This window comes from Paenibacillus tritici (genome assembly GCF_013204885.1).
GTDB lineage: Bacteria > Bacillota > Bacilli > Paenibacillales > Paenibacillaceae > Paenibacillus_AQ > Paenibacillus_AQ tritici.
Genome location: NZ_JABMKX010000016.1, coordinates 1 through 57,671, shown reverse-complemented (window position 1 = coordinate 57,671; position 57,671 = coordinate 1). Strand labels below are relative to the sequence as shown.

Below are 57,671 nucleotides of genomic sequence, written 5' to 3'. Positions count from 1 at the left end.
TTGCCGATATTTTTCATGCGATGTCCAGCAAGCGCCCTTATCATGAGCCGACGCCGTTTCATAAGATTGTCGATCAGATGCGAAGAGGCAGCTTCGGCGCGCTGGACCCGCATATTGTTTCGGTGTTCCTGGAGAATATTGTGAAGCGGACCGTTGGCCGCGAGGTGGTCTTAACCGATGGCCGGGTCGGTGAGATTGTCTATTTGAACCCGCATGACATCGAGACTCCGCTGATCCGCATTGATGATGAATATATTGACCTCAGTAAAAGAACGGAGCTTAACATCCGCGAGATCAGTTTATAATCAGTGTATCAGTGTATAAGATGAATGATGCCTTCTCTAATTGTTGAAATAATCTGCCACCCCGTCGGCGACAGCCTGGGCCGCCTTCCGCTGATAAGCGGCTTTGCGTACAATCGACTCGTCGTACGGATTGCTGAGGAACCCTAGTTCTACCAGGGTGGATGGGAGCGGATTCTCCCGCAGAATATGGTAGTTCCCGAAGGAGAGACCATTGCTGCGCAGGCCGATTCCCTGGCCAAGCCGGGTCTCAATTGCCCGGGCCAGCCGTATATCATTCTGCTCCGAATAGAAGAAGGTCAGCGTGCCGGAGACATTCTTCGGAGAGGAATTATAATGGATGCTGACAAAAGCGTCCGCGCCGAGCTGCTGCCCGAGCTGCACCCGCCGGGAGAAGGAGGGCTTCTGGTCGCCCCGGGTGCGGGTCATCTCTACCCTCGCTCCCTTGGCGCTCAGATAATCCCGCAGATACAGGGAGGTCTGCAGCGTCAGATCCTTCTCCATCGTGTTGTAGGTCGTGCCGAGCATGCCGGGGTCCAACCCGCCATGGCCGGGATCGACAATAATCAGCTTGCCGCGGATGCTGCCGGATTTGCGTACGACACTCACCTTCTGGGTATTAGAAGCCGCTGTGTTTAGGTTACGGGCGGTTCCGCCCGACAAATATTGGGACGCTACCCAGCCGACCGTTCCTCCGGCTGCGCGGACCCGGGTCCATTCCCCCTGCCGGGACAGAATGGTCACCTTGTTGCCGGATTGCAGGGAGCCTACGACCTCATATCCGGTTCCCGCTCCTCCACGCATGCGGAGGGAAGAGGCGGTTACAACAGCCGTTCCGCTGGAGACGGCAGAGGTCCTGACGGGTGCTTTGGCGCTGGCGGAACCGGAGGTGCTGGCCGAGGAGCTTCCGCTGGTGCGTTTCAGATAATAACCGGCTACCCATCCAGAGACAGAACCGGCCCGGACCTTGAGCCAGCCATGCTGATCTTCAGTGACGGTAACCAGGGCTCCGCCCGCCAGAGTACCTGTTATGGTTGCACTGGCAGCAGGCTCACTGCGTACATTCAGAGAGTTGGCGTATACTTTGGCCGTGTAGCCGGATGCAGCATAAGCTGGGGAAGACGGAAGAACAGGCAGCAGGGATGAAGTCAATAAGCAGGCTGCCAGTACTGCGGTATGTATTTTTTTTCTCATGACAAATAAAGCCTCATTTCCCGGAGAGATAACCTTCTATTACCCGTTTCATCGGCCGGAGAATACAGAAAATTTAAAATTAAAGAGAAGTTTTGTCCCTGTATTCTGATAACACCGCCAGTTGAACGATTGCTCCTGAGCTGACTAATATAATTGTTAACCCTATTCCTAGGCGGGAAATGTCTGTATAATTATTACATATTGGGGAAACAGACAAAGGAGTGCCGCCGTGATCAGACCTAAATTATTCATTGGTTCCTCCAGAGAATCGATCCGCTATGCCAGAGCTATTCATGAACAGCTGAAGCGGACCGCCGAGGTTCATCCTTGGTATGCTGCTGCGTTCCGGCCTAATGAATACACGATGGAAGCGCTGGAGCGGAATCTGGATATCAGCGATTTTGCCGTATTCGTGTTCTCACCGGATGATGTGGCGCGGATTAGGGGTAAATATTATTATGTCACCCGGGACAACACCCAGTTTGAAATGGGGCTGTTCTGGGCGAGACTCCGGCGGGGCCGGGTCTTCTGCCTGCTGCCGGACCAGGTGCCCGCCCGCAGTGATCTGATTCCGGGCGAGAATGTCGAGGAGTACCATCTGCTGTCGGATCTGTCCGGACTGACACCGCTGGAATACGAGTGGCAGCATGAGAATGCTACAGCGGCAGTGGATGTCAGCTGCGGCAAGATCATCGACAGTATTCAGGGCCAGGGGATGTACCATGATCCGGCTGTGGAGCTGCTGCAGCTTAGATCAGAGCTTAGGCGAAAAGAAAGTATCCTTCACTTCTTTTGGCAATATAATAATAATGTAACGACTCCCCAGGCTGCCGAGAAATATCAGGCACTTAGCGAAGCTGTCAGGAATTCCTTCGTGCCCCCGGAGGATTGCCGGGTGATCGGAGCCGCCATGTGGCGGGCGGAAGCGGGGGAAGGGCTGAAGCAGGTAGGCGGCAATGTGGGACGCGGGCATATTTATCCGTTCTCGGCCTCGGATGACGAAGGCAGAAAGCCGGGAGTGCTGGATGCTTTTCTGGCCAAGGAATGGACCTTTTTACAGCGTACGGAAGTTGCGGAGGTATATATCCTATGCTATCCTTTAGGTAAGAACCATGTTCTGTCGGTGCATTTCTCAGGCATTCAGGGATTATCGGCAGAGGATCTTACAGCAGTCGTTGCCTATAACCGGGATTTGTTCCGTACCGTCAATTATTTAGTAGGAGGGGACTAACAGGATGAAGAATATGAAGAATGCAGTTAGTATATCCAGTACTGTCCGCCGGTCTGCAAGCGGTGACGGCAACAGCGCGGGAGGCAAAGGCCGTTCCAGACGCAAATCCGGCCCCAAGCTTACACCCTCGGCTCTCAACGTGTATCTCGCACCTTCCCTGGAGGGCGGAGATGACGAGTACAAGAAGCTGGTCAGCGGCAAGGTTGACAATAACAAGCCATCTTTCGCATAATAATCGCTAACCTAATTTATGAATATTAAGCAGGTCTCCGGCAGCGCCGGGGGCTTTTTTTGTCGGATAAGAATTTATATGTTTTGGGGTAAGCGGAGCTTACCCCTTATTTAGTATGACCTGTGACCGGGCGTAACTCTGAAGAAGCGGCTTCAGGAGCTGGAGAAACAGGATGAGCTAGGGTCGGTAGGGCTTGTTGTGTAGCATGCGGGCAGCTGAGGCGTCTGTTTGTTGGCGGGGGAAATAATTGGATTTTCTCCACTTGCTCATGAACAGAGGAGCCTTTAGCGGACAGCAGTTGGAAAAACAGCACTTAATCAACCGGGAATCATTCATAGTAGAGGAAAGGCATGAAATTAAGATACGTTTATCCAATTAATATCCTCAGACGCTCCGAAACATCCAAATTAAGATACGTTTATCCACTTGCTAATCATGATTAACTACCTGAATAACCGCCGGTAGCTGGAGTTCAAGACAGCTATGAGGCCTTGCAAAAGGTATGCCGGAAGCATCTGCCGGGTATTCTCTGAGGCAGATGCTGTTCCAGGTAATGTACCGGGAGAGGGCTGTGTCCGGTACAACTTCGCACAAAAAGATGCCGCCCTACAACCGGGCGGCATCTTTTCGAGTCTTGATTTATTGCGCCGAGGAGATTCCGCCCGGCTTCTTCGCAAGCTCGCGCCGGACGACCGGCGCGACCTCGGTGGCGAGCAGCTCAATAGCTGCGGCTACCTTGGCGTAAGGGAGGCCGCCGATATCCAGCTGAGTCATGAAGCGGTGATGGCCGAACAGCTCATGCTGATAGAGGATTTTCTCAATTATCTGCTGCGGGCTGCCTACTGCCAGCGTATTGTCCGGCGAAGTGAACCGGCCGAATTCACTGCGGGAGACCCGGTATTCCTGACCGGGCTTCGGGCTGATCGCATTGCGGTAGCTGTAGTAATAAGGGTAATACTCATCCAGTGCCTGCTGTGAGGTCTTCGCTATGTAACCGTGGCTGGTGATGGCGATCTTCAGGTCCTCGGGCGCGTGGCCGGCGGCTGCGCCGGAGCGGCGGTAGGTACCGGCCAGGTTCTGGAAAGGCTCCGGGCTGCCGCTCAGAATGGCGATCGCCATGCCAATGCCAAGTGACCCGGCCTTCTCGGCGCTTTCGGCCGAACCGCCGATGCCGACCCAGAGCGGAAGCTTCTGCTGGAGCGGACGCGGAGCAATCTCGGCGTTATGCAGCGGGGAGCGGAACTTACCCTGCCAGTTCATGACCTCATGCTGGTTCAGCGTGAGCAGCAGATCGAGATTCTCGCTGAACAGCTGCTTGTAATCCTCCAGCTCGTAGCCGAAGAGCGGGAACGATTCCAGGAAAGCGCCGCGTCCGGCGATGATCTCGGCCCGCCCGTCCGACAGCAGGTCCAAGGTGGCGAAATCCTCGAAGACGCGGACCGGATCAATGGTGCTTAGCACGGTCGTGGCACTGGTAAGCTTAATCCGCCGGGTGACCTGGGCAATGGCCGCCAGGACAACCGGCACCGAGGAGATGACGAAATCCAGCCGGTGATGCTCCCCGACCCCGAATACATCCAGCCCGGCTTCATCGGCCAGCTTGGCGGCTGCAATCACTTCATTCAGGCGCTGGCGGGGACTGATCCGCTGGCCCGTATGGCAGTCGGTTACGATATCTCCCAGTGTATAAATACCGAATTCAAACTCCGGTACGGTTGCTTCGTTCGCTTGAGCATTCCCTTGGTTGTTCATGGTACAGACTCCTTATAATCCAGAATATTGAATAGCGTTATAACAGTAAGCATGTCCGTTAGTGAAAGGATATAGCCCAGTATAGCATAATTACTTACAAAATGTAAGTATATGAGTGGAAGTTTGCAATGTTTCCTGAAAAAGATAATTCATACTTTCAGCAGAAAGTCAGTATTAAAACAAATTAATCCGGGCGGAAATTGTGTATTTTCATTGACAGATTGGAGAATGGGTGATATTTTAAATTTACAAATTCCAATTGGCTTACTTTGAATTGAATATTGCCGACTGTACAGACAGAGGTGCCAGCGTGATTACAGCGCGAGGTCCTCTGTTTTTTTTGTATACAGCCAGAAGGAGGAGCAGAGATGGGAGAGGCATTATTGTCGATCAGACAGCTGAATAAACGCTTCGATACCGCAGGCGGACAGGTGCAGGCGCTGGAGGATGTGGAGCTGGAGGTGGAGGAGGGAGAATTCATCACGGTGATCGGCCCCAGCGGCTGCGGCAAAAGCACCCTGCTGCGCATCATTGCCGGTCTGGATACCGGCTACACCGGAAGTGTTACCTTGGAGGGGAAGGCTATAGGCGGGCCGGGAATAGATAAGGGGTTTATTTTTCAGGAGCACCGCTTGTTTCCCTGGCTTACGGTGGAGAAGAATATCGCCTCGGATCTGCCGCTGGGCAGGCCCGATATCCGGCAACGGGTGGATGAGCTGATTGAGCTGGTGAAGCTTGGCGGCTTCGAGACCGCTTACCCCCGTGAGCTGTCGGGAGGGATGGCCCAGCGGGTAGCGATTGCCCGTGCGCTGCTGCGCAGTCCCAAGGTTCTGCTGCTTGACGAGCCCTTTGGCGCACTGGATGCTTTTACCCGGGCGCATATGCAGACGGTGCTGCTCGACATTTGGCGGCGGAACCGGACTACGATGATTTTTGTGACACATGATATTGATGAAGCGGTGTTTCTGGGGAACCGGGTGGTGATTCTGGAGCCCCGTCCCGGCAAGATTCGCAAGATTGTACCGATAGACCTGCCGTATCCGCGCAAAAAAACCACAACCTCCTTTCAGGAGCTAAGGCTAAAGGTGCTGAACTACTTCGAGAAGGTGGATGAGCTGGAGCTGAAGGATGGAGCGGGGATCTGAAGCAAGAGTAAATGCTGACTTATATCCGACTTAAACGATGAGATTACATGACTTAGGAAGGAGGAACGATCATGGCTGAACGGGCTGTAGCGGCAGGGAATGCAGGAAGTGCCGGAAGAGCCGGAAGTGCCAGTAGAGCTGGAAGAATCAGAAGACCGGAAGGTCCCGGGAAAGTTGCCATTGCCGGGCTGGGACTGCTGCTGCCGGGGGGCGTATTGATCCTGTGGCAGATGCTGAGTCATTACGGAATGATCTCGGCAATGCTGTTCCCCGCACCCTATACGATTGCACAGTCCTTCATTACACTGGCATCCAGCGGGGAGCTGTGGATCAATCTGCGGGTCAGTGCCTTGCGGACACTTTCGGGATTCCTGCTTGGCGGCGGGCTTGGCCTGCTGCTAGGCATTGTGGTCGGATTGTTCCGCCGCTCGGAGAAGCTGCTGGACCCGTCGCTGCAGATGATCCGGATGATCCCCAGCCTGGCCGTAGTGCCGCTATTCATTCTCTGGTTCGGCATCGGGGAAGAATCCAAGGTGCTGCTGATTGCCAAAAGTGCCTTTTTCCCGCTCTATATCCATACCTTCATGGGTATACGCGGGACGGATAACAAGCTGTTTGAAGTAGCCCGTGTGCTGGGCTTCAGCAGAAGACAGCAGATTCTGCGGCTGGTGCTGCCGGCGGCAGTGCCCAACATCATGCTCGGCGTGCGCTTGTCGCTGGGGCTGGCCTGGCTGGGGCTGGTGGTCGCGGAGCTGATCGCCTCCACTTCGGGAATCGGCTACATGATGTCGGATGCCCGCCAGTTTGCCGATACGCCTGTAGTGTTCGTTGGGATTATTGTATTTGCCGCTGCGGGACTGCTTACGGACACGATGGTCCGGCTGGTGGAACGGCGTCTGCTGCGGTGGCAGGACAGCTATCAAGGGTAGGAGGGGAATAACACCATGAGTGAAGGGATAGAAGCCATAATCAAGACAGCCAAGGGTGTAAGGGAAGCCCGGGATTATAGCGGAACTGCTTCATTGACTACGCATAACAACAGGAGAAGATTAACGTCTGTGTTCTGGAAATCTCATGTGTACGGCTGGGGGGCAGGGGCAGTAATTCCTGTAGCGGTCATTGCCGTATGGCAGCTTGCCGGAAGTGCGGGCTGGATCTCGCCTGAATTTCTGCCGGCACCGCTCACGATTCTCGCGGCATTGGCGGAGCTGGCCGTGAGCGGGGAGCTGATCCATCATCTGGGCGTCAGTATCGGCCGGGCGGGGACCGGGTTCCTGATTGGAGGGATACTCGGCCTGCTGCTGGGGGCACTGACCGGCCTGTTCCGCAGCGCGGCCTATCTGCTGGACCCGAGCGTTCAGATTCTGCGGCTGGTTCCCCATCTGGCGATTGCCCCGCTGATTATTCTGTGGTTCGGCTTCGGGGAGATTTCGAAGGTCGTTATTATTATGAGCGGCTCCTTCTTCCCGCTCTATATTAATACATTCCTGGGTATCCGGGGAGTCGATAACAAGCTGTTTGAAGTAGCCCGGGTGCTGGGGTTCAGCCCGCTGCAGAAGCTGCGGCGGCTGATCCTGCCGGCTGCGCTGCCCGGCATTCTGCTGGGACTGCGCCTGTCGATGGCTGTGGCCTGGATCGGCCTGGTAGTGGCGGAGCTGATCGGCTCGCAGTCAGGGGTTGGGTTCCTGATTAATGAAGCGAAGCAGAATTCCAATACGGCGGTTGTTTTTGTAGGCATTATTATATTCGCCGTGGTCGGCAAGCTGATTGATTCTCTATTCCGAGTTATCGAGCGCAGATTCCTGTACTGGCGTGACAGCTATCAAGGCTGATGAAGCGCTAATCCACACACCAACCAAGGGGGCAAGAACATGAACCAACCGGCACTGAAGGAAGGATTGAAATGGACGGCGGATGTACTGGTAATCGGCGGAGGTCCGGCAGGAACATGGGCGGCACTTACAGCCGCAGCTAAGGGATCGAAGGTGATTCTGGCCGATAAGGGCTACTGCGGCTCCAGCGGCGCAACGGCCCCGTCAGGCACCGGAGTCTGGTATGTGAAGCCGGAGGCTGAGCTGCGTGAGGCAGCGAAGGCCAGCCGCTACGCCATGGGCGGTAAGCTGGCGGAACACCGCTGGATGGACCGGGTGCTGGACCGTACCTATGAGAATATGAACAGACTGGGCGTCAGCGGCTATCCGTTCCCGGTAGATGAGGCGGGCAATCCATACCGCCGGGGCCTGCAAGGTCCTGAATATATGCGCCTGATGCGCAAGCTGGTTAAGAAGGCAGGGGTGACCATACTGGACCACAGCCCGGTGCTGCAGCTGCTTGCCGATGAACACGGGGTAGCCGGGGCTGCCGGAGTGCGGACTCAGAGCGGGGAAGCCTGGAGTGTGCAGGCCGGAGCGGTGGTCATTGCTACCGGGGGCTGCGCCTTCCTCAGCAAGGCGCTGGGCTGCAATGTGCTGACAGGCGACGGGTACTTATTCGCCGCTGAGGCAGGGGCCAGCCTGTCGGGCATGGAATTCTCCAATGCCTATGCAATCTGCCCGACCTTCTCTTCCGTGACGAAGACGGCTTATTACAGCTATGCCAGCTTCTACTATGAGGATGGCAGTGTAGTTGAGGGGGCGGGCTCCAAGAGGGGCCGCTCTGTCATCGCCAGGAATCTGCTGGCCGGACGCCAGGTATTTGCGAAGCTTGACGGTGCCGACGCGGAGCTGCAGCCCTTGCTGCGGACGGCGCAGACGAATTTCTTCCTGCCGTTCGACCGGCGGGGGATTAATCCCTTCAAGGATGTGTTTCCGGTCACGCTGCGGCTGGAAGGGACCGTCCGGGGGACGGGCGGCATCCGGATAACCGATGAGAGCTGCGGTACAGGGGTTCCCGGCCTGTACGCGGCAGGGGATGCCGCCACCCGCGAGCTAATCTGCGGCGGATTCACCGGCGGGGGAAGCCATAATGCGGCATGGGCAATGTCCTCCGGCTCCTTCGCCGGAGAAGGTGCAGCCGCCTATGCAGCAAGGCTTGGCCGCCATTCATACCACCGTGCCCCTGTAGGGTTGTCTTCTTCCCCGCTGGTTCACGGGGAAGTGAAGGCGGGCGCAGCGGCCAGAACTGCGGAATATGTGGAGGCTGTACAGGCCGAAGTCAAACCATATGACATTAATCTGTTCCGTACGGAACAGGGGCTGACTTCCTCCCTGGGGCGTCTGGACGGACTATGGACAGAGCAGCGCAGCCGGGAAATCCGGCTTACCCCGGAAGGTGTGAAGGCGCGTGAAGCCCAGGCGATGACGGCAACGGCACGCTGGATGTATAACTCAGCCCTGGCCCGCACCGAAACCCGGGGCATGCACAAACGGGAGGACTTCCAGGGAAGCGACGACACTCAGCATCACCGCCTGATCAGCGGCGGACTGGACCAGGTCTGGGTCAAGACAGAAGAAGTAGCGAAGGAGAGTGTTCTGTTGTGATTGAAATCATCAGCGCTGACAGATGTGTAGCCTGCAATCAATGTGTATCCGTCTGCCCGACCAATGTCTTCGACCGGGTAGAGGATGGAATCCCTGTTATCGCCCGGCAGAGCGACTGCCAGACCTGCTTCATGTGTGAGCTGTATTGCCCGGTGGATGCCCTGTATGTCGCTCCGGATTCCGAACAGCTTACCGGAATCACTGAGGCGGAGCTGGAGGAGCAGGAGCTGCTTGGCGGTTACCGTGAGAAGGTGGGCTGGGGCAAGGGCAGACAGCCTGTAGCCAGTCATGAGTTCATGGTTAAGCTGGCGGCCAGAGCAGGGTTCTGATGTTGCGCGGCGTTACAGCATCCGGTGAGAGACAGAGGGGAGAATAAGAACAATGAAGAGAGCGATGAACAGAAGCTACAGAGAGAACGCAGGGAGAGGGAGCAAAAGAAGGCGCCTCGCACTGATTGCAGGGGTGGTAATGATGATGCTGGTCCTGCAGGCTTGCGGCAATCAGGCAGGTTCGGGGGGCAGCGGCCCGGCAGGCGGCAGCGCTGGCTCGGATACCGCCGAAGCGGCGGGCAGCGGAACGGGAAGCCAGGCTCCGGCTGTGTTGAATTTCGGCTACATCGGCTCCAATAAGCTGAATGTGCCCGGCGGCGCGGAAGGCTGGGGATTGTACAAAGGCATTATTCAGGAGGAACTGAAGAAATACGGAATTACCGAAGTGAAGCTGACCGGCTTCCCGAACGGGCCGGATCAGACAGAATCCTTAATCAGCGGCAGACTTGATTTCGGCAGTCTTGGGGACACTCCGGCGATAATCGCGTACGCATCAGGCGCCAAGACCCGGTTAATCGCCCAGACTTCAGCGCATACTGTCGGGTATCTGATCGGCAAGAAGGACGGACCGAAGACCGTGCAGGATCTGCAGGGCAAGACCATTGCAATCCAGAAAGGGTCGTTCATGCACCGCTACGTGGCCGGCCTGCTGAAGCAGGAGGGTGTAACCGGCTATAAGCTGGTTCACATGCTGATTCCGGATGCGACTGCGGCACTTGCCCGTGGAGATGTGGACGCGACCACCAATAACGGTGTAGCGGCGCTCAAGCAGCTCGAGCAGGGGTACACCCATCTGGATGATGCTTCGGCCCACCCGGATCTGCTCGGAAGCAGTGCTACGGTAGTGTCGGAGGAGTATCTTGCGAAATTCCCGGATTTCCCCAAGGTCTGGAATGCGGCACGGGAGAAGGCACTCGCTGATCTGAAGCAGCATGAAGAGGAATATTATGAATTCCTGGCGGAGATTGGGGATACCACCCCCGAGCTTGCGAAGCAGGTGAATCCGATCAGTGATATTAAGGATACGGCCTTCACCGGGGAAGGGACGAAGCTGCTGGAAGGGACCAAGAATTTCCTCGTGGAAGAGAAGCTGGCCAAGCAGGATTTCAATATCAGCGATTGGCAGCTCCGCTAAAGAGCAGGTGATCCAGGCATCCGAAGGCGCTCCAATGCCATTTCCGGCAATGGGGCGTCTTTTTAAATTATAAGGGTTGATATGTTTCACACCATAATTCATCCTTCTATTTCTCGCTGAAACGGTGCCGTCCCTAAAAGGACGGCAAAGCCGTTTCCGCTTGTAATTATAATGTAGCGGTAACTTTGGAATAATGGGTATATACGAACCCGGCGGTTGAGATTATACTAAATTGAACGAACCGTTTCTTCAGCAGGCGGAGCGTCTCCCCATACGTACCACAGACACTAGAATATTATGCTGGAGGAAATTGAATGAGCATTACAGAACTTACTAGCCAACTATCCAGTTACACAGGAAGACTACTGCGCGAACGCTTCGGGAAAGGGCCTGAATCCATACATGCCTCCATCGGGAAGCAGTGTATCGCCCTGCATATCCGTAATTTCATCGGGCCTGTGGAGAGGTTTTTGTTAAATAAGGAAGAAGAACAGGCATTTCGTTATACACGGGAGCTTCTGATGAAGTCCCTGCTTCCCGAGCTTGCAGCTTACCTGAAGGAGAACATGGCTATTGAGGTCGGCGAGCTTTTTTATGATTGGGGCATACATAACGCATCGGGGATGATCGTCGCACTGATCAAGAATGACGATATACCCATTGATGATTATGCCGGACGCGAAGAAGTCCATTCCCAGATTAACGAAGTGAGCCGGAAGGTCCAGAAGGAACCAGTATATACGGATTCCTGGTGGCTGGGCCCCCGGATTCTGATTATTAAGCGCGAGGGCATTCTGATCCCTTTGGAGAAGGAATTGATTGACCTCGGCTATGAGAATACGCTTAAGACCACCAAACGCAAGATGGAGAAGCGATATTTGGAGGAGACTTCCATTGCCCCGATGCTTGGCAAGGAGCTGTCGGATATTTATGTGGACTGGGATCTCGATAAAGATACCAGTGTGATAGCCTATACTTTTCACTAAAGTCTAACCATATATATGGCGGAAATGAGTCGGACATGCAAATGAGCCGAACATGAGCCGAAGAAGGGGGAATGGTCCCTTTCTTCGGTTTTTTTATTTTCTGCCTGTCCGCAGCAGGTATTGGTGGTGCTGAGATTTTTTAGGAGGATATGCTGGATGGAGGAGTACAAGTGGACAGTACTATACGTGGAAGATAATCAGCTCAACATGGCTTTGGTGTACCATATCTTCAAAAGAAACCTGCCCTCCGTATTGCTGCTGAAGGCTGAGACGGCAGAACTCGGTTTAAGCATGGCCCGGGAAGCTCTGCCGGATCTGATCATCCTGGATATAGGGCTTCCCGGACTCAACGGATATGAAGCTCTGGAAATATTGCAGCAGGATAAGGCGACTAGTCATATTCCGGTACTGGCGACCAGCGCGTTCGCTCAAAAATCGGATATTGAGAAGGCCCGGAAGAAGGGCTTTGCCGCATATATTACCAAGCCATTTCAGGTCAAAGCGTTCACCGAGACCGTGAAAAGACTGCTTTGCAGCGAAGAATGATAGAAGATCGGCTGAAGATAACAAAGAAATAATCAAAGGTGGAGAACTGGGGAGAACTCTGTCTGGCGGCCGGTTCACAGGCTATTGTATTCATTAATAAAAAGTACAGGATTCACACGATAACTTAACTCAATATGGGGCAGTCTATATTTCGACAACATGATTTGACTTTCGCCTGATTATGCAAGATATTTATATTACGGATTTAATATAAAAGAATTGCATTTATTACTCCACAAACGGGCGGTGGATTTTATGCTAGGACAGCATGCGCAGGCTTCTTCTCCATTGGAACAGGCATTTAAAACTGGAACTGCCGGAGCAGCCTTTCTCTCCATTTCTGAAGTATGGACAAATGTGAACCCGGCAGTTACCCTTCTGCTCGGATATACCGAAGAAGAGCTGCTGGGACATCACTTCGCAGAGTTTGTGTATGAAGATTCCCAGCAGTTACATAAGCATAGAATGGGGACTTTGAGCGCGGGAGAAGCCCCTTTTTGGGAAGCGGAACTGAATATGCGCCATGCGGACGGCACTGCGGTTCCGGTGCTGCTGCATGTTGCCAGGGTTAACGAGCCCTCAACGGGAGCCGGGCTGTATTACCTTATTCATCTGGCGGGCTTGCCGCTCCGGGAACCCCGGAAGGAACGCTCTGAGCCTCCAGACGGGTTGTACCGGCTGATTGCAGAGAATATCAGGGACATTGTGTATTATGCTTCGCCGGGCTCCTTCTGCCAGTATTGCTCCCCTTCGGTTGAGGATGTGCTCGGGTACAAGCCGCAGGAGCTGGTCGGCCGTGATATCAGCAGACTGGTTCACCCTGAGGATATGGAATTCATGAGTGAGCAGCAGGTCGCTGAATCTCCTAGCGTCCAGTTGCGGATTCTTCATGCCTCAGGGGAATATCTCTGGATCGAGTTCACAATGAGAATGGTCGAATATGGCGGGGAGCGGGGCGTGCTTGCGGTAGGCCGCGATGTGACCCAGCGCAAGATTATGGAGCAGAAGCTGCAGGAGTCTGTCGAACGTTATACGTCGCTGAAGAAGTATAATCATGACGCCATCATCTCTCTGGACCTGGAGGGTCATATCATCAACGGGAATGAACAGGCGGTACGCCTGACAGGTTATACCATACCCGAGCTGGTGGGCATGAGTGTCGGCCGGATCGTTGGCGAACATCACCTTCAGAATGTAATCGGCCTGGGCCACAAGAGCCGGACCATGGAACAGGACATCAACCTGATCTGGCATAAGGACGGGCATTCCGTAGAGGTTCTGACAACCCTTGCCCCGATTATTATCAACAATTCTACCGTTGGCTTTTATATTATCGTCAAGGATATTACCGAGCAGAAGAAGCTGCTGATTGACAAAGAAACGGCAGAGCATACCAACCGTGCCAAAAGTGAATTTCTGGCCATGATGAGCCACGAAATCCGCACCCCGATGAACGGGGTGATCGGGATGACCGACCTGCTGCTGGAGATGAGTGAGCCGGGCTCACAGCAGAGGGAGTTCCTGGAGATTATCCGCCAGAGCGGGGAATCCCTGCTGAATATCATTAACGATATTCTCGATCTCTCCAAGATTGAGGCAGGCAAAATCACACTTCAGGATGAGCCGTTCATCCTGCAGCACTGCATGGATTCCGCCCTTGAGCTACTGAAGCTGAAGGCGGAGCGTAAAGGTCTGGATATCGGGGTAGAGGTGGGGCCGGATGTGCCGCAGCAGCTGATCGGAGATGGGGAAAGGCTGAAGCAGATTCTGCTTAATCTGGTCGGCAATGCAGTGAAATTCACCAGTACAGGCGGAATTAAAGTAGGCGTGCAGCGTATTGCCGGAAGTCCGGCAGGCGTAACACTGCAATTCACTGTGGCCGATACGGGGAGCGGTATTCCGGAAGCTGCCCGCGGCCGCTTGTTCGAGCCGTTCTACCAGACGGATCAGTTCATGGGCCGCAAGGCTGAAGGAACCGGTCTGGGGCTGGCGATCAGCAAGCAGCTGGTGGAGCGGATGGGCGGCAGAATATATCTGGACCCCACGGCTGAGCAGGGGGCAACCTTTGTGTTCACTGTGGTACTCCGGACCGAAGTACAGGCGCTTCCGGCTGAAGGGCCGGGTGGAGACCTGCTCGAGCAGGGGGTATTGGGCCGCCCGTTACGGATTCTGGTAGCTGAAGACAACGTGATCAATCAGATTGTGCTGCGCAAAATCCTGGAGAAGCAGGGGTTCGCCGTAGATGTTGCCGAAGATGGGCGTAAGGCCATAGAGATGACCGGCCGGCGCAGCTATGATCTGATCTTCATGGATGTGCAGATGCCAGGCATGAACGGCCTGGAGGCAACGGCAAGAATCCGGGCAGAGCAGCCCGCAGACTTGCAGCCCGTAATCATTGCAGTGACCGCCAACGCGCTTAAAGGCGACCGGGAGTTATGTCTTGAAGCCGGAATGGATGAGTACATCAGCAAGCCGCTGAGAAGCGAAGCTATTATGACTGTGATCCATACCTTTTTCTGAGCAGCGGGGCATGTTCTCTATTCACAATTTAATCACAATGCTGTGTTAAAGCTGTAAGGCAGCGCTGTGAAGTCTTGCATGTGGAAGCCTTTTTGATTAAGATAGCAGAAACCGGTGCATAAGACGCACCGATATACCATGCAATGACAATGACGAAGAGAGTAAGCACTTCATAGCGGAGCTTAACAGGGAAGGTGTGCCGGAGACTGAGAGCACCCTCATGCGACGTTTAGTGCCGAAGTTCACTTCCGAGTCGGCCCCTGAAGGTTCCTGCTGCAGCAGGACTGAGTAGGACGGCCCGCTTCCTGCGTTAACGGATGTAAGACAGAGTTGATTCAGGGCCGGGAGATTCACTCCCTACCCGGGTGCTGATGCGTCAGCAGGATTCAGCTCTAAATAAGGGTGGTACCACGGCTCCTCGTCCCTTGCGGCGGGGGGTCTTTTTGCGTTGATTCACAGACTTAACTATTAACTATACAAAGGGAGTGCCCGGAATGAGTAATGTGGAATTGGATGGTCTAAGAGGAAGATTGGATGAGATTAACAGTCAATTGCTGGAGCTGATCTCGGAGCGTGCCGGAATCGTTCAGGAGATTGGAGTGCTCAAAGAGAAGCAGGGTGTGCCGAAGTTCGATCCTGAACGGGAGAAGGCTATGCTGGAGAAGCTGGTAGCGAGCAATAAGGGGCCGTTCACCAGCGGAACCATCCGCACTTTGTTCAAGCAGATTTTCTCTGCTTCACTTGACCTGCAGAGTACAGAGCATAAGAAATCCCTGCTGGTAGCCCGTAAAAATCATGCGGAGGACACCGTTATCGTTCTTCCAGGGAATGTTACCGTCGGCGGCTTATCCTCACTGATGGTGGCAGGGCCCTGCTCCGTGGAGAGTGAGCTGCAGACCCGTACGGTTGCTGCGGCCTTGCAGAAGGCGGGCGTGAAGGTCATGCGCGGCGGAGCCTTCAAGCCCCGTACCTCACCTTATGACTTCCAGGGGCTGGGGATGGACGGACTGAGAATTCTGCGTGAAGCGGCGGACGAATACGGGCTGCTGACCATCAGTGAGATTGTGGACCCCCGCCATATTGAAGAAGCGCTGGATTATGTGGATGTTATACAGGTCGGCGCACGGAATATGCATAACTTCGAGCTGCTCAAGGCCGTAGGGGAAGTGAATAAGCCGGTATTGCTGAAGCGCGGATTATCCGCGACGCTGGATGAATTCGTTCATGCGGCAGAATATATTATGTCCCGCGGCAATATGGAGATTATGCTGATTGAACGCGGCATCCGTACTTATGAGAAGTCGACGCGCAATACGCTGGATATCTCGGCGGTGCCGATTCTCAAGCAGGAGTGCCATCTGCCGGTGCTGGTCGATGTGACCCATTCGACGGGACGCAAGGATATTCTGATTCCTTGTGCCAAGGCTGCGCTTGCCGCCGGAGCTGACGGTATTATGGTGGAGGTGCATCCTGATCCGGCCACGGCATTGTCCGATGCGGCTCAGCAGCTTAACATTGAGGAGTTCAACACCTTCTTCAATGAAGTGAAGGCTTCGGGATTATACCGTTAATTTCAATATCTAGAATTCGGGCGTAAATAGCAGTATCCGGGAGAAAAGGGCAGTAATTAGCGCTTACAAGAATAAGATTCACTTTTGTAGAGTGTAAGGCGGGTCAGGTACAATAAATAGCATTGGCGGTGCACCGGACCCGGGCTTTATGGCAAAGCCTATCACCTTATCACAAGACACAGGAGGAACTGAAAATTTGAAGCAATCTGTCTCATACAACAACGGTTGGTTCTCCAACACACGGAGTGATGTTCTATCGGGCATGACCGTGGCTATTGCCTTAATTCCTGAAGCGATTGCTTTCTCCATCCTCGCCGGTGTAAGCCCTATGGTTGGATTGTACGCCTCGTTCTGTATCGCTATTGTCACAGCCTTCGCCGGCGGAAGACCGGGCATGATCTCGGCAGCGACAGGAGCAATGGCGCTGCTGGTCGGCAGCCTCGTGCTCTCGCACGGCATTGAGTACCTGTTCGCAGCGACGGTGCTGGCGGGCATCCTTCAGATTGTGATGGGGATGCTGAAGCTGGGCAGATTCATCACCTTTCTGCCGCAGCCGGTCATGACCGGTTTTGTCAACGCGCTTGCGATTCTGATCTTTATGGCTCAGCTGGTGCATTTTGAAGGACAGGGCTGGATTATGTACGCACTGGTGGCCCTTACCCTGGTCATTATCTATACGGTTCCGCGGATCACCAAGGCTGTGCCTTCGGCGCTGGTCGCCATTGTTGCAGTCTCGGTACTCAGCATTGTGCTTGATCTGGATGTAAGAACCGTGGGCGATATGGGGACAATTACTTCAGCGCTGCCGGTGTTCCATCTGCCGAATCTTCCGTTCACGCTGGATACGCTGATGATTATTCTGCCGTATTCGCTGTCGCTCGCTGTAGTCGGATTACTGGAATCCCTGATGACGGCCACGCTGATTGATGATATCACCGGCACAGGCAGCGACAAGAACCGGGAAGCGAAGGGTCAGGGTCTTGCCAACATCGTGACGGGCTTCTTCGGGGGTATGGCAGGCTGTGCGATGATCGGCCAGTCGATGGTCAATATGAAATCGGGCGGACGGACGCGCTTGTCAACTTTTGTATCCGGGCTGTTTCTCTTGTTCCTGATACTTGTTCTGGGCAATGTGGTCAAGCAGATTCCGATGGGCGCACTGGTCGGTGTAATGATTATGGTCTGCATCAGCACCTTTGAATGGAAGTCCCTGATCTCCTTGCGGAGAATTCCGTTAAGCGACGCCCTGGTCATGGTCGTCACGGTGGTAACGGTAGTGGCTACCGATAACCTGTCGATCGGCGTATTGTTCGGTGTCCTGCTGAGCGCCTTGTCTTTTGCCTGGAAGATAGCTTCCATACAGCTGAGCGTTCATACTACGGCCTCTGTAACTACTTATAAAGTATCGGGCCAGCTATTCTTCGGGACAACCAGTCATTTCGTGAATGAATTCATGTATGAGAGTGACCCGGAGCAGGTCGTTATCGACTTCAGCCGTTCCCATGTATGGGATCAGTCAGCGGTGGGGGCGATTGCGAGGTCGATGGACAAGTACGCTGCGCTGGGCAAAAAAGTAACGATAACCGGCTTAAATGAAGAAAGCGCCCGGCTGGTACAGCGGGTCGGATTGTCGCCCTCCGGCGGCCATGGATAAATCATAAGGATAAGAGGAAAGGCTGCTTTTGGAGCGTTGTATGCTCCGGAAGCAGCCTTTTTAACAAGATAAGGATGTCTAAGGTTCGCTCCATCCACCAGTCTTCTGTTTCCCGCTGAAACGGTGCCGTCCTAAAGTATCTTGAAACAGGAAAAAGGATTTTTGAAAAGTTTGTCGAAATTTTCCGGTAGAGGGACATTTGTCATTGCATTTCGGAGATGGCCCTACTTTAATAACGCAATTGTAATGCGCGAAAGGGAAGGCCTCTATGTTTTCTTTTATCCGGACAAGACTGATTGCCCGAATCCTATGTGTTATGACCGCAGTGATTCTATGTATTACGGCAGGAAATGTCGCGATTCAATGGGGGAATACCGGGTCAGCAGTCAAAGGGACGATCAGCAGCTACAACATGAGTATTGCCAGCCATTATGTTACACAGATTGATGCCGGACGCTACCGCGAGTTCCTGGCCGATCCGCAGGAGACGGACCTGTATTGGTCACTCCGCAATGAATTGGATCAGTTCCGGAAGTCGATGGGTGCCCGTTATGTATATTTTGTGCGAATTGATGAAGCGCGTCAGCCGATGCTGATGATTGACGGCAGACCGGAGGGGGACCCGCTGGCTTCACAGATCAACGAAAGTACGGATATGCCGGCTGCTGCCGTTGAGGCAGTGCTTGCCGGAGAGAAGGCCAGCACGCCGCTGATCCGAAATCCTGAATACGGGGATTATATCTCGGCCTTCGTGCCTATGACAGATGCTGGCGGGGCACTGATTGGAGCGCTGGGCATTGATACCGATGTGGCTGTCCTCAGTACGCTGACCCGTGATGTCCTGATGCAAAGTCTGCCGCTCTATAGCATTATTCTGGCCTTATCGTTGGCTGCATTGGCAGTCCTGGCCTGGTTCGTATCGAGGTCTTTGCGTCCGCTGGGGACGATCACGAAGAGTGCGGAGACCATGGCCAGAGGCGACCTGGCTGAGGCAGGCCGGATACTGCATACCCGTCCGGTTACCTCCAGGGACGAGATTGGAACAGCCTATCAGGCTATGCTTCAGATGTCAGGAGATCTGAATACGAGAGTGCGGGGGATGGTATCCAATGTGTCTACTGCGTCTGACAGTCTCTACGGTTCCTCCGAGACCTTCGCCCGGAACGCCGACGATGTGCTGAAGATGAGTGAGGCTGTCAACGGCAGAATAAGCGACATCTACGCCGGAGCTCATTCACAGACCGAAGGAGCGCAGAGCAGCGCTGTGGCGATGGATGAGATGGCACAGGGGATCACGCGCATCTCGGAGGCTTCGGCTACGGTCTCGGAATTCGCGCTCAAGGCGCTGGATATTGTCCAGTCGTCCCAGACTGCCATGAACCACACGAATCAGCAGATGAAGTCGATCTCCGTCTCCACCGGGGATACCCTGGATATCGTGCTGCTGCTGCAAGGCTATGCCGGGGAGATTGAAGGCGCGCTGGCGGCGATAAAGCAGTTCGCGGACCAGACGAAGCTGCTTGCCCTGAACGCCTCTATTGAGGCAGCGCGTGCGGGGGAGCATGGCAGAGGCTTCACGGTCGTAGCCGGTGAAGTACGCAAGCTGGCGGAAGGCTCCGCTGCCTCCGTGGAGCGGGTTGCCGACCTGCTGATTCATATCAGCAAGGCTTCGGCCAACATCAGTGCGCAAATGACGCAAGCATCCGGTGAAGTGGAGGAAGGGGTGCGGATATCCGCCGAAGCGGAGGCTTCTCTGCTGGAGGCTTCAGCCGCTTTTCGTGAGGTGGCCGGACAGATTATTGATGTGTCGGCGACCGCAGAGCAGCTATCCGCAGGTTCGGAGGAGGTAGCAGCTACTGTGGGCAGTATGGCTGATATTGCCGGAGATGTCTCGGAGCAGACACGGCAGATCCGAGAGCTGACCGGCCTGCAATTGGAAAAAATCAAAGAAGTCTACGAGGCTTCGATGACCATCAGCGCGAATACGGGCAGCTTGCGGGAAGCCATCCGGCAGGTGAAGGTCTGAGTCAGAGGTAACTCCTTCGGCTGCCTGATCTGTCCTGCCCCCGGTATCGTTATTGAACAGATGTTGGCCTCCAGCTTTCAAAAGTATCCGACTATTGGTATGATTACAAGGTATGTGAACATCTACTACCGATTACATGGAGGAATAGAACAATGAGTGAGACTACAATATCCGGGATTATTGACCATACGCTGCTGAAGGCGGATGCCCGTAAAGACGATATTATCAAGCTGGCTGAGGAAGCCAAGGCTTACAAATTCGCATCTGTCTGCGTGAACCCCGCCTGGGTAGCCACGGCCCATGCCGTGCTGAAGGATACTCCGGAAGTGAAGGTGTGTACGGTAATCGGGTTCCCGCTGGGAGCATCGACACCGGAGGTCAAGGCTTTTGAAGCGGCTGATGCGATTGCGAACGGTGCCGGTGAAGTGGACATGGTCATCAACATCGGCGCACTGAAAGACGGAAACGATGAATTGGTGAAGCGCGATATGGTTGCAGTAGTCGAAGCCGCACGCGGCAAGGCGCTGACCAAGGTCATCATCGAAGCCTGCCTGCTGACTGAAGAAGAGAAGATCCGCGCCTGCAAGCTTGCTGTAGAAGCGGGAGCAGACTTCGTGAAGACCTCGACCGGATTCTCTACCGGCGGGGCAACCAAGGAAGATATCGCGCTGATGCGGGCGACTGTTGGCCCTGAGATCGGCGTGAAGGCCTCCGGCGGTGTCCGCAGCGCGGAAGATGCCCTCGTAATGATCGGCGCAGGTGCAAGCCGGATCGGGACAAGCGGCGGTGTGGCGATTGCCAAAGGCGAGCAGAGCCAGAGCGGCTACTAAATAGAAGATTGGCTAACCTGTAGACGGCTGCGGCTTCCTTGAGTTCAAGGAGGCCGCAGCCGTTTGTTATGTGTAAAGGAGTAAGGAGAACTGTCTGGCGTGGATAAGATGAGTATAGATGGGGCGCCGGAAGTGGGCTGAGTGGAGATTCAGGGGGATAAATCCCTCTGAATTCGCCGGAAGTTGGCTAAGTGTGGAAACCAAAGGGATAACTCCTTTTGAATTCGCCGAAAGTGGGCTGAGTGTGGAAACCAGAGGGATAAATCCCTTTGAATTCGCCGAAAGTGGGCTAAATGTGGAAACCTGAGGGATAAATCCCTTTGAATTCGCCAGAAGCCGGCCAAATGTGAGAATGAAGGGTATTAATGCACCTCAATCCGCCAGAAGCCGGCCAAAAGTGGAAATGAAGGGTATTAGTGCACCTCAATCTCCCGGACGCGGGCTAAATGTGAGAATGAAGGGTATTAATGCACCTGATCGTGCCGGACGCGAGCTAAATTTCCAGCTTTATCACAAAAACGGCTACAGCCCCTTGAAATCAAGGAGGCCGTAGCCGTTTTTATATCAGGAAATTATATGAGTTATCTGGAAAATGAGCTGAATAGGCTTCCCTGGACTAGACCAGCCCTTTATCCATCGCTTTGCCGATTAGCGTGGCGAACAGGCTGTTGGACCAGGCGAACCACTCGCGCGAGAAATCGGCGGGGTCATCCGGGTGGAAGCCCTCGTGCATGTACCCGGTATCGGCGTCGGTCCGGATCAGCATGTCGATCAGCTCCTTGATCTCCTCATCGTTATCTGCCGTCAGCGCCTGCATGGACAGCGCCATATGCCACACATAACCGCCCGGCGTATGCGGACTGCCGATGCCCTTGGCGTGCTTGCCCTCGAAGTAGAACGGATTGTCGAAGCTGAGGGCGAACCGGCGGGTGTTCTGATAAATCTCATCCTCTAAGCCCACATAACCAATATAAGGAATGGACATTAGTCCCGGCGTACCGGCATCGTCCATCAGGGAATAATTGCCGTAGCCGTCCGTCTCGTAGGCGTAAATTCTGCCGTATTTCGGATGGTTCACGATGCCGTAGGTGCGGATGCCGAAGTCGATCTCCTTACGCAGCTTCGCCGCCCGCGCCGCCAGCCGTTCATCCCCATAGACCTCGCTTGCCATCTCGCGGATATATCCCAGAATGACTACCGCGAACATATTGGAGGGGATGTTGTAGCCGAATTCACAGCTGTCATCGCTTGGACGGAAGCCGGACCAGCTCATACCGGTGTAGTTGACTGGCATCCCGCGTCCGTTATTGTGCAAAGTTTCTGTATCCTGAAGCGTCTGCCGGATGAAATGGTATGGAGATTTCTCCCCGTGATGCTGCTCGGTCTCGATCGTGTTCACGATGGAGGTCAGCGCCTGATAACAGGCGGCATCGAAGATATCACTCTGCTCCGCTTCCTTCCAGTACATATAAGCCAGTTGAACGACGAAGCACAGGGAGTCCAGTTCATACTTGCGCTCCCACATCCACGGGTTCAGATTGCAGTCGTCGGTATCCCGGTAATGCTTGTCGCTGGCCGTTTCGTTGAAGGCATTCGTGTATGGATCAATATTGACATAGAACATCTGCCGGGCGATCAGGCCGCGGAGAATCCGCTGCAGTTCAGGGTCGTTTTTGGCAAAAGGAATATAGTGGCGCACCTGCTCCGTAGAATCACGCAGCCACATGGCCGGGATATCGCCGGTGAACACGAAGGTAGTGCCGTCTTCCAGCAGCTTCGTGGTTGTCTCCAGCGTATTCGGGAAGCAGTTGCGGAACAACTGCCGGAGTTTCGGGTGATGCGCGAGCCGTTCATCGGCCTCATTCAGATAGGTAGCAATGGAAGCGGGCAGGTTCATAGTGTAATTCCTCCTCAGACGTAGTGGATTTAGGGTTGTGCTATTTGCAGGGCATAGGTGACAATTTGGGCTCTGCCGATGGAGCTGCGGAGTCTTCCTTCATCTAGAGCTTCCCTGTGTTTCCGCCGTTCCAGGATATCACTGGCATGTACAGCCTCTACGGGAAAATGTGGCGTCAGCGCGAGCTCTTGCTCCGCGCCCGCCAGATTGTACCACCGCAGAATAATATCTTCATGGGCTTCTGATATTTTGAAGGCCGAGAGCGCCAGGGTGCGGCCTTGCCACTCCAGCGGCTGATACTGAGCAGGCAGAGGGCCGTGCTGCCAGCCCGTCTGGACAGTGAACCAGGGCACCTGATACTGGTAAGCCCAGGCGAAGGCTTCCGGCCAGCCGGCATCTCCGGCATAAGGACGAATCGCGAATTCCACGGTCTGCTCACCGAGGCACTGGGCTTCCGGTGTAGGGAATACGCCCCAGTCTCCCAGCTCCGACACGCTGCGCAGCAGGGTTACGGCAATGGTATTGCTGCCGTCACGCAGAACCTCATATTCATTCAGCCCTCTGTTCGCAACCGTAAGTCCGGCGCTGCCATCTGACACGCTGACATAAGCCTGCTGGTGCTGGGCATTGCTTGGATTGATCCAGTCCGCTGCCGGCTCAATCTCGCGCTCAGCGGCTTCGAAGATGGAATCAGCCAGAAGAGTGGAGGCCGCAAGACCCGTAGGGACAAGAACACGCAGCCGGTGGTCCTTGGCCTGATTATTGAACGAGGCAGAGACCTGAATGCCGGCCCCGTTAGCCTCCAGGCTAATCCGGGTTACGATCCGCAGCGGTACCTGCTCAGCGGAGCGCCCGGCCTTACGCTGGCGGAACGGAACCATCCGGCGCTTCTCCTCCTCAAACGAAGCATCGGCGGAAGCCGGAATGGCCCATTCATGCACGATTTCATAGGTGATGCGGTAAGGCTCATGCTCGGCCAGGGTAATGCGGGCATCAAGTCCCCTGGTTGTCAGGGTAATATCACCCTCCGGCTGGCGGAACACATATTCATTGCCGATATCGCCGCAGTTCTCATAGACACCAAGTCCTGCGAAGACTCTGCCGGTCCGCTTATCGGTTACATCATAAGAGCCGTTCTCCCGGATCTGGATGACCAGGAAGTCATTCTCCATCCCTCGCTCGAGCAGCTTAAGCGGACCCTCAGCAGGAGCCCCGGCCGCTTCAGCGGATGCGCCGCCCGGCGACTCTGCCCAGGCGAAGGTGCTGTAACCAAGCGGCGGCACCTGCGGGGCTTCGAAGGTCAGCCGGACCATCCGCGCCATATAAGGCTTGCGGAACTGGTCGTCCGGCAGCTCATAGCCGAACCGGGTGCCGAGATCCTCCGCCTTGCAGGCGATGGCCTGTCCGTCAACGTCCAGTAGCCGCCCGCGAGCAAGCTCAAGCGGAAGCTGATCCAGCGCATCGGCAATCGCAGTAGGGTTAGGGCCTTCCTTGAAGTACCGTTTGGCAACCGCCACCTCCACGCTAACCGTCCCGCTGCGTTCCCAGCCGGTGGTATTGAAGACGGTTACGGGAATGGCTGATTCTCCCCAAGCCTCTACGTCTTGGGTTCCAATCTGCCCACAGATCGCCTTCAGGCTCTCCTCCACAATAGCCTCGCCAACCTGTCTGCTCTTCTCGAAGCGTGTGATCATCTCGCGGTGAACCTCATCCACGCTGCACCCGCAGATGCTGTCATGCGGGTGATTCTGCATCAGCGTCTTCCAGGCGTAGGTCAGCAGGGCATGGGGATAGACCTGACCGCTGACCAGATAAGCCAGTGTTGCCAGCGGCTCGGCGCCCTTCTCCAGCAGGGTCTGCCCGCGCTGGTTCATCTGCTTCAGATAGACACGTGCGGAAGCGGTATTCACCAGCGTTCCCCAGCCGTCCGTGTGCTGGCTGCGCAGCTCGCCGTGTACAGTGACGAGATCCTCGGGCAGCGAAGGACCCAGCGCCTTCAAATACTGCTCGAAGCTGGAATGGACGAAATCCATGTCAGGGTACAGCTCCCGGGCGGTCTCCAGTGCATCGGCCAGATCACAATGTACCGGCTGATGGTCACAGCCGTTCATGAACAGCAGCTCCGGGGTGGAGGCATATTTGCCGGCATCGGCGATTTTCCGTTCCCAGAAGATCTTGGCTTCGCCTGCATCCACCGGCACTTCGTTGCCGTTGCTGTACCAGTTCGCGAAGAGCAGTCCAAGGACGCTGGAGCCGTCGGGGGATTCCCAGTACATCTCCGAATAAGGCGATTCATAGCTGGCGCTGTTCAGCTCGCCCACCATATTATCGAAGCCCGTCGGCTTGACGCCGCGGCCGAACACCGCAGTCTCAATGTCAGCCTGCCGGAGCAGCTGCGGGGCCTGGCCCATATTGCCGAAGGAATCCGGGAAATAACCCAGCTTGGAGATGACGCCGTATTTCGCCGCATCCTGATGGCCGATCAGCAGATTGCGGACGTTGGCTTCGGAGCTGGTCAGGAATTCATCCTGAAGCACATACCAGGGTCCGATGATAATGCGGCCATCCCGGATGAACTGCTCCAGCTGCTCTCTCCGCTCAGGATGAATCTGAAGATAATCTTCAATAATAATGGTCTGTCCGTCCAGGTGGAAATAACGGTAGCGCTCATCCTTTTCCAGCGTCTCCAGAAGTTCATTCATCAGCTTCGCCAGCAGGACATGATGTCGCTCGTAAGGCATGTACCATTCACGGTCCCAATGAGTGTGGGAGATGAGGTGTGCGGTTGTACGGGTCATGACAGAAACCTCCTATATCATCAGTCGGGTGTTGTAGCGTTGGCATTCGTAGCAAATGTTTGCATACCTGCCCGGTGATCACAATATGTAACTTTTGCAGGGGGGAGGAGGGTTCATAATTCACACATTTACGGCAGTCAGCCAGCGGCGGCCTATCGAAGTTATTCAGCCCATAAGCCCCGTAGCAGCGCGGTTTTACACGCCTTTAACATGACAATGCACAACCTACATATTTACGATGTCAGCTAAGTTTCACTACAATTTGGGTTGTAAGCGTTAGCAGGAAGGGCCTTCACAAGAATGCGAAGCGGATACAGGATTTTGTGTAATGAAAACTAACATAGAGAGGAGTGGGAGAATGAAGGGGAACAAGTCCCTGGGCAAAAGAATCTGGCAAAATTGGGAGCTCTATCTGTTCATGCTTCCCGCATTATTGTATTTCCTCGTATTTCATTATGGTCCGATGTACGGTATTCAGATTGCCTTCAAGAATTTCGTACCCTCCAAAGGAATTACGGGCAGCGAGTGGGTAGGCTTTGACCATTTTGAACGGTTCTTCAATTCCTATTTCTTCTGGGATCTGCTGTGGAACACGTTCAGCATCAGCTTCTATGAACTGGCCATCGGGTTTCCGCTGCCGATCATTCTGGCACTGGCCTTCAATGAAGTCCGCAACGGTCCGTTCAAAAAATCAGTCCAGACCGTCACCTACGCACCGCATTTCATTTCAGTAGTAGTCATGGCGGGGATGATCATCACCTTCCTGTCGCCCTCCAGCGGAATGATTGTCCGGGTCATCGAATTCCTGGGCTTCCAGCCCGCGCAGTTCCTGACCGATCCGGCTTGGTTCAAGACCGTGTATGTCTTCTCGGGCGTCTGGCAGAGCACCGGGTGGGGAACGATTATCTATCTCGCGGCTCTGTCAGGCGTAGATCCCCAGCTGCATGAGGCGGCCATAGTAGATGGAGCAAGCCGGATCAAACGGGTGCTGCATATCAATCTGCCGACCATCATACCCACGATCACGATCATGCTGATCCTGAATATGGGTAATATTCTGGGCCTTGGCTTCGAGAAAATCCTGCTGCTGCAGAATTCGCTCAATATGGAAGCCTCCGATGTCATATCCACCTATGTGTACCGCGCCGGTCTGGTGAACGCCCAATACAGCTTCTCGACGGCTGTCGGATTGTTCAACTCGGTGGTCAACGTAATTCTGCTGGTTACCGTTAACCGGATTGCCAAACGCACCAGTGAGAACAGCCTCTGGTAGAAAGGAGTTGAAGTCTTTGGTTACTGCCATGAAAGAATCCAAGGGAGATAAGCTGTTTCTGATCAGCACCTACATTTATCTGTGCCTTGCGCTGGTAGTTGTACTCTATCCGCTGATCTATATCCTCAGCGCGTCCATCAGTTCACCGCAGGATGTTAATTCGGGAGCCATGTGGCTGTTTCCGAAGAATGTGACACTGGACGGCTACAAGCTTGTTTTTGAGAACCCGAAGATATGGAACGGGTACTTGAATACCATCATCTACACAGCGGCGGGCACGCTGCTTAATCTCGCTGTGACGCTGCCTGCTGCATATGCGCTCAGCCGGTCTGATTTTGTCGGACGCCAGCTGTTCATGGGTCTCATTCTGTTCACGATGTTCTTCAGCGGCGGACTTGTACCGACGTATCTGCTGGTCAAGAACCTTGGCCTGATCAACAGCATGGGGGCTTTGATTCTGCCGGTGGCGGCTTCCGTCTGGAATATCGTGGTTGCCCGTACCTTTTTTCAGAGCACCATTCCCAAGGAGCTGCAGGAAGCGGCGCATATCGACGGCTGTACGAATCTGAAGCTGTTCATCCGCATTATTCTGCCGCTGTCCGCACCGATTATAGCCGTGATGGCCCTGTTCTACGGGGTAGGCCATTGGAACAGCTATTTCCCGTCCCTGATCTACTTGAATGATGAAGCCAAGTATCCGCTGCAGATGGTGCTGCGCCAGATCCTGGTCCTTCAGGAAATGTCGGCCGAAACCACAGGTGCTGCGATTAACGGCGAGGTGGCTATGGCCATGAATAATAAGGCAGAAACGGCATCGCTGGTCAAATATGGAGTCATCGTCGTCTCGACACTGCCTATTGTGGCGGTCTACCCGTTCCTGCAGCGTTATTTTGTCCAAGGGGTCATGATTGGCTCTGTGAAAGGCTAAACGGTTAGAATGTAATGAATATAAGGGAGGAATCATCAAATGCAGACCACACGTAAACCATGGAAGCTTCTGTTGTCTTCGGCGCTCATCCTTACTCTGCTGGCAGGCTGCGGCAACGCAAATGAAGGCACGGCGGATAAGAGTACCGGAGAGGTCACGGTGAATAAGGAGGGCTTCCCGATTGTGAGTGAGCCCGTTACCCTGAGCATGATGGCGCCGGATGTGGGGATTCAGAACTGGGAGAACATGCCGGTGCTTCAGCAGATGAAGGAGAAGACCGGGATTACGATGGAATTCAAAAACGCGCCGAAGGACAGCTTCGAAACTAAAAAGAATCTGGTGTTCGCCAGCGGCGATTACCCGGATATCTTTTATGCGGCCGGTCTGACAACTGCCGAGCAGATGAATTACGGCGAACAGGGGATACTGATCCCTCTGGAGGATCTGATCGAGGAATACGCCCCGAACTTCAAGGCGCTGCTGGAGGAGAACCCGGATGTCCGCAAGTCAATTACAGCCCCGGACGGTCATATCTACTCTCTGCCGGTTGTGGAAATGAGCCAGCACTGGTACCGCAATCCGATGTGGTATAACGGCGACTTCCTGAAGGCGCTGAATATCGACAAGCTGCCGGAAACGACGGAGGAGCTATACACCTACCTGAAGCGGGTGAAGGAGGAAGACCCGAACGGCAACGGCCAAGCCGATGAAATTCCGATCTCCTCGGTGACCACCACCGCTGCGAATCTGCGTGATATCCGCACCTGGCTGCTGGGCGCTTTCGGCATCTATGAAGAAGAAATCTATGTAGACGATGCGGATAAGGTGCATTATACCCCGCTCGAAGAAGGCTATAAGGAGTATTTGACCTATATGAACCGCCTGTGGTCCGAGGAACTGCTGGATCATGAGAGCTTCTCGCAGACGGCGGAGCAGAAGAAGGCCAAGGCGAATAACAACCGCGTCGCTCTTTTCTCCGACTGGCACGCTTATATGACCAAGGGCGGGGAGCCGTCCACGGCAGATCCGATGTTCGCCCCGGTACGCAGTGAATCGGTCGCCGCTCCGGCGATTGCCAAGAACAGAGGGATTACAACCGGCGCATTCGCCATCACGAACAGCAATCCGGCACCGGAAGCCTCGCTGCGCTGGGTTGATTATCTCTATTCCTATGAAGGCGCCATGTTCTTCAACAAAGGGCCAGAGGGAACGCTCTGGGAGTACACCGATAAAGACAACCGCGTGAAGCAATACCTGCCTGTACCGGACGGCAAGGAAATGGAAGATTTCCGGGCTACCTTGACGCCGAACTACGGTATTCCTGCGCCAACCCTGTCCATGGATGATATCAACAAGGGGCTGAAGACAGACTTTGACCTCTGGGTCGAGCAGGAAACCAAGCAGAAGCTGCTGGATAAAGGAGCGCGGATTCCGTTCCCGGCCCTGTTCCTCACGGTGGAGGAGCAGACCGAGATCAGCAGTCTGAATTCGGACCTCAGCACGTATGTGAAGCAGATGGAAGCGAAGTTCATCACCGGTGCCGAGCCGCTTACGGGCTGGGACAATTATGTGGCGACAGTCAAGAAGATGGGCGGAGAGCGTGTAGCCGAGATTAACCAGGCTGCCTATGACCGCTGGAAGAGCAACTAGAGCGGCATGAATGTCTAAGTGCAGAAAGGTGCTGTAAAAATGATCTATAAGGATAAAACGCGGCCTGTGGCGGATCGGGTACAGGACCTGCTGCAGCGCATGACCCTTGGGGAGAAGGCTGGACAATTAGTCCAGCCTTTCGGCTGGCAGTGTTATGAGAAGCACCCGGACGGAACTACCGGTATGACGGAAGCGTTCAAGCGCCAGGTGGCCGCCGGAGGCGTCGGCTCCCTCTATGGAACGCTGCGTGCAGATCCCTGGACCGGCGTCACTCTGGAGACCGGCCTGTCCCCGAAGCAGGGGGCGGAGGCGGTGAATGCCATTCAGGCCTATGCCATGAAAGAGAGCCGGCTCGGTATCCCTATTCTGTTCGGGGAAGAATGCTCGCACGGACATATGGCGATAGGCGCCACTGTATTTCCGGTTCCGCTTGCACTGGGCAGCATGTGGAACCCGGAGCTGTACCGGGAGATGTGCCGCGTAGTTGCCCTGGAGACCCGCAGCCAGGGCGGTGCGGCAACCTATTCGCCGGTCCTGGATGTGGTGCGTGATCCGCGCTGGGGGCGGACGGAGGAGACCTTCGGCGAAGATCCGTTCCTGATTGCCACTATGGGCGTAGAGGCGGTAAAAGGCTTGCAGGGCGAACGGCTGGACGCAGAGGATTCCGTGCTGGCTACGCTGAAGCATTTCGCCGCTTATGGCAGCTCGGAAGGCGGGCGGAATTCCGCACCTGTGCATATGGGACTCCGTGAGCTGCATGAGGTGGATCTGCTGCCTTTCCGTAAGGCGGTAGAGGCCGGAGCGCTGTCCATTATGACGGCCTATAACGAGATTGACGGGGTGCCTTGCACAACGAACCGTTATCTGCTGCAGGATGTGCTTAGGGAGCAGTGGGGCTTCGAGGGCTTCGTGATTACGGATTGCGGAGCGCTGGGGATGCTGACGAATGGTCATAACACAGCGGACAGCGGGGAAGCGGCGGTGGCCCAGGCACTCTTGGCAGGCATTGATATGGAGATGTCGGGCGAAATGTTCGAGCAGCATATTGCGGCCGCTATCGAGCATGGACGGCTGCAAGAATCCGATCTGGACCGCGCGGCTGCGCGGATTCTGGAGCTGAAGTTCAAGCTGGGACTGTTCGACCGTCCCTATGCCGATCCCCAGCAGGCGGAGCAGATCATAGGCAAGCCGGAGCACCGGGAGCTGGCGCGGCGGATAGCCGGTGAGAGCATTATTATGCTGAAGAATGAGAATAGAACCCTGCCGCTGAGCAAGCAGATTCCGAAGCTTGCGGTGATTGGGCCCAATGCGGATGCGCCGTATAACCAGCTTGGTGACTACACCTCGCCGCAGCCCAAAGGCGCTATTGTTACGGTGTTGGAGGGAATCCGGCAGGCGCTGGGCGGCAGTGCGGACAATGTGCTGTATGCACCCGGCTGCCGGATCAAAGGTGATTCGCGGGAAGGCTTCGCCCATGCGCTCGCTTGTGCAGCCGAAGCGGATGCCGTTGTGCTGGCGATTGGCGGCTCAAGTGCCAGAGACTTCGGGGAAGGAACGATTGACCTGCTCACTGGAGCTTCCGTTGTGACTGAGCATTCCTGGAGCGATATGGAATGCGGCGAGGGTATCGACCGGGCTACGCTGAATCTGATGGGCGTGCAGCTTGAGCTGGCGCAGGAGATTCATAAGCTGGGCAAGCCGCTGATTGTGGTCTACATCAACGGCCGTCCGATTGCCGAGCCGTGGATTGCAGAGCATGCCGACGCCATTCTGGAGGCCTGGTACCCTGGGCAGGAAGGCGGACATGCGGTTGCCGATATTCTGTTCGGCGGGGTGAACCCTTCCGGGCGGCTGACGATCAGCATTCCGAAGCATGTAGGCCAGCTTCCGGTCTATTACTACAAGCGGCGGACGCGCGGCAAGCGCTATCTGGAGACGGACTTCCATGCGGAGTATCCGTTCGGCTACGGCCTCAGCTACAGCGAATTCGCGTACAGCAATCTGAAGGTTGAGCCTCCCGTCATTACGGCGGACGGACAGGCGCTTGTCTCCGTGGATGTGACCAATTCCGGTGACCGGGCGGGGAGCGAGGTGGTCCAGCTGTATATTTCCGATCTGGCCTCTTCCATTACCCGTCCCGAGAAGCAGCTCAAGGGCTTCCGCAAGATCAGCATTCAGCCGGGAGACACGCAGACGGTGACGTTCAGCGTCGGCCGGGAAGAGCTGGAGTATGTATCGGCCGACCTGACGCGGATTGTGGAGCCGGGAGCGTTCGCGGTGATGGCAGGCCCGCACTCCGCAGAGTACTTGACAGCGCCACTTGAAGTCAGGGAGGAGGGCTAAGCCATGAAGCGTATGAACCGGTTCATCGGCTGGCTCGCCAAGCGGCAGTGGGCAGAGAAGATAGAGCTTGCGGAGTGGAGTATGCACAAGTCCCGTTATCTCTCGCCCGGCTGTTATGAGCATGAAGAGGAGCTTCACCTGAATTACGGGATTGCCCGGCTGGATGGCGGTTATGGAACCACGTATTTCCTTCAGCGGGAGATCGCGGTTCCGGGAGAGTGGGGGCCGGAAGAGCCGGCGCTGCTCTATCTGGGACGCGGGGAAGGCCTGTTGAAGCTGGGCGGAACGCCCTATCATGGCCTGGACAGCAATCACTGGTTCATTCCTCTGCCGCCCGGCATAGCGGGAGAACTCCTTCAGCTGGACATCGAGCTGTATGATCCGGTGCCTGAGCCGGAGGACCCGCTGAACCGCCAGGCGGTGATCAAGCCGCCGCTTACGGGAGTAGAAATCACGCTGGTGCGTGTGAATCCGGCGGTGTACAGCCTCCTGCATACGGTGAAGATCGTGCATGAAGCGGCCCTGCTGCTGCCGGAGGGAGATATGCGCCGCATCCGCAGCCTGAAGGCACTGGAGCGGGTAATGGACACGCTCTATCTGGAGGAGGAGCTGCTCCTGGACGGCGATGCCGTCACTGCGGCTGAACAGCAGCTGCGGACAGAAGCGGCAGCGGAACGGTCTGAGGGACTGCATCCGGGGACGATGCACATGGTGGGCCAGTCGCATATTGATATAGCCTGGCTGTGGCCGGTCCGCGAGACGGTACGCAAGGTCAGCCGGACCTTCTCCACGGTCTGCGCCTTGATGGATAAGTACCCGGAGTTCCGGTACTCCCAGAGCCAGCCCCAGCTGTATGCCTTCGCCAAGGCGCATTATCCGCAGCTATACGAGCGGATCAAGCAGTGGGTTGCCGAGGGCCGGTGGGAGCTGGTCGGCGGCATGTGGGTAGAGCCGGATCTGAACATTCCCGGCGGGGAATCGCTGGTACGGCAGATGCTGTACGGCCAGGGGTTCTATATGGAGGAGTTCGGCAAGCGGTCCACGATTGAATGGCTGCCGGATACGTTCGGCTATTGCGCGTCCCTACCGCAGCTCTTGAAGCAGGCGGGAATTGATTATTTCATGACAACGAAGCTCGGCTGGAATGATACCAACCCCTTCCCGCATACGCTGTTCCACTGGGTCGGCATTGACGGGACGAAGATCGTGGCCTATCAGAACCATGGAGTGAATGAGCATACTCACCCGAAGGATGTGCAGGAGCATTGGCAGGCCTACGCCCAGAAGGAAGAGCACGATGAACTGATGCTGCTCTACGGCCACGGAGACGGCGGAGGCGGAGTCACTCACGAGATGCTGGAATATGTAGCCCGCACCGATCTCGCGCCGGGCCAGCCGGTCAGCCGCTTCTCTACGGCGGAGGCGTTCTTCTTAGAGATCGGCTCACGCCAGCCGGAGCTTCCGGCATGGCATGGCGATCTCTATCTGGAGCTTCACCGGGGGACCTTCACAACCCATGCCTTCAATAAGCGCAGCAACCGCAAGGCGGAGGTCTTATACCGGCAAGCGGAGATCTGGAGCGTACTCGCGCAGAGGAGCGGGCTTATGAGGCTTCCGGGGTTTGCGCAGCCGGAGCTTGTGCAGTTGGAGCTTTCTCAGTCGGGGCTTATGCAGCCGGAACCTGCACGGTCGGAGACAGAGCTGTGGCTGAAGGCTCAGGAGGAGCTGGCTGAAGGCTGGAAGCTGCTGCTGCTGAACCAGTTCCATGACATCATTCCCGGCACCTCCATTCCCGAGGTGTACATCACCTCGCGGGAGGAATACGCGGAGATTTTCCGTCTGGGCCGGAAGGTGCTGGACACCTCACTCCGTGCCCTGGCAGGCGAAGTGAATACTACAGGTGCGGGCCGCCCTTATGTAGTCTTCAACAGCCTGGGCTGGGAGCGGACAGAGCTGATCCGGCTGGAGGGAGACTCCAGTCTGACCACGCTTCAGGCCTTCGATGAAGACGGCCTGCTGGAGAGTGAATGCTGGAGTACGGCTGGAGACGGCGACAGCTATACGCTGGCCATCCGGGTGCGCAAGGTGCCTGCCTTCGGCTGCCGCACCTTCTGGCTGCGGGAGGCTGCTGCGCCTGCGGGCGTACGCCCTGATCGGCAGGCGTATGCTGTCGGCGAGCGGTATGGGCAGGAGGCAGAGGCTGCGGAACGAGCCGTAGTGTGGCCTGAGCCGCAGGCAGCTCCTGCCGCCGGAGACGGTTTCCCGGAGTTATGGGAGACGGACCATTACATGCTTGCCTTTAACGAAGACGGTGAAATCAGCCGCTGGGTTGACAAAAGCGCCGGACGCGAGCTGCTTCAGCCCGGCCAGACCGGCAATCAGCTGCAGTTCTATCATGACACCCCGCCGCTGTGGGATGCCTGGGATCTGGACCCGCGTTATGAGCAGCAGCCTGCGGGCAAGGCGGAGCTGCTGGACCGGCAGGTGGTCACAAGCGGCCCTGTGCAGACGGTGCTGAAATTCCGCTGGCAGCTGGGCGAATCCCTGATTGAGCAGGAGATCGTGCTGCCCCGGCACAGCCGCAGGGTAGACTTCCGGACCCGGGTCAGCTGGAGGGAGAAGCATAAGCTGCTGAAGGTCGCTTTTCCGGTGGATATTGTGGCCGCGAAGGCGACGTATGAGATTCCCTTCGGGGCGCTGGAGCGTCCGACCCACCGCAACACCAGCTGGGAGCAGGCGCAATTCGAGGTCTGCGGACACCGCTGGGCGGATCTGTCCGAAGGCGGCTATGGTGTCAGCCTGCTGAACGACTGCAAATACGGCTATGACATTCATGACGGGGTGCTGCGCCTGTCGCTGCTGCGCTCCCCTCGCTGGCCTGACCGCTATGCGGACCAGGGGGAACATGAATTCACCTATTCCCTGTATCCGCACAGCGGAGATTGGCGGCAAGCCGGTGTGGTGCGGGAGGCAGCAGCGCTGAATGAGCCTCTGCTGGCAGTCAGCGAAGCCTCGCATTCCGGCCGTTATCCCGGCACCCATTCCTGGCTTGACTTCCAGAGCAGTCACGTAATGCTCGATACGATCAAGCAGGCAGAGGACGGCAGCGGAATTATTGTCCGCCTATATGAGTCCGCAGGCAGCAGAGAGACGGCTGCGCTGGATTGGAAGGACAAGGAGATCCGCGCCTGCCGGGTCAATCTGCTGGAGAGCAGTACCGGCTCTGCTGAAGTTTCCGGCGGCGTGATCCCGCTCTCCTTCCGACCCTATGAGGTCCAGACGCTCAAACTGTATAAGAAGCACGAAAAAAATTAACAAAAAGCAAAAGAAGCGGAGGGGAAATTTGGAACTGTAGGAGCGGTAGCGACCGCCCGAAAGCTTTCCGAAGGAAAGCTACCTCGTAAGCATAAGCTGTCACCGGATTTCACCCGCGAGTAGCGGTTCGAAATCAAGAAATCTGGTGACAACAGCGGCCGGAAGTCCAAATGTTCACCGCAGTGACGATGTAGCTTCAAGTGCAAAACTTAAGTGCTTCCTATATAACACGAACATCATTCGCAGGAGGAATAGACATGCAAATCACAAGACATCCCAATAATCCGATTGTCGTCCCGGGCGGCTATGAATGGCGCAAGGTTACCGTCTTCAACCCTGCAGTTATCATTGATAACGGAAAATTCTATATGATCGAGCGTACCGCCGGTTCCCTGACTCCGTGCAAGAACTATCTGGGGCTGCTGGAGAGCGAGGACGGCGTAAACTTCACCCATGTGAAGGATGAGCCGATTGTCACGCCCGATATGCTGGGATTCCCGTACGGCAGTGTGCAGGACCCGCGGATTGTCAAAATCGACGGAACCTTCTACCTGAACTACGCCCTGCGCCCCTGTGCCATGAGTTATTATCCTACCGGGGCAGGCGTCCCTGAGCGTTCTATTCCAACCTACCCGGATGGATGGGGAGAAGAGGAGGGCCACTGGCTGACCCGTTCCTCCATCCTGAAGTCGGACAATCTGCTGGACTGGGAGTTTGTTGCGGACACGACACCGCTGGATATCAATGACCGGGACAACATTCTTTTTCCTGAGAAAATAAACGGCAAATTCGTACTCCTCCGCCGTCCCGAGGAATATGTGGGCGAAGCCTACGGAACAGAGAAGGCGGCCATGTGGATTACCTACTCAGAGGATCTGGTGAATTGGGAAGAACCTAAGCTGCTTGCCACCGCCGGGAACCTCTCCTGGGAATCGCGCAAGATCGGAGGCTCGACGCCTCCCATCCGTACAGACAAGGGCTGGCTGGTGCTCTATCACGGCGTAGATGAGGAGATTGTCTACCGTGTGGGGGCCATGCTGCTGGATCTGGAGCAGCCGGAGAAAATCATTGCCCGGACCCATAATTTCATTATGGAGCCGGAGACCTATTACGAGAAATTCGGGTTCCAGATTCCGAATGTTATTTTCCCGACAGGTAATGTAGTCAAGGACGGGCTGCTCTATATCTATTACGGGGTAACGGACACAGCGATTGCGCTTGCCACCGTGCCGCTGGATGAGCTGGTAGAGCATATTCTTAAGGAAGCGGAGTAACCGTTCAGCGCCAGACTTAAACTAGTGCAATGGGCGCGATGAGGCCTGAAGGACTATAAGAGTGAAGTCATTGGGCCAGATGTATGCGGAAAACCGAACACAATTCGCCCAGCGCGGCGGTGTGTGGGCCAATGTATGCGGAAAACCGAACACAATGTGCTGGCGCGGCGGTGTGTGGGGCAATGTATGCGGAAAACCGAACACAATGTGCTGGCGCGAAGCGGGTGCTTGACTCGTTCCCGGCAGAATGCAACTCCTTAATAGGCGTCATAGGCATCATAAGTATCATAGGCGGCATAGACGTTATAGGCACTATAGACATAAATGTTGCACGTTTTGCAGCTTTGCTTCATAGATAGTCAGGTGTACGGGCGGATTGTTGCATAGAATACAAGAATACGCTAGTTAAACCGCCTAAGGTAGGCACAATCCTGCCTTTTGTGCAACAATTCCGGGTTCGGGTGGATAGGATGAGGGCAATGTTGCATTATGTGCAGGATTTTATACAAGGTTACCCGATTTCTGCCGCGAAAAGTGGATCACACCAGGGAATTCCAGCGCAACAGCCGCTGCCCCGGAAATCTGCTGTTCACAGGGTTGAAGGAAGCTCCGCCCGGAAGTCCGCTGTTCAGAGGGTTAAAAGATGCTCAGCCCGGAAGTCCGCTGTTCACAGGGTTGAAGGAAGCTCTGCCCGGAAGTCTGCTGTTCACAGGGCTCAAAGAAGTTCCACCCGGAAGTCCGACTATTCACAGGGTGAAGGATTGGCTGTATGCCACAATCTTTAAGCTTAGCCTATTCAGACAGGTCGGACGGAAGCTCCGCCCGCCTTATACCGGTCTTTTCGCAGTGGTCCCCTTCAAGGCATGTTCCTTGCGGTATTGCCCAGGCGTCAGACCGGTTTCTTTTTTGAACTTGCGGATGAAGTTCGGCGCATCCAGATAACCGACCTGCTCGATAATTTCCTTGAGCGGGGCACTGGTGTTCTCCAGCAGCCGGATCACCTCATCCACCCGCAGCTGCCAGATATATTGGGAGAAATTGCTGCCGGTTTTCTCCTTGAAGCTCCGGCTTAAATAAGAGGTTGAAATGGCAAACTTCAGTGCCACATGCTCCAGGCTGAGGGTGTAGTCAGCGAACTGCTGGTCCACGTAAGCCAGAATGTCGTCCATGAGAGAGGACTCGCTGGTCTCCGTGTTCCGCTCAACCTGCGCGCAAATGGCAGCAGCCAGCGAGAGCAGCCGGCTCTCCAGCTCCTCCAGTGTCTCGAAGGAGGTCAGCTCGGGCACATTGGTGAACACCTCATCCATACCAAGCTCGGAGGCAGTACGCAGAAAAGCGTTCAGCAGATCGAAGCAGATGCAGCGCAGCAGATGGACCTGCAGCGGCTCATCCTTGATCGTATCAATCGTGTCGGCGATCATCTGGGCCGCAACCGATTCGTTGCCCTGCTTCAGACTCTGCTCCAGCTTCAGCATGGATTTGCGGGGAATCCAGAAGCTCTCGCCAGCGGCCGGGTTCAGCTCTGCCAGCTGCTCGAAGTAGGTGACCTGGCCGCTGCGCCGGATCATCCGGTGCTCCAGGGCTGCGGCTGCTTCAATGAAGGATTGGTTAAGCCGGGCCAAGTCTCTGTAGGCCGTGCCGACACCGATACTCAGAGAGAGCTGCGAGTGTTCGCGGATCACCGCTTGAATGGCTTCAATAACCTGCTCCATCCGGCCCTGAACCGGCAGCGCCCCTTCGCCGGGAAGTGAAATAATCAGGGCAAACTGGTCTTTGACCGAGAATTCAATCCCGAAGATCTGTGCATCCGGACCGGGCAGGCAGATATTGCTGAGCATCTCCTGCAGCAGATGGCGTTCCTGCCAGGACTGCCCGCCCGGAGCCGCATCATCCCAGGACAGGATTGCCGAGAAATACAGGCCCTGCTCCTGTGGATGCCGGAAGCCTGCGCTCAGGATCATCTGTTCAATCTCAGGATCATCCGGCTTGCCGTGTTTGAGCAGCAGCAGCATACACTGGTTGCGGACAAAGGGCTCCTGAAGATCAATTCTGGCACTGTAATCATGCAGCGTCTGGCGGATCGACTCCCATTCGTTGCGGAGCTTGGAGGCCTCATTGCCGCTGCCTTTCAGCTTGGCGAATTCCATCAGATCCCGGATCGGATGGTATTGCCGTTTGGCCAGCAGCAGGGCGGCGGCGATGCCGGTAATGACCGTGATGCAGAAGACGATCAGGATCAGAGTCTGGACCTGGGCGACACGGCTGAAGAACTGGAAGCTTGGCATGGTGGTTACATAGGTCCAGCCATTCTCTTCCGACTTGACGGACACCACGGAGTATTGTTCCCCGTCCAGCTCCAGATTGTGAATGCCCGGCTCCAGGACGGATATCGTCTTAAGCTCGTCCCCGGGGAGGCTGACGCCATGGCTGTTCGCAGTCAGCACCTCGCCGGAGGGGCCGAAGATATAGCTGCTCCCCGAGAAATCACTCAGAATGGAATCCATGACTCCGGTCAGATTGGATTCCTTCATCAGATAGACGACTGTCCCGTAAGGGAAGGGGTCATTGGGTTTCACGGGGACGAGCATGGCGAGCATCGGCTCGACACGGGAATTGACAGTCACATTCTCAGCAGGGCGCACCAGCGGCTGCCGGGTCTCATTCAAGTCCCGCCGCAGGTCCCCGGTCGTCCAGTGCTCGAACTGATAAAGGGTATCGAAGGTAACATGAAGATCCGCCAGACCGCGGTAAGAATAGATATTGGAATCACCATGGAAATAGAGGAACAGATCCTCGGCAATGCTGCTGCTGGCCTTGTAATTCGCCAGCGCCTGAATGGCCTCCAGGCTGTAGTAGGGATGCCGGACCATATAGGGGGTCAGATGCTTGTCATAGGCGATTCTGCCCGCGACTTCCTGAAGCTCATTCATGCGGTCGTCTATGGTGCTCTTCACCTGATTAAGCTGATTGACATTGGATTGTTCAATTTCGACCCGCAGGCCTTTGACGGCGTTTTCATAGACGAAGATGGTAACACCGGTCAGCGGGATAAGGAACATGAGGATATAAGAAAATGCATATTTCAGCAGCAGCCTTGATTTGAAATGGTTCCAGCTCAGCCGGAACCGGCTCAGCAAGGATGGCTTGAGTGCCGGATTTGCCATGAAGCAGTCCCTCCAGTATTAAGATATTCGGATTAGAATGATTGGGATGAACAATCGTTGATCGTAAATCACAGTTCTCTTCTGGATCACACTTGTGCTAATATAAACATTATAACATTATAATCTTTGGAGTGAACAATAAGAACTTAAAGGACAGCAAACTCGTTTCTGCTTATTAAATATAAGGATGTTAAGGGTTCATGTCATTAATCATTTTTTTGTATTTCTTTTAAATCGCATGGATTGACGAAGGAGATGGGATAAGTGGGCACAGAGAATGTGCTGCGCAATTTGCAGCTTGTGGACGGCCGGGTAGTGGATATTTCCATTCAGGACGGGATCATCACCGCGATTACACCGCCAGGCCAGGCTGAAGGCGGGAACGGGCTGGACTGCTCCGGGTTATATGGTTCCAGCGGATGGATTGATCTGCATGTGCATGCTGTGCCGGAGCTTGATCCCTATGGTGATGAGATCGACGAGATTGGGGTGAAGCAGGGCGTGACCACTCTGGTGGATGCCGGAAGCTGCGGGGCAGACCGGATCGGAGATTTCTATGCCAGGAGTCTGAGGGCGGCCACACGGGTGTTCGCTCTGCTGAATATATCGAGAATCGGGCTTGAACGGACCGACGAGCTGTCACAGCTGGAGTGGATTGACCGGACCAGGGCGCTTGCGGCGGCAGCGGCGTATCCTGAATTCATTGTCGGCCTGAAGGCCCGCATCAGCCAGAGTGTCGTCAAAAGCTCCGGCATTCAGCCGCTTAAGCTGGCCCGCACACTGTCAGAAGACACGAAGCTTCCGCTCATGGTCCATATCGGCTCCGCTCCGCCCGCTATCGCTGAAGTGCTGGAGCTGCTGCGGCCGGGCGATGTGATCACCCACTATCTGAACGGCAAATCCAATAATCTGTTCCAGGCAGACGGCACACCGCTGCAAGGGCTGCTGGATGCAGTGGCCCGGGGCGTTCATCTGGATGTCGGACATGGCACGGCGAGCTTCTCCTTCCGGGTGGCCGAGCAGGCGAAGGCGGCAGGCATTCCGCTGAATACGATCAGCACCGATATCTACCGGGGCAACCGTCTGAACGGTCCGGTGTACAGTATGTCGGATGTGCTGACGAAATTCCTGTATCTCGGCTACAGTCTGGAAGAGGTCATCCGGGCGGTCACCGGCAGCGCAGCAGCTTGGCTCGGCAAGCCGGAGCTTGGGCAGATCAGGGCCGCGCAGCAGGCGAACCTGACCTTGTTCGCCCTGGAATCGGGCGAGAAGCGGCTCACAGATTCGGAAGGCGATGTCCGGACGACGCACCATTATATTGAAGCTAAAGGAGTTTTTATCAATGGATCACTCATTACAGGCTAAATATGGATTGAAGCGTGTGATTAATGCCAGCGGAAGAATGAGCATCCTGGGCGTCTCCGCCCCAACGGATTCGGTCATGGAGGCAATGAAACAGGGCGGGCAGCAATACGTAGAGATTGCCGATCTGGTGGACAAATCCGGGGACTATATAGCCCGTCTGCTGGGCTGCGAAGCGGCGGTTGTCGTGAACTCTGCTTCCAGCGGCATTGCGCTGTCGGTAGCAGCCGTCGTGACCGCCGGAGATCCGCGGCTCAGCCTGCGCCTGCACCAGGAGCCGGTGCTGAAGAATGAGGTTGTTATGCTGAAGGGCCATAATGTGCAGTATGGAGCGCCGGTTGAGACAATGGTATTCCTTGGCGGCGGCCGGGTGGTCGAAGCCGGATACGCGAACGAAGGCCGGAAGGAGCATATTGAACAGGCCATCGGTGAACATACCGCAGCGATTCTCTATGTCAAATCCCATCACGCCGTCCAGAAGAATATGATCTCTGTGGAAGAGGCCTGGGAGGTTGCACAGAAGAGAAGGGTGCCGCTGATTGTGGATGCGGCAGCGGAAGAGGATCTGCACAAATATGTCCGCTATTCCGATCTGGCCATTTACAGCGGCTCGAAGGCTGTGGAAGGTCCAACCTCGGGTATTGTAGCGGGCAGGAAGAAATACATCGAGTGGCTGAAGGTTCAGCTGCACGGGATTGGCCGCAGCATGAAGGTCGGCAAGGAGACCACCTTCGGACTGCTCCAGGCCTTGGACGAATATCAGCACAAGGCTGACAACAGTGAACGGGAGAAGCAGGCACTGGAGGCGCTTCAGCCGCTCGGCAGACTTCCCGGAGTCACAGTCCGCATCGTACAGGATGAAGCGGGCCGGGCCATTTATCGCGGACGCATCCAGATTGAAGCCGCTGCTGCGGGAATGGACGCAAGGGAGGTCAATGACCTGCTGCGGGAAGGTGAGATTGCCGTGTATACCCGGGACTATGGCGTGAAGCAGGGCTTTTTCGATATTGATCCAAGGCCGCTGCAAGGGGATGATCTTCAGGTGATCGTCAGCAGAATCAATGAAATCTTAGGGGGAAACCAAGAATGAGCAATATTCAACAGCGGTTCTATAAGAAGAGAGCGGCACTTAATGTACTGGCCGGCAGTATCGGGAACGCCAAGGATATCTATGAGGCTGCGGAAGGGCATGTGCTGGTAGGCGTACTCTCCAAAAATTATGCCACCGCCGGGGAAGCCGCCGCAGCCATGACCGAATATGGCCGATCCATCGAGGATGCCGTATCCATCGGACTCGGAGCCGGAGACAACCGCCAGGCAGCGGTTGTGGCGGAGATTGCTTCCAGCTATGCGGGAAGCCATATCAACCAGGTATTTCCGGCAGTGGGAGCCACCCGTGCTAACCTGGGAGTAAAGGATAGCTGGATTAACAGCCTGGTCTCTCCCTGCGGACAGCCGGGTTATGTCAATATATCGACCGGACCCGTCAGTTCCGGGATGGGGCAGCAAGCAATTGTTCCGGTGCAGGCCGCCATTGCCCTGGTTCGTGACATGGGCGGGAATGCGCTCAAATATTATCCGATGCAGGGGCTGAAGCTGGAGGAGGAGTACCGTGCGGTGGCTAAGGCCTGCGGCGAGGCCGGGTTTGCGCTGGAGCCAACGGGCGGAATCGACCTGGATAACTTCGGGCCCATTCTGGAGATAGCACTTCAGGCAGGCGTGCCGCAGGTGATCCCGCATGTCTATTCCTCGATTATAGACCCGCAGACGGGCAGCACGAAGGTGCAGGATGTCCGTACACTGCTTGGTATCATGAAGCTGCTGGTGGACCGCTATGCCTAGAGTCGCTGCCTTTGGCGAAGTGATGATGCGGCTGCAGGTTCCGGGTTATGAGACGTTGGCCCAGGGCAGCAGGCTGGAGTACTCTTTTTCCGGCAGCGGGGTGAATGTAACGGCGGCGCTCTCCAGATACGGCTATAACGGTGCGCTGATCACAACCTTGCCGGAGACTCCGGTGGGTGAAGCGGCGATGGCTTATCTTCGCAAGCTTGGGGTGGATACCTCGCTGATCCGCCGGGGCGGGAAGCAGCTGGGGATGTATTTTCTGGAGAATGGGTTCGGTGCCCGCCCCGGAAGAGTCACGTATACAGACCGGCTGGGCAGCAGCTTCAATACGGCAGATGCAGAGAATTATGATATGGCGGCGCTGGCCTCCCGAGTGGATGTCCTCCATTTATGCGGCATTACGCTGGCTATGAATGATGGGGTGCGCCAGCAGATGAAGCGGCTTGCCGCGGAAGTGAAGAGTGCCGGGGGCACGGTGGTATTTGACTGCAATTACCGTCCGGCGTTATGGGGGGAGGATGGCTATGCCAAGGCCCGCCCGCATGTGGAGGAGCTGCTTGGCCTGGCGGATCTGGTGCTGATGAACGAGAAGGATGCCCAGTACATTCTTGGTGTCGTGACCGGAGAATATGATAGAATAACACAGTTGAAGCAAGCGATTCCCGCAGTGGCGGAGCGCTTCGGAATCAGGACGGCAGCGGGGACCCACCGTGAGATCAACGCTGATAATACGCATTCCCTGACAGGGTATATTTATCATCAGGGAACGTTCCGGTTCTCGCGCAAGCTGACCTTCCCGGTCTATGACCGGATCGGTGCCGGGGATGCGTTCGCCAGCGCGATCATCCACGGTGAATTGCAGCAGTACCCGCAGCAGCAGACGGTGGACATGGCAGCGGCAGCGGCAATGCTGGCCCACACCATCCCGGGCGATACAGCGCTGTTCACCGAGAGTGAGGTACTCCGGGCGTTGTCAGACCGTAGCTTAGATGTTGAAAGGTAGTGAATGAGAGCGTGTCTCTGAAACGCAAGCAAGGTCCCTTATATCAGCAGATCCAAAAGATCCTCAAAGACCGGATTCTGCACGGGGTATATCCTCTGGGGAGCATCATCCCCTCCGAGCCGCAGCTGGAAAAAGAGTTTGGCGTCAGCAAAATGACAGTCCGCGGCGCGGTTCAGGAGCTGTCGCAGGAAGGTTATGTGCAGAAGAAAAGTGGTGTCGGCACGATTGTAATGCGTAATACCTCCTACCAGAAGCTCTCCAAGGGCAAACGGTTCACAGAGCTGCTGGTAGAAGCGGGGCATAAGCTGGAAAAAAAACTGCTGGACTCCAAGCTGGTTACCAATGATCCCGGGACGGAGGAATACAGCCGTTACGGGCCGTATTGCCAGCGGATTGAGCGGCTATATATACTGAATGGACAGCCTTATATTCATCTGACCCACTTCTTGACTGCTGCTGCCCTGCCCGGCGGAGGTACGGCGGAGATAGGTGCAGACATTCAGTCGCTGTATGACTCCCTGGAGGAGAAGAACATTGTACTGGAGAACTTCAAGGACCGGTTCTTCGTAGAGCAGGCACCTCCCGAAGTATGCCTGCTGCTGGCGCTGCCGCCGGGCACGCATGTACTGGTGCGCCTGCGCAACTCCTACGACGGGGAAGGCAGGCTGATTGAACACAGCATCGGCTGCTATAACACAGAGCTTCATCATTATCTGGTCAACTACGACACCTGAAGCTGTTGTTTCTTTGGACAGATGTACCAGCCACAAGAGAGGTTAGAGGGATATCCTTGCACTTAGCCCCGCTGCTTGCAGCGGGGTTTTTGCCTTCACTATACTTAATAAAACACAGTGAATTAATAAGAATTTTATCTTTTCAAATGACATGGTTTGTGAGAGAATAGGTACAATTCTTTATTGTTAACGTTTGCCATTATTGATTTTAGAGGAGGAAATACCCATGTCAGAAGAGCGCAAGCTGTCATTTGAGACCCTAGCCGTTCATGCAGGCCAGGAGATTGACCCAACTACTTTAGCCCGTGCCGTGCCGCTGTATCAGACTACATCCTACGGTTTCCGGGATGCGGAACATGCTGCTAATCTGTTCGCGCTCAAGGAGTTCGGCAACATCTATACCCGGCTGATGAATCCGACCACCGATGTGTTTGAGCAGCGTCTTGCCGCGCTGGAGGGCGGGGCCGGGGCACTGGCTACGGCTTCCGGAATGGCGGCCATTTCCTTCTCTATTCTGAATATTGCCGGAGCCGGGGATGAGGTTGTATCCTCCGCAAGTCTGTACGGCGGAACTTATAATCTGTTCTCTACAACGTTGCCCAAGCTGGGGATTCAGGTGAAGTTTGTGGATTCCGATAATCCGGAGAACTTCCGTGCAGCGATTACGGACAAGACCAAAGCGCTGTACGCCGAGACCATTGGCAACCCGCAAGGGAATGTACTGGATATCGAAGCAGTGGCGGCTATCGCCCATGAGCATGGAATTCCGCTGATTGTGGATAATACCTTCCCAAGCCCGTATCTGCTGCGTCCGATTGAACATGGTGCGGACATCGTAGTGCATTCGGCAACCAAATTCATCGGCGGCCACGGCACTTCCATCGGCGGGATCATCGTGGACGGCGGCAAGTTCGACTGGAAGGCCAGCGGAAGGTTCCCCGGACTTACCGAACCGGACCCGAGCTACCACGGGGTAGTCTACACTGAAGCTGTAGGCCCTATCGCTTATATCATCAAAGCACGGGTACAACTGCTTCGCGACCTCGGCGCGGCCATCTCCCCGTTCAACTCCTGGATGCTGCTGCAAGGACTCGAAACGCTGCATTTGCGTATGGAGCGCCATAGCCAGAATGCACTCAAGGTCGCCCAGTACCTGGAGGCGCATGATTCTGTGGAGTGGGTAAGTTATGCCGGACTGCAGAGTCATCCATCCTATGAGCTGGCGCAGAAATATCTGCCTAAGGGCCAAGGGGCAATCCTGACCTTCGGCATCAAAGGCGGGGCAGCAGCAGGGGTGAAGCTGATCGAGAATGTGAAGCTGTTCTCCCATCTGGCTAACGTCGGTGACTCCAAGTCGCTGATCATCCATCCGGCCAGCACGACCCACCAGCAGCTGTCGGAGGAAGAGCAGGCGACAGCCGGTGTTAATCCCGAACTGCTGCGCTTGTCCATCGGTACGGAATCCATTGACGATATCCTCTATGATCTGGAGCAGGCAATCGCTGCCAGCCAGCAGTCTTAAGGGGAAGAGCAGAAGCGCGCTATGCCGCTAAGCTCATATCCCGGAAACCTAGCTCCTGACAGCATTGGATGAGAAAAAATTACCGACCACTGTGTTATGCAGAGTTTTGCTGCATGATACGGTGGTTTTTTGCTGAATATGAGCATGTATAGGTTTCACACCATAACTCTTCCTTCTATTTCTCGCGGAAACGGTGCCGTCCCTAAAAGGACAGCAAAGCCGTTTCCGCTAGATACATAGAAATCCGCATAAGCCGCCAAGTTTGCGCCCATAATCACACATTATCCATACTGCTGTGATCCATGCGGACTGGAGAGTTGTTCGTTCAGCCGGGTGCTCTTCCCGCCAGCCGTTCGCACTCTGGCGCTTTTAACTAACCTATTCAGCCTCATTTTCAACTCCACATGACTCCATAACGGCCACTAAGTCCGCAGGCGAGCAACAAAGGTATCTTTTTTGCAAAATAAAGCCCTTAGGCTTCACATAGGTAGTCTATGTTTGTTGGTTTAGGATTGTTGATCTTAGACTGTTGGTGTTCTATTGTATTTCGTACAGCAGATACACTCTAAATCAGGCGCGAAATGGAATCTGTTGCAGTTCGTACATCAGAATTGAGGGGACTCGCTGTTTTTTGGCTGTATGCAGAATATCTATTGTATGGAATACATCAGAACGGATTTTAACGCAGAATATTACGGAATCTATTGCAGAAAGTGCATTGACCGGACAAAACTGAGCAACTAACTGCATACAAGTAAATACCAAGGTAGTTGTCAGTTACCCGTAATATTCATTTGATACCGTTTGCATATTTCAGCTCCTTTGCCAGTATTTATAGATTGAAGCCTCGTAAAATGCTGGTAGCATCTCCTCCAGGGGAGCGCAGCGGCAGTAATCCAAAGTTAAAAAGGTGGGTGCGATGATGAAGGGTGAACGCCAGCAGAATGATGATCCAAACCAAGAGGAGCGCCTGTTCAAGTATAGTACCGGCGACCGGACCATTGGCATGGAGATGAGCCAGTCCGCATCTGTAGCTTCCGCCGCCGCGGAATTTCTTGCCGAGAGGGATCAGCGTAAGAGTAACGGGAACATGAGCCGGACTTATTTCCGCCGTCCGGGGGAACGCCAGCCTTTTTTGGTGCTGCGCGATGGCAGGGGCGAACGGTCAACTCCCAGGGAGGAGCCGGGGATCTACCCGGCCGGGCCTTGTCTGATCCGTGCAGAGGAATGGCTGCTGGAGCCGGAGCTTGCTGCGCTCTATTCGAGCTGGATGTCATGCGCAGAAGACGGGCAGGCTGAGCGTATCCTGCAGCGAATCTATCACCGGCTGCGGGCCGCCGCCGGAGTCCTCCTGGAGTCGGCGGACGGCGTCTGGGCCGCAGTCGCTCTGCCCTATACGCCGGAGCTCGCCGCCTCCCCGGCCAGGCTGGCCGCTCTGCAGGATGCGCAGCTTGACGCGCTGTTCGCCGCCGTCGCGGAGAGCCAGCGGCTGGGCAGCGACAGCCGCGTAGACCTGCTGGCGCCGTACCCCGCCAGCAGAGCCGAATTCGCGGCGCAGCGCGAATTCATCGAGGGTGTGGCCGAGCAGACCCTCGGCCACGCTTACGCGGCAGCGTGCCGCATCGGGGCGCTTCTCGCCCCCGATGTGGAGCGCGCTGCCGCGGGGGAAATCGCGCGCATCGCCGATTTCCTGGTGCTGGACGGCGCGGCCGGCGAAGCCGCGCCGGAGGAGAACGCCGCCGAGGGCTTCGCCACGGCGGCGGCTGAGGTGCTGGCCGCCGTGCGCCGGGCACGGCCGGCGGCGGCAGTGCTCGCCGCGGGGGCACCGGCGGCGTACGCGCTGGCTGATCTGTATGAGATCGGCATGAGCGGGATCTTTTGCAGCGCAGCCCTGCGGACTGAAGCGCTGCTCCGGGCGGCCTGCCTGACCTGGATCGCCCGGCAGGACAATACCGACGCTGCCGCCGGAGGATGGCAGTAGCTGCCGGAGAGGATGGCTGCTGTCCCTGATCCCATCGCGCCTATACTATAACAATAACCCGATTCCACCAGCCATCTAGGCTGCGGCGGAATCGGGTTTTATTGTGCCTGCTTATGGCCTTCAGACTAACTGGCTGCTGCTAGCGAAATCCTGCACTAAATACAACATTCCCCGCGTTAAGTCGGCTCTAACTCAGGATTGTTGTAAGAAATGCAGCATTTCTCATCCCCCAAACCGAGGAGCGAGCCAATTCCTGCATTTTGTGCAACATTCCACTCAAACGCCCGGGAGTAGGTAATCAAAGCTGCAATTAGTGCAACAGTTCTCCTACGTGACCAGCCATTTAGGCTGCGGCGGAATCGGGTTTTATTATGCCTGCTTATGGCCTTCAGACTAACTGGCTACTGTTGCCGAAAACCTGCACCAAATCTCCTTCGTGACCAGCAAGCCTCCTAATCTAGCAGTCCCCCTAATCCAGCATTCCCTAACCCAACCGTACCGTTGCCCCTCCGGGAATCCGGCAGGCTTCGCCCTCTACGGAGATCCATACCTCCACTGCCGACGGGTTATAGACCATATCCTGGGCAGCGGAGAAGCGCAGTCCCTGCACAGCGGACAGGTAGTCGGCGATCTCGATATTGGTGGCATACCAGATCTCTGCATGGCCGCCCATCATAGCGGCGAACTGCTCCAGCTCCTCCCAGTTGCCGTCGTCGTTGAATTCATAGCTGTGTCCCCAGACATACAGCAGCTGCATATGCGGGAACCGGGGCTGCTCCTCCAGGAACTTCTTGCCCAGGTCCAGCATCTCCTTGTGGTGGCAGGTAGGATGCCAAGCCAGCAGATTGTCCGGCAGGCTGAAGTTGCCATGCGACTTCACTGTGCGTGAATATTCAATCCCCAGCGCCGGAAGCACACTCAGCACCTGATCACTGTAGTTGCCGAACGGATAGGACATGCCCCTTACGGGATAACCGGCGATTGCCTCCAGATGTCTGCGGTCCTTCAGAATCTCTTCGGCGATGCCCTCACGCGGAGTCATGGAGAGGAAAGGATGAGTGCTGGTATGTGCTGAAATCTCATGTCCCTCATAGAGCGCAGCCACTTCGTCTTCCGTGATATAGCCTTCATTGCCGAAGAACCCCGAATTCAAATGGAAAGAGCCCTTCAGCCCATGCCCGTTAAGGATCTCCACAAGACGTCTGTCGTGGATTCTTCCATCATCCCAGCTTAATGTGAGCGCTTTAGCAACACCGCCGGGGAAAAGATCAAACTTGATTCTCATTACCTGTTACCCTCCCTGATTTCTCTTATGTAGATTGAACTGGAAATTTATAATGCGGGATTTGTTCCTGACTCCGCAGAGGCCTTGCTCTTCCGGGCGCTGCCAGTCTGCGGCTTCCTCTAAGTCACTTCTCCCATTATTAAATTTACAGGTCCAATCTATATAGAAAGTGTTCGTGAGCATGTACTCCTTCTACTCATGTACTCCTCCAACTGAATACGGCTCCAATAAGAACAATGCCAGAATAGAGAGCGATTAGCAAGATTCTTGTTAATGGACGGCATTGCGCCGCTTGACTACACTGAGGTGGCGAACAGGGTATCCGCGCAGCAACAGGCCCTGGTCAGGACATTCACAAGGGGGAACATGATGAAGACCGTATCACGGACCGTACTCAAAGGGCATATCGGCCGCGTCATTGAGCGGATGAAGGATATGAGAGGCTCCATTCAGGAAACGGCGCCCATTGGCATCATCTCGATGGACAACTGGGAATGGCCGCAGGGGGTTGGATTATTTGCCTTATACAGCTATTACCGGGAAACCGGGGAGCAGGAGATTCTGCACTACCTGACCGGCTGGTTCGACAGCAAGCTTGACGGGGGTATTCCGGTGAAAAACGTCAATACCATGTGCCCGATGCTAACCTTGAGCTATCTGGCGGAGGAGACCGGACGCGCGGATTATCTGAAGCTGTGCCGGGAATGGCTGGATTATGTGCTGAATGAGATGCCCCGCACAGAGGAAGCGGGCATTCAGCATGAGGTTACGGGCAGCCCGAATCCCGGGCAGCTCTGGGATGACACCCTGTATATGACGGTGCTGTTCGTAGCCCGGATGGGGATTGTACTGAAGGAGGAGGAATGCATCCAGGAGAGTATCCGCCAGTTTCTCGTCCATCTCAAGTACCTTACTGATCCTGTCACAGGACTATTCTTCCACGGATGGACCTTCGAGGGGGGCCATCACTTTGCCCGGGCCTTGTGGGCGCGCGGCAACTCGTGGTATACGGCGGGGCTGGTGGATTATCTGGAGATGGTGGAGCTGCCGCCGGGTGTGAGCAGCTTCCTACTCTCTTCACTGGAGCGGCAGGTGCGCAAGCTGAACGAGCTCCAGGCGTCGGAGGGCGCGTGGCATACCCTGCTGGACGACAGCAGCTCCTATCTGGAGACCTCGGCTACCGCCGCTTTTGCTTATGGCATGTTGAAGGCGGTCCGGCAGGGGCTGCTGGATGAGAGCTGCCGCCAGCCTGCCATGGCAGCTCTTCACTATGTGCTGGGGCAGATTGACGAAGAAGGGATCGTACAGGGAGTATCTTACGGGACGGGCATGGGCGCTACGCTTCAGGACTACCGGGAGATCCCCGTCTGCCCGATGCCCTACGGGCAATCCATGACCCTCCTGCTGCTGGTGGAGGCGATGAAGCATGTATAATTCCTCCAGCATTAATTCCGCCAGCACCAGGGGTCTGCCGGGACTGGACCGGATTGCGTTCCATAACGTCGCTGAGCTGGAGCCGGCAGCAGGGAATGGCGTGTATCTGCGCCGTGTTCCCCGCAGCGTCAGGGAGCATCTGAATGAGCGGGGCCGGTTCATCGCCGGGGAAGCGGGCGGCTGCGAGCTTCGTTTCGTCACAGCGGCCCCGAATATCCGGGTAACCCTGTCTTTGCCGGAGACGGATGGCTGTGTGACCGTGTTCAAGGGCGGGCTGTTCCATTCCAGGCATGAGCTTCAGGCGGGGACGATCCGCACGCTCCAGTTAAGCGAGCCGCCGCGGCTGGCGATGGCTGACCGCAAGCGGCTGATGGGCACAGGCTTTGCGCCGGAGGTATGGCGGATCTGCTTCGGACGGTATGCCTGCGTGGTCAGCGGCATCGAGACCTTCGGCCATCCGCTCCGCCCGCCTCAGAAGGGGGAGACCCCGCTGAAGCGCTGGATCGCTTACGGCTCCTCCATTACCCATGGAGAGAACAGCAGCCTGCCGTACATCGGCCAAGCGGCAAGAAGGCTGGCTGCCGATGTGCTGAATCTGGGCATGAGCGGCTCCTGCCACTGTGAACGGGAGATGAGCAATTATCTGGCGGCGCAGCAGGACTGGTCGTTCATGACCCTGGAGCTGGGTGTGAATATGCGGGATCACCTGTCGGCGGACGAATTCCGCGAGCGGACCGGCTATCTGCTGGACCGGCTGGTAAGCGGGCATCCGGAGAAGCCGGTGGCGGTCATTACGATCTACCCCAACTTTGCCATGTTCCCCGGCAGCGGGATTGCGGAGAAGGACAGCCGGTTCAACGACATTCTGCGCAGCCATGTAGAGCGTCTGTCCCACCCCAAGCTGCACCTGATTGAAGGAGAACGGGTGCTGGATGACCTTAGCGGGTTGTCCTGTGATCTGATTCATCCCGGGGATGACGGACATATCCGGATGGGGGAGAATCTGGCCCGGGAGCTGGGCGGAATCCTCTAACCCCAGACTGCATAAGGGTTCTGCGGCGATTAACAGGTAAACTGAATATTGCTCTAACCGGCTGGAGCGGCTATGGTGAGGACATGAAACGGCCATTTCAGATCAACAGTAACAGGTGTCACAAGCAAAGGCAGGCAAGCGAAAGGAGACACCGAGATGAAAGCGAATTCAGCCAGCGAAGCGGTGCTGCGGATGGACACTCCCCGGCAGACGGGCAGCAGACGCAAACGCTTCTGGCAGACCCGCCGGTTCAAGAACAATTTGCCGCTGTGGGTCATGTTCGTTCCGGTTATCGCGTTCTATATCATTTTCAAATACACGCCCATGCTGGGACTGGTCATTGCCTTCAAAAATTATACCTTCTATGAGGGGGTATGGGGCAGCCAGTGGGTCGGCATGGACAATTTCACCAATCTGTTCACCCAGGCACAATCGGTGCAGATTATCCGCAATACGCTTGTGCTTAGTATATTGTCAGTGCTGGTCAGCTTTCCGTTCCCGATTGCCCTGGCGATTATGCTGAATGAAGTCCGTAACAAATATTTCAAAAAATCCGTTCAGACGTTAGTGTACCTGCCGTATTTCTTCTCCTGGGTCATTGTCGGAGGGCTGGTGGTAACGATCTTCGCCCAGACCGGTGTCGCCAATGTGCTGGTGGAGAAGCTGTTTGGCAAGCCGTTTCCGTTCCTCTTCGAGGAGTGGTCCTGGGTATCCATCTTCCTTGGCTCGGGCATCTGGAAGGATGCGGGCTTCAATGCGATTATCTATCTGGCTGCACTGACGTCCATTGACCCCAGCCTCTATGAAGCGGCGAGTATGGACGGGGCGGGCAAATGGAAGCAGATCCGCAACATCACTTTGCCCGGGATCAGCCCGACCATCGTCATCATGCTGATTCTCGCCATGGGACGGGTGATGGAGGTAGGGTTCGACCATGTATACGTGCTGCAGAACTCGATTGTATCGGGGATCTCGGAGGTTATAAGTACGTACATCTACGCGATAGGACTACAGGGAGGGCAGTTCAGCCTGACCGCTGCACTGGGAATGTTCGATTCCCTCGTGGCGCTGACTCTGGTGCTGATCTCCAACGCCATTGCCCGGCGCTTCAATAAAGGCTTGTGGTAACAGGAGGACACTATGCAAAGTACAAAAGGTGAAAAGGTATTCTACGGCTTCAATTATCTGCTGCTGACGCTCGCAGGCATTCTGTGTCTGCTGCCGCTGCTCCATCTGGCCTCCCTGTCCCTCAGCGGCAAGGATGCCGTACTCTCCGGTTTTGTCACGTTATGGCCGGTGGAGTTCACCATCAGCTCGTATACCATGCTGTTCGAGGGAACGCCGGTGGTGCGTGCTTTTGGCAACAGTCTCCTGATTACTCTGGTCGGTGTGGCGGCCAGCATGCTGTTCACGATCTTCGCCGCCTATCCCTTGTCCCGCCGTGACTTCTACGGAAGACGCACGCTGACCCTGGCGATTGTGTTCACGATGCTGTTCACAGGCGGCCTCATCCCGACCTATCTTGTGGTCAGCAGTCTCGGGCTGGTGGATTCCTACGCGGCACTATGGCTGCCCGCTCTGGTCAGCACTTATAATATGATGATCATGCGGTCTTTTTTCGAGAACATACCGGAGGAGCTGGTGGAAGCGGCCAGAATTGACGGCTCCGGCGAATGGCGGCTGCTGGCAGGAATTATTCTGCCGTTGTCCCTGCCTGTGCTGGCGACGATCGGACTCTTTTACGGCGTGTATTACTGGAATTCGTTCTTCAATGTAATGATCTATATGAACAGTCCGGAGAAAATCAATCTGACGGTGCTCATCCAGCAGATGGTTAAGAGCCAGTCTGTCCTGCAGGAGCTGAATACGATGAACTCGCAGGAGGCCGTCAATATTACACCGGAGGGCATCAAGGCCGCCGGGATTATGGTGATGGTCATTCCGATGCTGGTTGTGTATCCGCTGCTGCAGCGGTATTTTGTCAAAGGCGTAACCATCGGGGCCATCAAAGGCTGATCCTTGCTGCTCATATCCGTAACTACAAGAACATCATTCTAGGAGGGTCACATTCATATGTCCAAACCACTATGGCTTAGCCAAAAAACCGCTGCCGGAGCAGCCACCCTGATGCTCGTTATCGCTGTCACAGGCTGCGGCGGCAATCATGCTGCTTCCCCGGGCGGAGAGTCGAACAAGGAAGGAGCCTCCGGGAAACGCGGGTCCATCACCGTCTCTTTGTATGACCGCGGCACGGTACCGGCTGAAGAGGGGACGATGAGCGACAACCGCTGGACGAAGTGGGTCAATGAGAACGGGCCGGTGAACGTCAAATACGTTACGGTTCCGCGTTTTGAATCCCTGCAAAAGTTCAATGTGCTGTTCGCGTCGAAGTCTGCCCCTGACCTGATCTTTGAATTTGATACCGCTTACCAGGGGCAGCTCTACAACCAGAAGCAGCTCCTTCCGCTGGATGACCTGATTGCGGGCAGCAGTACGGAATATAAGGCGATGCTGGAGAAGTATCCGGCGCTGCGCAAGGCAGGCACAATGGCGGACGGCAAGCTGTACACGGTGGGGCGTCCGATCCAGTTCGGCCCGCAGCATTACCTGTTTATCCGCAATGACTGGCTCAAAAAGCTGAACTTAGAGGTTCCCACTACCCCGGAGGAGCTGCTGAAGGTGGCAAAAGCGTTCACTGAGCAGGACCCGGACGGCAACGGCAAAGCGGATACGCAGGGAACCGGACTCAGCTTTGTAGCCGGGATTATTCTGAACAACATGTTCGGCACCGGATTTACGCTGTTCGGCGAAGACCAATATCCTTGGGTACTGGAGAATGACAAGGTTGTACATGACTGGGACCGGATCAAGGCGGCAATCTCCTTCCAGAAGGAGCTGTATGCAGCGGGTGTGGTGGATAAGGATTTCGTCACGGATAAGAACGGCGAGAAGCAGAAGCAGGATTGGATCTCTGGCAAGCTGGGGATTTACGGCGGCAACGGTGCCGATGTCAGCACTTATGAGACGCTGAAGAAGAACTCCCCTGAGGCCGAGGTGATTCCGATTGCCTTGCCGACGACAGCATTCGGCCAGTTCAGCCCGACGCTGACCTCTCCGATCCAGATGACCGGCATGGTGAATGCGGCGGCCAAAGACCCGGAATCCGTGATGAAGATGATTGATTTCATGGTTACAGAGAAATACACCACCACGATTCAGAACGGTATTGAAGGCGTGCATTACAACAAAACCGCCGACGGCCGGGCTGAGGTGATTGATCCGGAGAAAAACAAGAAGGAGCTGGAGTACAACCGTGATATGGGGATGCTCACTCCGCTGATCGGCAAGAATTACGGGCTGAAGAACAAGGTGAACCCTACACCGGCTGAACAGGATTTCATCGCAATCTATGAAATGGCCGAGAAGCTGTACATGAACCCGGACCGCCCGATTGTCGGCATTACGCAAAAGGCCTTCCTGCCGCTGCTGCCGCAGGACCTGACCCAGATCAACACCAATGCGAATAAGACGATCCTTGACCGGGCCATGCAGGCCATCGTCAGCCCCGATCCGGCTTCGGTGGACCAGTTCATTGAGGAAGCCAAGGGAGTCTGGGAGAAGGCCGGCGGAACCAAGGTCGATGAGTTCTATGCAACCTGGTATCAGGACAATAAAGCGGATGCTATCATGCTGAAGGATATTTATGAGATGGGCAAGCAGCTAAGCGCGGCTGAGTAATTGGTGAATTCCAGCATAGGGGGCGGGCGGAGTTGAATAATCAGGTCAGAGAGATTCTGGAGCAGAGCTATGCTACTGCCTCGGAGGATATTGTAGTCGAGGAGGGGCTGGTCCGCTACGACTGGCCGGGTCATACCCGGCAGGTCTCCAAGCTGCCGTACTGCCACGAAGCCCGGTTCTCGGCGGGGTATTATGCTTACGGCACATTGCTGGGCCGGCTGGATGAACAGGCCGGGCTGGAGATGCTTGAAGCCATTGCCGGGCTGCAGTTTACAGACCCGGAGCATCACGATTACGGAGGGTTCCTCTGGTACCGGGAGGAGAGCGTGATTCAGGATTCCAATGCGGCATTCTTCATCCTCATGCCGCTTGTCGTTGTACGCCTCTGTGCTCCCGGTGTATTGCCGGCCAGTCACCTGGAGGTGATCGGGCGGATGTTCAGCCATGCGGCGGCCTGGTTCTCCAAGGAATGCCGGGCACCGGAGCTGTTCTACCCGAACAAGACGATGAGCGACGGCGCGATGCTGCTGGCCATCGCCCACTTCCTGGAGGAGCCTGCGTATCTGGAGACCGCAACCGGATACTTCCGCAGATGGGAAGAATATACGGTCCGCCGGGGCTGGGGCTGGGGGGAGAACATCAGCCTGGTCTATCAAGGGGTGATGATGAACGCGCTGAGGATTGCCGGTTCTGTACTTCAGCAGCATGACCAGGAGCTGGCCGGACGGCTGTCAGAACGGATGGAGACACTGAAGAACATTCTTGTCTTCCATGACGGGGAGGAGCTGGTTCCGTCTATCCGCAGCTATAACTTCCGGGGAGAGACGAAGCGGGCAAGCCTGCTGTGGCCGATTGCGGGGGTGACAGGGCTGGGCCGTCTGGCAGAGCAGAACTTCTCGCTTAATGATGCGGCGACGCTGCTCCTGTTCGAGGAAGATTTCCTTCAAGGAAAAGACTCTCCGTCTGCGCAGCCGGTACCCAGGGTTCTTGAGGAGCGGATATTCGATGCCGCCCGTTCCTATACCTGGATCGGGCGGCATACCCGCCTAGGCAGCATCAACCGCTTCCCGGTCATGCCCGGAAGCTACCAGCATCCCGCCTGGGGGCTGGGCTGGCAGAGCTTCCCGGTCAGCTTCAGCGTAAGGGACCAGCAGGTGTCCTATCTCCGCTGGTACGTGGATGATTCCGCAGCCGTGCGCACACATCCGGCGGAGGATTACCGCACGGCCTATCTGATGCCTGCGCTATTTGCGGAGCCGCTGTACCCGGAGGTGGAGACACGTTCGGCCCAGCAGGGGAATGCCCTGCTGGTGGTCCGCAGCATGACCCGGCTGCATAACCGGGCAGCGGAGCTTACAGATGAATGGGTTATCCACCGCTATGACGGAGAGATAGCGCGTGTAATGAATACAGCCGGAGACCGGGAATGGCTGGTGCTGCATTATCCGGGCTGTGCAGTGGCGGTCACAGCGCTGAGGGGTATTGGTGCCGGGGCGGAGGCCCGCGCCGGACTGCCTGTCACAGTGGTGCGGGAGGAAGGGAGGATCAGGCTCCGCCAGGTCCTCTATTCCGGGGACAGCACCGTTCTGGCGTTGCCCCGCCTGGAAGCGGGCTGGGCGGTGATCTGTCTGGACGAAGCTGCCGAAGCGGGCGATGTCCGCAGGCTGCTGGATACGGTGCAGATCGAGGACTCCGAGAGAGAAGACCGTGAGGTGCCGCGGGAGCCTTGGGCCCGGGTGCGGAACATTGTGCTGGCGGCAGGCAATCAGCCTCCGGTTCAGCTTACCGTTGATCCATACGCACCGTAACCACGCAGTTCAAGCGGTGAGCATTCCTGTTCACTGTTGTTACATGCATGGCACTATAACCAATCGCATGCTTGAAGGTTTGCCGTGTCCCGATTATGGTGCAAGTAGTATGCTTAATTGCACTCTGTACAACTAAATTGTCCGATATACCGCTGAATCGCAGTTTAGCTGTATTTCATGCAATTATACTGCCGCCTGTACCCGGTTTCTCACCCATTCGGGCAGATTTAGTTGTACAGAATAGAGCGACCGAGCCTAGGTTGAGTAACTTAGCAGGTGGAATCCCTGCTTGGAAAGGCGAAAGCCACGCCACCAATAGCGAGTCTTGGAGCAGCAGGGGTAACCCTACCGT

At 55.7% G+C, this 57,671-nt stretch carries 41 protein-coding genes (1 of these 41 running past the window's edge); 35 read left to right on the top strand and 6 right to left on the bottom strand.

What is annotated here, in order from left to right; all coding sequences use genetic code 11:
- Nucleotides 1-305 carry the 3' portion of an HD-GYP domain-containing protein gene (locus tag HQN87_RS24840; protein WP_173138831.1) on the top strand. The gene continues 700 nt to the left of window position 1, outside the view, so 305 of the gene's 1,005 nt are visible here — the last part of the coding sequence; its start codon lies off the left edge, out of view; it ends in the stop codon at nt 303-305.
- A gap of 36 nt (nt 306-341) precedes the next feature.
- Here the strand turns inward: HQN87_RS24840 and HQN87_RS24835 are convergent, their stop codons facing one another.
- On the bottom strand, nt 342-1,496 hold the full coding sequence (locus tag HQN87_RS24835; protein ID WP_173138829.1) for an N-acetylmuramoyl-L-alanine amidase family protein: 1,155 nt from the start codon (nt 1,494-1,496) through the stop codon (nt 342-344).
- Nucleotides 1,497-1,725: 229 nt separating this feature from the next.
- On the opposite strand from HQN87_RS24835, the gene HQN87_RS24830 reads away from it, so the two are divergent.
- Together HQN87_RS24830 and HQN87_RS24825 are read left to right on the top strand one after the other, a co-directional pair.
- Nucleotides 1,726-2,727 carry a TIR domain-containing protein gene (locus HQN87_RS24830; RefSeq protein WP_173138827.1) on the top strand — a complete coding sequence of 334 codons (1,002 nt, stop codon included), beginning with the start codon at nt 1,726-1,728 and terminating at the stop codon, nt 2,725-2,727.
- A 4-nt stretch (nt 2,728-2,731) separates the two neighbouring features.
- A complete protein-coding gene (locus tag HQN87_RS24825; RefSeq protein ID WP_173138825.1) occupies nt 2,732-2,959 on the top strand; it encodes a hypothetical protein in 228 nt (75 codons plus the stop codon).
- A gap of 639 nt (nt 2,960-3,598) precedes the next feature.
- Here HQN87_RS24825 and HQN87_RS24820 read toward each other — a convergent pair.
- Complete coding sequence (locus HQN87_RS24820; protein WP_173138823.1) at nt 3,599-4,711, bottom strand: LLM class flavin-dependent oxidoreductase; 1,113 nt, start codon at nt 4,709-4,711, stop codon at nt 3,599-3,601.
- A gap of 368 nt (nt 4,712-5,079) precedes the next feature.
- On the opposite strand from HQN87_RS24820, the gene HQN87_RS24815 reads away from it, so the two are divergent.
- The 13 genes from HQN87_RS24815 (at nt 5,080) to deoC (ending at nt 20,932) form a co-directional block, all read left to right on the top strand.
- Nucleotides 5,080-5,856 carry an ABC transporter ATP-binding protein gene (locus HQN87_RS24815; RefSeq protein ID WP_173138821.1) on the top strand — a complete coding sequence of 259 codons (777 nt, stop codon included), beginning with the start codon at nt 5,080-5,082 and terminating at the stop codon, nt 5,854-5,856.
- Nucleotides 5,857-5,927: 71 nt separating this feature from the next.
- Nucleotides 5,928-6,785 carry an ABC transporter permease gene (locus HQN87_RS24810; RefSeq protein ID WP_173138819.1) on the top strand — a complete coding sequence of 286 codons (858 nt, stop codon included), beginning with the start codon at nt 5,928-5,930 and terminating at the stop codon, nt 6,783-6,785.
- Between the two features lie 15 nt (nt 6,786-6,800).
- A complete protein-coding gene (locus HQN87_RS24805; protein WP_173138817.1) occupies nt 6,801-7,688 on the top strand; it encodes an ABC transporter permease in 888 nt (295 codons plus the stop codon).
- 39 nt (nt 7,689-7,727) lie between these two features.
- Nucleotides 7,728-9,335: an FAD-dependent oxidoreductase gene (locus HQN87_RS24800; protein ID WP_173138814.1), complete on the top strand. Its 1,608-nt coding sequence runs from the start codon at nt 7,728-7,730 to the stop codon at nt 9,333-9,335.
- The gene (locus HQN87_RS24795; protein WP_173138812.1) at nt 9,332-9,664 is read left to right on the top strand and encodes a 4Fe-4S dicluster domain-containing protein; all 333 of its coding nucleotides are present in this window, start codon (nt 9,332-9,334) and stop codon (nt 9,662-9,664) included. Before HQN87_RS24800 ends, HQN87_RS24795 begins: the two co-directional genes overlap by 4 nt.
- A gap of 52 nt (nt 9,665-9,716) precedes the next feature.
- A complete protein-coding gene (locus tag HQN87_RS24790; RefSeq protein ID WP_254075652.1) occupies nt 9,717-10,799 on the top strand; it encodes an ABC transporter substrate-binding protein in 1,083 nt (360 codons plus the stop codon).
- 314 nt (nt 10,800-11,113) lie between these two features.
- A complete protein-coding gene (locus HQN87_RS24785; RefSeq protein ID WP_173138810.1) occupies nt 11,114-11,785 on the top strand; it encodes a Na-translocating system protein MpsC family protein in 672 nt (223 codons plus the stop codon).
- A gap of 156 nt (nt 11,786-11,941) precedes the next feature.
- A complete protein-coding gene (locus tag HQN87_RS24780; RefSeq protein ID WP_173138808.1) occupies nt 11,942-12,331 on the top strand; it encodes a response regulator in 390 nt (129 codons plus the stop codon).
- A 288-nt stretch (nt 12,332-12,619) separates the two neighbouring features.
- Nucleotides 12,620-14,851, top strand: a complete 2,232-nt coding sequence (locus HQN87_RS24775; protein ID WP_173138806.1) for a PAS domain-containing hybrid sensor histidine kinase/response regulator — start codon at nt 12,620-12,622, stop codon at nt 14,849-14,851.
- A 494-nt stretch (nt 14,852-15,345) separates the two neighbouring features.
- Complete coding sequence (locus HQN87_RS24770; RefSeq protein ID WP_173138804.1) at nt 15,346-16,422, top strand: bifunctional 3-deoxy-7-phosphoheptulonate synthase/chorismate mutase; 1,077 nt, start codon at nt 15,346-15,348, stop codon at nt 16,420-16,422.
- Between the two features lie 196 nt (nt 16,423-16,618).
- Nucleotides 16,619-18,076, top strand: coding sequence for a SulP family inorganic anion transporter (locus tag HQN87_RS24765; RefSeq protein WP_301953223.1), 1,458 nt, complete (start codon nt 16,619-16,621; stop codon nt 18,074-18,076).
- A gap of 316 nt (nt 18,077-18,392) precedes the next feature.
- A complete protein-coding gene (locus HQN87_RS24760) occupies nt 18,393-20,102 on the top strand; it encodes a methyl-accepting chemotaxis protein (protein WP_254075651.1) in 1,710 nt (569 codons plus the stop codon).
- Between the two features lie 152 nt (nt 20,103-20,254).
- Nucleotides 20,255-20,932 carry a deoxyribose-phosphate aldolase gene (gene deoC / locus HQN87_RS24755; protein ID WP_173138792.1) on the top strand — a complete coding sequence of 226 codons (678 nt, stop codon included), beginning with the start codon at nt 20,255-20,257 and terminating at the stop codon, nt 20,930-20,932.
- A gap of 616 nt (nt 20,933-21,548) precedes the next feature.
- On the opposite strand, the gene HQN87_RS24750 is transcribed toward deoC, so the two are convergent.
- Both HQN87_RS24750 and HQN87_RS24745 read right to left on the bottom strand, forming a co-directional pair.
- Nucleotides 21,549-22,829 carry a glycoside hydrolase family 125 protein gene (locus HQN87_RS24750; protein ID WP_173138790.1) on the bottom strand — a complete coding sequence of 427 codons (1,281 nt, stop codon included), beginning with the start codon at nt 22,827-22,829 and terminating at the stop codon, nt 21,549-21,551.
- A 29-nt stretch (nt 22,830-22,858) separates the two neighbouring features.
- On the bottom strand, nt 22,859-25,627 hold the full coding sequence (locus HQN87_RS24745; protein WP_173138788.1) for an alpha-mannosidase: 2,769 nt from the start codon (nt 25,625-25,627) through the stop codon (nt 22,859-22,861).
- A gap of 358 nt (nt 25,628-25,985) precedes the next feature.
- On the opposite strand from HQN87_RS24745, the gene HQN87_RS24740 reads away from it, so the two are divergent.
- The 6 genes from HQN87_RS24740 (at nt 25,986) to HQN87_RS24715 (ending at nt 36,410) form a co-directional block, all read left to right on the top strand.
- The gene (locus HQN87_RS24740) at nt 25,986-26,900 is read left to right on the top strand and encodes an ABC transporter permease (protein WP_246553088.1); all 915 of its coding nucleotides are present in this window, start codon (nt 25,986-25,988) and stop codon (nt 26,898-26,900) included.
- Nucleotides 26,901-26,916: 16 nt separating this feature from the next.
- Nucleotides 26,917-27,828, top strand: coding sequence for a carbohydrate ABC transporter permease (locus HQN87_RS24735; RefSeq protein WP_173138784.1), 912 nt, complete (start codon nt 26,917-26,919; stop codon nt 27,826-27,828).
- A gap of 39 nt (nt 27,829-27,867) precedes the next feature.
- Nucleotides 27,868-29,478: an extracellular solute-binding protein gene (locus tag HQN87_RS24730; protein WP_173138783.1), complete on the top strand. Its 1,611-nt coding sequence runs from the start codon at nt 27,868-27,870 to the stop codon at nt 29,476-29,478.
- Nucleotides 29,479-29,517: 39 nt separating this feature from the next.
- Nucleotides 29,518-31,821, top strand: coding sequence for a glycoside hydrolase family 3 N-terminal domain-containing protein (locus HQN87_RS24725; RefSeq protein WP_173138780.1), 2,304 nt, complete (start codon nt 29,518-29,520; stop codon nt 31,819-31,821).
- 3 nt (nt 31,822-31,824) lie between these two features.
- A complete protein-coding gene (locus HQN87_RS24720) occupies nt 31,825-35,136 on the top strand; it encodes an alpha-mannosidase (RefSeq protein ID WP_173138778.1) in 3,312 nt (1,103 codons plus the stop codon).
- A 257-nt stretch (nt 35,137-35,393) separates the two neighbouring features.
- On the top strand, nt 35,394-36,410 hold the full coding sequence (locus tag HQN87_RS24715; protein ID WP_173138776.1) for a glycoside hydrolase family 130 protein: 1,017 nt from the start codon (nt 35,394-35,396) through the stop codon (nt 36,408-36,410).
- An 827-nt stretch (nt 36,411-37,237) separates the two neighbouring features.
- Here the strand turns inward: HQN87_RS24715 and HQN87_RS24710 are convergent.
- Nucleotides 37,238-39,574, bottom strand: coding sequence for a helix-turn-helix domain-containing protein (locus tag HQN87_RS24710; protein WP_173138774.1), 2,337 nt, complete (start codon nt 39,572-39,574; stop codon nt 37,238-37,240).
- Nucleotides 39,575-39,838: 264 nt separating this feature from the next.
- On the opposite strand from HQN87_RS24710, the gene HQN87_RS24705 reads away from it, so the two are divergent.
- The 7 genes from HQN87_RS24705 to HQN87_RS24675 all read left to right on the top strand — a co-directional run bounded on the left by HQN87_RS24705 (nt 39,839) and on the right by HQN87_RS24675 (nt 48,021).
- Nucleotides 39,839-40,939, top strand: coding sequence for an amidohydrolase/deacetylase family metallohydrolase (locus tag HQN87_RS24705; protein WP_173138772.1), 1,101 nt, complete (start codon nt 39,839-39,841; stop codon nt 40,937-40,939).
- Entirely contained in the window at nt 40,917-42,026 is a 1,110-nt protein-coding gene (locus HQN87_RS24700) for a DgaE family pyridoxal phosphate-dependent ammonia lyase (RefSeq protein WP_173138770.1), read from the top strand. Before HQN87_RS24705 ends, HQN87_RS24700 begins: the two co-directional genes overlap by 23 nt.
- Nucleotides 42,023-42,778, top strand: coding sequence for a 2-dehydro-3-deoxy-phosphogluconate aldolase (gene dagF / locus HQN87_RS24695; RefSeq protein WP_173138768.1), 756 nt, complete (start codon nt 42,023-42,025; stop codon nt 42,776-42,778). The genes HQN87_RS24700 and dagF overlap by 4 nt, the downstream gene beginning before the upstream one ends.
- Complete coding sequence (locus HQN87_RS24690; protein WP_173138766.1) at nt 42,771-43,784, top strand: sugar kinase; 1,014 nt, start codon at nt 42,771-42,773, stop codon at nt 43,782-43,784. The genes dagF and HQN87_RS24690 overlap by 8 nt, the downstream gene beginning before the upstream one ends.
- A gap of 11 nt (nt 43,785-43,795) precedes the next feature.
- Nucleotides 43,796-44,518, top strand: a complete 723-nt coding sequence (locus tag HQN87_RS24685) for a GntR family transcriptional regulator (RefSeq protein WP_436836493.1) — start codon at nt 43,796-43,798, stop codon at nt 44,516-44,518.
- 226 nt (nt 44,519-44,744) lie between these two features.
- A complete protein-coding gene (locus tag HQN87_RS24680; RefSeq protein WP_173138762.1) occupies nt 44,745-46,040 on the top strand; it encodes a homocysteine synthase in 1,296 nt (431 codons plus the stop codon).
- Between the two features lie 919 nt (nt 46,041-46,959).
- Nucleotides 46,960-48,021 carry a hypothetical protein gene (locus tag HQN87_RS24675; protein WP_216857440.1) on the top strand — a complete coding sequence of 354 codons (1,062 nt, stop codon included), beginning with the start codon at nt 46,960-46,962 and terminating at the stop codon, nt 48,019-48,021.
- 484 nt (nt 48,022-48,505) lie between these two features.
- On the opposite strand, the gene HQN87_RS24670 is transcribed toward HQN87_RS24675, so the two are convergent.
- The gene (locus tag HQN87_RS24670) at nt 48,506-49,306 is read right to left on the bottom strand and encodes a polysaccharide deacetylase family protein (protein ID WP_173138758.1); all 801 of its coding nucleotides are present in this window, start codon (nt 49,304-49,306) and stop codon (nt 48,506-48,508) included.
- A gap of 273 nt (nt 49,307-49,579) precedes the next feature.
- Here HQN87_RS24670 and bglB point away from each other — a divergent pair, with 273 nt between their 5' ends.
- The 6 genes from bglB (at nt 49,580) to HQN87_RS24640 (ending at nt 57,319) form a co-directional block, all read left to right on the top strand.
- Nucleotides 49,580-50,740: a beta-galactosidase BglB gene (bglB, locus tag HQN87_RS24665; RefSeq protein WP_254075650.1), complete on the top strand. Its 1,161-nt coding sequence runs from the start codon at nt 49,580-49,582 to the stop codon at nt 50,738-50,740.
- A complete protein-coding gene (locus tag HQN87_RS24660) occupies nt 50,733-51,773 on the top strand; it encodes an SGNH/GDSL hydrolase family protein (RefSeq protein ID WP_173138754.1) in 1,041 nt (346 codons plus the stop codon). The genes bglB and HQN87_RS24660 overlap by 8 nt, the downstream gene beginning before the upstream one ends.
- A 156-nt stretch (nt 51,774-51,929) precedes the next feature.
- Nucleotides 51,930-52,901, top strand: coding sequence for an ABC transporter permease (locus tag HQN87_RS24655; protein ID WP_173138752.1), 972 nt, complete (start codon nt 51,930-51,932; stop codon nt 52,899-52,901).
- A gap of 12 nt (nt 52,902-52,913) precedes the next feature.
- Nucleotides 52,914-53,789, top strand: a complete 876-nt coding sequence (locus HQN87_RS24650) for a carbohydrate ABC transporter permease (RefSeq protein WP_173138750.1) — start codon at nt 52,914-52,916, stop codon at nt 53,787-53,789.
- 57 nt (nt 53,790-53,846) lie between these two features.
- Nucleotides 53,847-55,511, top strand: a complete 1,665-nt coding sequence (locus HQN87_RS24645) for an extracellular solute-binding protein (protein WP_173138748.1) — start codon at nt 53,847-53,849, stop codon at nt 55,509-55,511.
- Between the two features lie 32 nt (nt 55,512-55,543).
- The gene (locus HQN87_RS24640; protein ID WP_173138737.1) at nt 55,544-57,319 is read left to right on the top strand and encodes a hypothetical protein; all 1,776 of its coding nucleotides are present in this window, start codon (nt 55,544-55,546) and stop codon (nt 57,317-57,319) included.
- Nucleotides 57,320-57,671 lie beyond the last annotated feature (352 nt).

Excerpts from the sequence above, each read along its gene's own strand:
- HQN87_RS24835 (WP_173138829.1), bottom strand. The coding sequence starts at position 1,496 with ATGAGAAAAAAAATACATACCGCAGTACTGGCAGCCTGCTTATTGACT.
- HQN87_RS24825 (WP_173138825.1), top strand. The coding sequence starts at position 2,732 with ATGAAGAATATGAAGAATGCAGTTAGTATATCCAGTACTGTCCGCCGG.
- HQN87_RS24820 (WP_173138823.1), bottom strand. The coding sequence starts at position 4,711 with ATGAACAACCAAGGGAATGCTCAAGCGAACGAAGCAACCGTACCGGAG.
- HQN87_RS24815 (WP_173138821.1), top strand. The coding sequence starts at position 5,080 with ATGGGAGAGGCATTATTGTCGATCAGACAGCTGAATAAACGCTTCGAT.
- HQN87_RS24810 (WP_173138819.1), top strand. The coding sequence starts at position 5,928 with ATGGCTGAACGGGCTGTAGCGGCAGGGAATGCAGGAAGTGCCGGAAGA.
- HQN87_RS24805 (WP_173138817.1), top strand. The coding sequence starts at position 6,801 with ATGAGTGAAGGGATAGAAGCCATAATCAAGACAGCCAAGGGTGTAAGG.
- HQN87_RS24800 (WP_173138814.1), top strand. The coding sequence starts at position 7,728 with ATGAACCAACCGGCACTGAAGGAAGGATTGAAATGGACGGCGGATGTA.
- HQN87_RS24790 (WP_254075652.1), top strand. The coding sequence starts at position 9,717 with ATGAAGAGAGCGATGAACAGAAGCTACAGAGAGAACGCAGGGAGAGGG.
- HQN87_RS24785 (WP_173138810.1), top strand. The coding sequence starts at position 11,114 with ATGAGCATTACAGAACTTACTAGCCAACTATCCAGTTACACAGGAAGA.
- HQN87_RS24780 (WP_173138808.1), top strand. The coding sequence starts at position 11,942 with ATGGAGGAGTACAAGTGGACAGTACTATACGTGGAAGATAATCAGCTC.
- HQN87_RS24770 (WP_173138804.1), top strand. The coding sequence starts at position 15,346 with ATGAGTAATGTGGAATTGGATGGTCTAAGAGGAAGATTGGATGAGATT.
- HQN87_RS24760 (WP_254075651.1), top strand. The coding sequence starts at position 18,393 with ATGACCGCAGTGATTCTATGTATTACGGCAGGAAATGTCGCGATTCAA.
- deoC (WP_173138792.1), top strand. The coding sequence starts at position 20,255 with ATGAGTGAGACTACAATATCCGGGATTATTGACCATACGCTGCTGAAG.
- HQN87_RS24750 (WP_173138790.1), bottom strand. The coding sequence starts at position 22,829 with ATGAACCTGCCCGCTTCCATTGCTACCTATCTGAATGAGGCCGATGAA.
- HQN87_RS24745 (WP_173138788.1), bottom strand. The coding sequence starts at position 25,627 with ATGACCCGTACAACCGCACACCTCATCTCCCACACTCATTGGGACCGT.
- HQN87_RS24740 (WP_246553088.1), top strand. The coding sequence starts at position 25,986 with ATGAAGGGGAACAAGTCCCTGGGCAAAAGAATCTGGCAAAATTGGGAG.
- HQN87_RS24730 (WP_173138783.1), top strand. The coding sequence starts at position 27,868 with ATGCAGACCACACGTAAACCATGGAAGCTTCTGTTGTCTTCGGCGCTC.
- HQN87_RS24725 (WP_173138780.1), top strand. The coding sequence starts at position 29,518 with ATGATCTATAAGGATAAAACGCGGCCTGTGGCGGATCGGGTACAGGAC.
- HQN87_RS24720 (WP_173138778.1), top strand. The coding sequence starts at position 31,825 with ATGAAGCGTATGAACCGGTTCATCGGCTGGCTCGCCAAGCGGCAGTGG.
- HQN87_RS24715 (WP_173138776.1), top strand. The coding sequence starts at position 35,394 with ATGCAAATCACAAGACATCCCAATAATCCGATTGTCGTCCCGGGCGGC.
- HQN87_RS24710 (WP_173138774.1), bottom strand. The coding sequence starts at position 39,574 with ATGGCAAATCCGGCACTCAAGCCATCCTTGCTGAGCCGGTTCCGGCTG.
- HQN87_RS24700 (WP_173138770.1), top strand. The coding sequence starts at position 40,917 with ATGGATCACTCATTACAGGCTAAATATGGATTGAAGCGTGTGATTAAT.
- dagF (WP_173138768.1), top strand. The coding sequence starts at position 42,023 with ATGAGCAATATTCAACAGCGGTTCTATAAGAAGAGAGCGGCACTTAAT.
- HQN87_RS24690 (WP_173138766.1), top strand. The coding sequence starts at position 42,771 with ATGCCTAGAGTCGCTGCCTTTGGCGAAGTGATGATGCGGCTGCAGGTT.
- HQN87_RS24680 (WP_173138762.1), top strand. The coding sequence starts at position 44,745 with ATGTCAGAAGAGCGCAAGCTGTCATTTGAGACCCTAGCCGTTCATGCA.
- HQN87_RS24675 (WP_216857440.1), top strand. The coding sequence starts at position 46,960 with ATGATGAAGGGTGAACGCCAGCAGAATGATGATCCAAACCAAGAGGAG.
- HQN87_RS24670 (WP_173138758.1), bottom strand. The coding sequence starts at position 49,306 with ATGAGAATCAAGTTTGATCTTTTCCCCGGCGGTGTTGCTAAAGCGCTC.
- bglB (WP_254075650.1), top strand. The coding sequence starts at position 49,580 with ATGGACGGCATTGCGCCGCTTGACTACACTGAGGTGGCGAACAGGGTA.
- HQN87_RS24660 (WP_173138754.1), top strand. The coding sequence starts at position 50,733 with ATGTATAATTCCTCCAGCATTAATTCCGCCAGCACCAGGGGTCTGCCG.
- HQN87_RS24655 (WP_173138752.1), top strand. The coding sequence starts at position 51,930 with ATGAAAGCGAATTCAGCCAGCGAAGCGGTGCTGCGGATGGACACTCCC.
- HQN87_RS24650 (WP_173138750.1), top strand. The coding sequence starts at position 52,914 with ATGCAAAGTACAAAAGGTGAAAAGGTATTCTACGGCTTCAATTATCTG.
- HQN87_RS24645 (WP_173138748.1), top strand. The coding sequence starts at position 53,847 with ATGTCCAAACCACTATGGCTTAGCCAAAAAACCGCTGCCGGAGCAGCC.